Annotated in this window: 60 protein-coding genes, 3 pseudogenes and 1 riboswitch; of the genes and pseudogenes, 29 read left to right on the forward strand and 34 right to left on the reverse strand. The window is 36.5% G+C overall.

The annotated features are described in order from the left end of the window. Window positions 1-255: 255 nt before the first annotated feature. Window positions 256-990 carry a glucose 1-dehydrogenase gene (locus tag QI30_RS15680; protein WP_126991527.1) on the reverse strand — a complete coding sequence of 245 codons (735 nt, stop codon included), beginning with the start codon at window positions 988-990 and terminating at the stop codon, window positions 256-258. Window positions 991-1,338: 348 nt separating this feature from the next. On the opposite strand from QI30_RS15680, the gene QI30_RS15685 reads away from it, so the two are divergent. Continuing rightward, on the forward strand, window positions 1,339-1,944 hold the full coding sequence (locus QI30_RS15685) for a hypothetical protein (RefSeq protein ID WP_126991528.1): 606 nt from the start codon (window positions 1,339-1,341) through the stop codon (window positions 1,942-1,944). Window positions 1,945-2,080: 136 nt separating this feature from the next. Here the strand turns inward: QI30_RS15685 and QI30_RS15690 are convergent, their stop codons facing one another. Beyond that, window positions 2,081-2,968, reverse strand: a complete 888-nt coding sequence (locus QI30_RS15690; protein WP_126991529.1) for a LysR family transcriptional regulator — start codon at window positions 2,966-2,968, stop codon at window positions 2,081-2,083. Window positions 2,969-3,085: 117 nt separating this feature from the next. On the opposite strand from QI30_RS15690, the gene QI30_RS15695 reads away from it, so the two are divergent. Then, entirely contained in the window at window positions 3,086-3,757 is a 672-nt protein-coding gene (locus QI30_RS15695; protein WP_126991530.1) for a YczE/YyaS/YitT family protein, read from the forward strand. A gap of 303 nt (window positions 3,758-4,060) precedes the next feature. Here QI30_RS15695 and QI30_RS15700 read toward each other — a convergent pair whose 3' ends face one another. From QI30_RS15700 to QI30_RS15710, 3 genes are all read right to left on the reverse strand, one after another. Next, window positions 4,061-4,903 carry an alpha/beta fold hydrolase gene (locus QI30_RS15700; RefSeq protein ID WP_126991531.1) on the reverse strand — a complete coding sequence of 281 codons (843 nt, stop codon included), beginning with the start codon at window positions 4,901-4,903 and terminating at the stop codon, window positions 4,061-4,063. Between the two features lie 121 nt (window positions 4,904-5,024). Next, the gene (locus QI30_RS15705) at window positions 5,025-5,285 is read right to left on the reverse strand and encodes a metal-sensitive transcriptional regulator (protein WP_126991666.1); all 261 of its coding nucleotides are present in this window, start codon (window positions 5,283-5,285) and stop codon (window positions 5,025-5,027) included. Between the two features lie 168 nt (window positions 5,286-5,453). After that, a complete protein-coding gene (locus tag QI30_RS15710; RefSeq protein WP_126991532.1) occupies window positions 5,454-7,493 on the reverse strand; it encodes a bifunctional metallophosphatase/5'-nucleotidase in 2,040 nt (679 codons plus the stop codon). A gap of 158 nt (window positions 7,494-7,651) precedes the next feature. Between QI30_RS15710 and QI30_RS15715 the strand changes: the two genes are divergently transcribed. Together QI30_RS15715 and QI30_RS15720 are read left to right on the forward strand one after the other, a co-directional pair. Continuing rightward, entirely contained in the window at window positions 7,652-8,020 is a 369-nt protein-coding gene (locus QI30_RS15715) for a VOC family protein (protein ID WP_370323625.1), read from the forward strand. A gap of 154 nt (window positions 8,021-8,174) precedes the next feature. Continuing rightward, window positions 8,175-8,420, forward strand: a complete 246-nt coding sequence (locus QI30_RS15720; protein ID WP_126991533.1) for a hypothetical protein — start codon at window positions 8,175-8,177, stop codon at window positions 8,418-8,420. 122 nt (window positions 8,421-8,542) lie between these two features. On the opposite strand, the gene QI30_RS15725 is transcribed toward QI30_RS15720, so the two are convergent. The 3 genes from QI30_RS15725 to fabG form a co-directional block, all read right to left on the reverse strand. After that, on the reverse strand, window positions 8,543-8,731 hold the full coding sequence (locus QI30_RS15725) for a hypothetical protein (RefSeq protein ID WP_126991534.1): 189 nt from the start codon (window positions 8,729-8,731) through the stop codon (window positions 8,543-8,545). Window positions 8,732-8,791: 60 nt separating this feature from the next. Further along, window positions 8,792-9,043 carry a hypothetical protein gene (locus QI30_RS20270; protein ID WP_148113869.1) on the reverse strand — a complete coding sequence of 84 codons (252 nt, stop codon included), beginning with the start codon at window positions 9,041-9,043 and terminating at the stop codon, window positions 8,792-8,794. Window positions 9,044-9,231: 188 nt separating this feature from the next. After that, window positions 9,232-9,960: a 3-oxoacyl-ACP reductase FabG gene (gene fabG, locus QI30_RS15730; RefSeq protein ID WP_126991535.1), complete on the reverse strand. Its 729-nt coding sequence runs from the start codon at window positions 9,958-9,960 to the stop codon at window positions 9,232-9,234. A gap of 417 nt (window positions 9,961-10,377) precedes the next feature. Between fabG and QI30_RS15735 the strand changes: the two genes are divergently transcribed. After that, window positions 10,378-12,642, forward strand: coding sequence for a right-handed parallel beta-helix repeat-containing protein (locus tag QI30_RS15735; protein WP_126991536.1), 2,265 nt, complete (start codon window positions 10,378-10,380; stop codon window positions 12,640-12,642). 121 nt (window positions 12,643-12,763) lie between these two features. On the opposite strand, the gene QI30_RS15740 is transcribed toward QI30_RS15735, so the two are convergent. Continuing rightward, on the reverse strand, window positions 12,764-13,555 hold the full coding sequence (locus QI30_RS15740; protein ID WP_158621047.1) for an NUDIX hydrolase: 792 nt from the start codon (window positions 13,553-13,555) through the stop codon (window positions 12,764-12,766). A 76-nt stretch (window positions 13,556-13,631) separates the two neighbouring features. Here QI30_RS15740 and QI30_RS15745 point away from each other — a divergent pair, with 76 nt between their 5' ends. Next, window positions 13,632-14,039, forward strand: a complete 408-nt coding sequence (locus tag QI30_RS15745) for a VOC family protein (RefSeq protein ID WP_126991538.1) — start codon at window positions 13,632-13,634, stop codon at window positions 14,037-14,039. Window positions 14,040-14,216: 177 nt separating this feature from the next. Beyond that, the gene (locus tag QI30_RS15750) at window positions 14,217-14,798 is read left to right on the forward strand and encodes a hypothetical protein (RefSeq protein ID WP_126991539.1); all 582 of its coding nucleotides are present in this window, start codon (window positions 14,217-14,219) and stop codon (window positions 14,796-14,798) included. Window positions 14,799-15,017: 219 nt separating this feature from the next. On the opposite strand, the gene QI30_RS15755 is transcribed toward QI30_RS15750, so the two are convergent. The 4 genes from QI30_RS15755 to QI30_RS15770 form a co-directional block, all read right to left on the reverse strand. Continuing rightward, window positions 15,018-15,305, reverse strand: a complete 288-nt coding sequence (locus tag QI30_RS15755) for a DUF5388 domain-containing protein (protein WP_126991540.1) — start codon at window positions 15,303-15,305, stop codon at window positions 15,018-15,020. A 2-nt stretch (window positions 15,306-15,307) separates the two neighbouring features. Beyond that, window positions 15,308-16,129 carry a ParA family protein gene (locus tag QI30_RS15760; protein ID WP_126991541.1) on the reverse strand — a complete coding sequence of 274 codons (822 nt, stop codon included), beginning with the start codon at window positions 16,127-16,129 and terminating at the stop codon, window positions 15,308-15,310. A gap of 344 nt (window positions 16,130-16,473) precedes the next feature. Continuing rightward, on the reverse strand, window positions 16,474-17,469 hold the full coding sequence (locus QI30_RS15765) for an LLM class flavin-dependent oxidoreductase (protein WP_126991542.1): 996 nt from the start codon (window positions 17,467-17,469) through the stop codon (window positions 16,474-16,476). Between the two features lie 149 nt (window positions 17,470-17,618). Continuing rightward, window positions 17,619-19,433, reverse strand: a complete 1,815-nt coding sequence (locus QI30_RS15770; protein WP_126991543.1) for an XRE family transcriptional regulator — start codon at window positions 19,431-19,433, stop codon at window positions 17,619-17,621. Between the two features lie 990 nt (window positions 19,434-20,423). On the opposite strand from QI30_RS15770, the gene QI30_RS15775 reads away from it, so the two are divergent. Then, entirely contained in the window at window positions 20,424-21,911 is a 1,488-nt protein-coding gene (locus QI30_RS15775) for a primase C-terminal domain-containing protein (RefSeq protein WP_126991544.1), read from the forward strand. A 22-nt stretch (window positions 21,912-21,933) separates the two neighbouring features. Here the strand turns inward: QI30_RS15775 and QI30_RS15780 are convergent, their stop codons facing one another. From QI30_RS15780 to QI30_RS15805, 6 genes are all read right to left on the reverse strand, one after another. Continuing rightward, window positions 21,934-23,013 carry a toxic anion resistance protein gene (locus QI30_RS15780; protein ID WP_126991545.1) on the reverse strand — a complete coding sequence of 360 codons (1,080 nt, stop codon included), beginning with the start codon at window positions 23,011-23,013 and terminating at the stop codon, window positions 21,934-21,936. Window positions 23,014-23,025: 12 nt separating this feature from the next. Next, window positions 23,026-24,645, reverse strand: coding sequence for a YceG family protein (locus QI30_RS15785; RefSeq protein ID WP_126991546.1), 1,620 nt, complete (start codon window positions 24,643-24,645; stop codon window positions 23,026-23,028). A gap of 237 nt (window positions 24,646-24,882) precedes the next feature. Then, window positions 24,883-25,464, reverse strand: a complete 582-nt coding sequence (locus QI30_RS15790) for a TerD family protein (protein WP_126991547.1) — start codon at window positions 25,462-25,464, stop codon at window positions 24,883-24,885. 16 nt (window positions 25,465-25,480) lie between these two features. Then, window positions 25,481-26,092, reverse strand: a complete 612-nt coding sequence (locus QI30_RS15795) for a TerD family protein (RefSeq protein WP_126991548.1) — start codon at window positions 26,090-26,092, stop codon at window positions 25,481-25,483. A gap of 230 nt (window positions 26,093-26,322) precedes the next feature. Next, a complete protein-coding gene (locus QI30_RS15800; protein WP_029500244.1) occupies window positions 26,323-26,550 on the reverse strand; it encodes a hypothetical protein in 228 nt (75 codons plus the stop codon). A gap of 141 nt (window positions 26,551-26,691) precedes the next feature. Then, a complete protein-coding gene (locus QI30_RS15805; protein WP_029500245.1) occupies window positions 26,692-27,147 on the reverse strand; it encodes a hypothetical protein in 456 nt (151 codons plus the stop codon). Window positions 27,148-27,476: 329 nt separating this feature from the next. Between QI30_RS15805 and QI30_RS15810 the strand changes: the two genes are divergently transcribed. The 3 genes from QI30_RS15810 (at window position 27,477) to QI30_RS15820 (ending at window position 29,599) form a co-directional block, all read left to right on the forward strand. Then, window positions 27,477-28,064 carry a biotin transporter BioY gene (locus tag QI30_RS15810; RefSeq protein ID WP_029500246.1) on the forward strand — a complete coding sequence of 196 codons (588 nt, stop codon included), beginning with the start codon at window positions 27,477-27,479 and terminating at the stop codon, window positions 28,062-28,064. Between the two features lie 17 nt (window positions 28,065-28,081). Next, window positions 28,082-29,077, forward strand: coding sequence for a biotin synthase BioB (gene bioB, locus QI30_RS15815; protein ID WP_126991549.1), 996 nt, complete (start codon window positions 28,082-28,084; stop codon window positions 29,075-29,077). 255 nt (window positions 29,078-29,332) lie between these two features. Then, window positions 29,333-29,599: a GNAT family N-acetyltransferase gene (locus tag QI30_RS15820; protein ID WP_126991550.1), complete on the forward strand. Its 267-nt coding sequence runs from the start codon at window positions 29,333-29,335 to the stop codon at window positions 29,597-29,599. A gap of 69 nt (window positions 29,600-29,668) precedes the next feature. Here QI30_RS15820 and QI30_RS15825 read toward each other — a convergent pair whose 3' ends face one another. Genes QI30_RS15825 through QI30_RS15840 form a run of 4 tightly spaced genes read right to left on the reverse strand, consistent with a single transcriptional unit; the run spans window position 29,669 to window position 32,583 of the window. Further along, window positions 29,669-30,436, reverse strand: coding sequence for an ABC transporter permease (locus tag QI30_RS15825; RefSeq protein WP_126991551.1), 768 nt, complete (start codon window positions 30,434-30,436; stop codon window positions 29,669-29,671). Then, complete coding sequence (locus QI30_RS15830) at window positions 30,433-31,290, reverse strand: ABC transporter ATP-binding protein (RefSeq protein WP_126991552.1); 858 nt, start codon at window positions 31,288-31,290, stop codon at window positions 30,433-30,435. The genes QI30_RS15825 and QI30_RS15830 overlap by 4 nt, the downstream gene beginning before the upstream one ends. Then, on the reverse strand, window positions 31,287-31,478 hold the full coding sequence (locus QI30_RS15835) for a PLDc N-terminal domain-containing protein (RefSeq protein ID WP_126991553.1): 192 nt from the start codon (window positions 31,476-31,478) through the stop codon (window positions 31,287-31,289). Before QI30_RS15835 ends, QI30_RS15830 begins: the two co-directional genes overlap by 4 nt. A 1-nt stretch (window position 31,479) precedes the next feature. Next, window positions 31,480-32,583 (reverse strand): helix-turn-helix domain-containing protein, encoded by a 1,104-nt coding sequence (locus QI30_RS15840; protein ID WP_158621048.1) that lies wholly within the window; start codon window positions 32,581-32,583, stop codon window positions 31,480-31,482. Window positions 32,584-32,820: 237 nt separating this feature from the next. On the opposite strand from QI30_RS15840, the gene epsC reads away from it, so the two are divergent. Continuing rightward, complete coding sequence (gene epsC, locus QI30_RS15845; RefSeq protein WP_126991555.1) at window positions 32,821-33,750, forward strand: serine O-acetyltransferase EpsC; 930 nt, start codon at window positions 32,821-32,823, stop codon at window positions 33,748-33,750. Window positions 33,751-33,856: 106 nt separating this feature from the next. Here the strand turns inward: epsC and QI30_RS15850 are convergent, their stop codons facing one another. After that, window positions 33,857-34,942, reverse strand: a complete 1,086-nt coding sequence (locus QI30_RS15850) for a LysM peptidoglycan-binding domain-containing protein (RefSeq protein WP_126991556.1) — start codon at window positions 34,940-34,942, stop codon at window positions 33,857-33,859. Between the two features lie 416 nt (window positions 34,943-35,358). On the opposite strand from QI30_RS15850, the gene QI30_RS15855 reads away from it, so the two are divergent. Then, window positions 35,359-35,799, forward strand: coding sequence for a hypothetical protein (locus QI30_RS15855; protein WP_126991557.1), 441 nt, complete (start codon window positions 35,359-35,361; stop codon window positions 35,797-35,799). A gap of 66 nt (window positions 35,800-35,865) precedes the next feature. Here QI30_RS15855 and QI30_RS15860 read toward each other — a convergent pair whose 3' ends face one another. Further along, window positions 35,866-36,483 carry a hypothetical protein gene (locus tag QI30_RS15860; protein ID WP_126991558.1) on the reverse strand — a complete coding sequence of 206 codons (618 nt, stop codon included), beginning with the start codon at window positions 36,481-36,483 and terminating at the stop codon, window positions 35,866-35,868. A gap of 162 nt (window positions 36,484-36,645) precedes the next feature. Between QI30_RS15860 and QI30_RS15865 the strand changes: the two genes are divergently transcribed. Both QI30_RS15865 and QI30_RS15870 read left to right on the forward strand, forming a co-directional pair. Next, the gene (locus QI30_RS15865) at window positions 36,646-37,896 is read left to right on the forward strand and encodes a 7TM diverse intracellular signaling domain-containing protein (RefSeq protein WP_126991559.1); all 1,251 of its coding nucleotides are present in this window, start codon (window positions 36,646-36,648) and stop codon (window positions 37,894-37,896) included. Between the two features lie 12 nt (window positions 37,897-37,908). Beyond that, window positions 37,909-38,367 (forward strand): annotated as a pseudogene (locus tag QI30_RS15870) (GGDEF domain-containing protein); the annotation flags it as partial. A gap of 152 nt (window positions 38,368-38,519) precedes the next feature. Here the strand turns inward: QI30_RS15870 and QI30_RS15875 are convergent. Both QI30_RS15875 and QI30_RS15880 read right to left on the reverse strand, forming a co-directional pair. Beyond that, on the reverse strand, window positions 38,520-38,933 hold the full coding sequence (locus QI30_RS15875; protein WP_126991561.1) for a pyridoxamine 5'-phosphate oxidase family protein: 414 nt from the start codon (window positions 38,931-38,933) through the stop codon (window positions 38,520-38,522). A gap of 12 nt (window positions 38,934-38,945) precedes the next feature. Continuing rightward, the gene (locus QI30_RS15880; protein WP_126991562.1) at window positions 38,946-39,362 is read right to left on the reverse strand and encodes a pyridoxamine 5'-phosphate oxidase family protein; all 417 of its coding nucleotides are present in this window, start codon (window positions 39,360-39,362) and stop codon (window positions 38,946-38,948) included. Between the two features lie 209 nt (window positions 39,363-39,571). On the opposite strand from QI30_RS15880, the gene QI30_RS15885 reads away from it, so the two are divergent. The 6 genes from QI30_RS15885 to QI30_RS15910 all read left to right on the forward strand — a co-directional run bounded on the left by QI30_RS15885 (window position 39,572) and on the right by QI30_RS15910 (window position 45,382). Then, window positions 39,572-39,997 carry a hypothetical protein gene (locus QI30_RS15885; RefSeq protein WP_126991563.1) on the forward strand — a complete coding sequence of 142 codons (426 nt, stop codon included), beginning with the start codon at window positions 39,572-39,574 and terminating at the stop codon, window positions 39,995-39,997. A gap of 62 nt (window positions 39,998-40,059) precedes the next feature. Then, a complete protein-coding gene (locus tag QI30_RS15890) occupies window positions 40,060-40,743 on the forward strand; it encodes a response regulator transcription factor (protein ID WP_126991564.1) in 684 nt (227 codons plus the stop codon). Next, entirely contained in the window at window positions 40,736-41,689 is a 954-nt protein-coding gene (locus QI30_RS15895) for a sensor histidine kinase (RefSeq protein ID WP_233600618.1), read from the forward strand. The genes QI30_RS15890 and QI30_RS15895 overlap by 8 nt, the downstream gene beginning before the upstream one ends. Window positions 41,690-41,780: 91 nt before the next feature. Continuing rightward, on the forward strand, window positions 41,781-42,542 hold the full coding sequence (locus QI30_RS15900; protein WP_126991566.1) for an ABC transporter ATP-binding protein: 762 nt from the start codon (window positions 41,781-41,783) through the stop codon (window positions 42,540-42,542). Further along, window positions 42,532-44,502 (forward strand): ABC transporter permease, encoded by a 1,971-nt coding sequence (locus QI30_RS15905; RefSeq protein WP_158621049.1) that lies wholly within the window; start codon window positions 42,532-42,534, stop codon window positions 44,500-44,502. Before QI30_RS15900 ends, QI30_RS15905 begins: the two co-directional genes overlap by 11 nt. 67 nt (window positions 44,503-44,569) lie before the next feature. Continuing rightward, the gene (locus QI30_RS15910; RefSeq protein WP_370323626.1) at window positions 44,570-45,382 is read left to right on the forward strand and encodes an undecaprenyl-diphosphate phosphatase; all 813 of its coding nucleotides are present in this window, start codon (window positions 44,570-44,572) and stop codon (window positions 45,380-45,382) included. A 45-nt stretch (window positions 45,383-45,427) separates the two neighbouring features. Here the strand turns inward: QI30_RS15910 and QI30_RS15915 are convergent, their stop codons facing one another. From QI30_RS15915 to QI30_RS15930, 4 genes are all read right to left on the reverse strand, one after another. Beyond that, on the reverse strand, window positions 45,428-45,997 hold the full coding sequence (locus QI30_RS15915; protein WP_126991569.1) for a hypothetical protein: 570 nt from the start codon (window positions 45,995-45,997) through the stop codon (window positions 45,428-45,430). A gap of 36 nt (window positions 45,998-46,033) precedes the next feature. Beyond that, window positions 46,034-46,618: a hypothetical protein gene (locus QI30_RS15920; protein ID WP_126991570.1), complete on the reverse strand. Its 585-nt coding sequence runs from the start codon at window positions 46,616-46,618 to the stop codon at window positions 46,034-46,036. Between the two features lie 272 nt (window positions 46,619-46,890). Then, a complete protein-coding gene (locus QI30_RS15925) occupies window positions 46,891-47,256 on the reverse strand; it encodes a hypothetical protein (protein WP_126991571.1) in 366 nt (121 codons plus the stop codon). Between the two features lie 151 nt (window positions 47,257-47,407). Then, entirely contained in the window at window positions 47,408-48,457 is a 1,050-nt protein-coding gene (locus QI30_RS15930) for a hypothetical protein (RefSeq protein WP_126991572.1), read from the reverse strand. Between the two features lie 337 nt (window positions 48,458-48,794). Between QI30_RS15930 and QI30_RS15935 the strand changes: the two genes are divergently transcribed. Continuing rightward, window positions 48,795-50,585: a carbon starvation CstA family protein gene (locus tag QI30_RS15935; protein WP_126991573.1), complete on the forward strand. Its 1,791-nt coding sequence runs from the start codon at window positions 48,795-48,797 to the stop codon at window positions 50,583-50,585. Window positions 50,586-50,632: 47 nt separating this feature from the next. On the opposite strand, the gene QI30_RS15940 is transcribed toward QI30_RS15935, so the two are convergent. Beyond that, entirely contained in the window at window positions 50,633-51,199 is a 567-nt protein-coding gene (locus QI30_RS15940; protein ID WP_126991574.1) for a hypothetical protein, read from the reverse strand. A 123-nt stretch (window positions 51,200-51,322) separates the two neighbouring features. On the opposite strand from QI30_RS15940, the gene QI30_RS15945 reads away from it, so the two are divergent. The 3 genes and pseudogenes from QI30_RS15945 to QI30_RS15950 all read left to right on the forward strand — a co-directional run bounded on the left by QI30_RS15945 (window position 51,323) and on the right by QI30_RS15950 (window position 53,112). Continuing rightward, window positions 51,323-52,678, forward strand: coding sequence for an RHS repeat protein (locus QI30_RS15945; RefSeq protein WP_126991575.1), 1,356 nt, complete (start codon window positions 51,323-51,325; stop codon window positions 52,676-52,678). Continuing rightward, window positions 52,666-52,716 (forward strand): annotated as a pseudogene (locus QI30_RS21255) (hypothetical protein); the annotation flags it as partial. The gene QI30_RS15945 and the pseudogene QI30_RS21255, both read left to right, overlap by 13 nt. Window positions 52,717-52,752: 36 nt before the next feature. Then, window positions 52,753-53,112, forward strand: a complete 360-nt coding sequence (locus QI30_RS15950) for a hypothetical protein (RefSeq protein ID WP_126991576.1) — start codon at window positions 52,753-52,755, stop codon at window positions 53,110-53,112. Window positions 53,113-54,843: 1,731 nt separating this feature from the next. Here QI30_RS15950 and QI30_RS20480 read toward each other — a convergent pair. Beyond that, window positions 54,844-54,990 (reverse strand): DUF6877 family protein, encoded by a 147-nt coding sequence (locus QI30_RS20480; RefSeq protein WP_158621050.1) that lies wholly within the window; start codon window positions 54,988-54,990, stop codon window positions 54,844-54,846. Between the two features lie 124 nt (window positions 54,991-55,114). Further along, a complete protein-coding gene (locus QI30_RS15955; RefSeq protein ID WP_126991577.1) occupies window positions 55,115-55,339 on the reverse strand; it encodes a hypothetical protein in 225 nt (74 codons plus the stop codon). An 11-nt stretch (window positions 55,340-55,350) separates the two neighbouring features. Between QI30_RS15955 and QI30_RS21260 the strand changes: the two are divergent. The 4 genes and pseudogenes from QI30_RS21260 to QI30_RS15975 form a co-directional block, all read left to right on the forward strand. Further along, window positions 55,351-55,464: pseudogene (locus QI30_RS21260) on the forward strand (AsnC family transcriptional regulator); the annotation flags it as partial. Window positions 55,465-55,491: 27 nt separating this feature from the next. Continuing rightward, window positions 55,492-55,669, forward strand: a riboswitch (cobalamin riboswitch). A gap of 157 nt (window positions 55,670-55,826) precedes the next feature. Then, a complete protein-coding gene (locus QI30_RS15965) occupies window positions 55,827-56,006 on the forward strand; it encodes a hypothetical protein (RefSeq protein ID WP_126991578.1) in 180 nt (59 codons plus the stop codon). 111 nt (window positions 56,007-56,117) lie between these two features. Beyond that, window positions 56,118-56,429, forward strand: a complete 312-nt coding sequence (locus QI30_RS15970; protein WP_126991579.1) for a hypothetical protein — start codon at window positions 56,118-56,120, stop codon at window positions 56,427-56,429. Between the two features lie 405 nt (window positions 56,430-56,834). Continuing rightward, window positions 56,835-57,449 carry a hypothetical protein gene (locus tag QI30_RS15975; protein ID WP_126991580.1) on the forward strand — a complete coding sequence of 205 codons (615 nt, stop codon included), beginning with the start codon at window positions 56,835-56,837 and terminating at the stop codon, window positions 57,447-57,449. Window positions 57,450-57,479 lie beyond the last annotated feature (30 nt).

The following is a 57,479-nucleotide window of genomic DNA, read 5'->3' on the forward strand; positions in this document are numbered from 1 at the left end:
AAAGGCAATATCATTTTTTTGTAATTTCACTTCTAAATCTAGCGGTAATATGAGTTGATTCATGTTATAATTTTTATACATAAAGAGTCTCCTTTTGGTTGGTTTGGTGTGGTAACTTAATTTTATCAAAAGGGGCTCTTTTTATTCTATACAAAAACAAAAAAATTACAGATAAAAAGGACTTCGGCATCTTCATTTGCCGAAGTCCTTTCTTTAGCTAGGGTTTTGTCCCAGCCTCCTTTTCCCTATATTAGATTATTGAGCAGTTAAACCGCCATCAATAACAAATTCTGAACCAGTTGAGTAGCTAGATTCATCAGAAGCTAAGTATAATACTAAGTTTGAAACTTCTGAAGGCTCTGCTACACGGCCAATTGGAATATGTTTAGAAAATTCTTCTACTGCTGCTTTTGTATCTTCTTGAACAACCATTGGTGTTGCAATAACACCTGGGTGTACAGAGTTTACACGGATACCTTTACGAGATAATTCAAGAGCTGCTGCTTTTGTAATACCACGTACAGCGAATTTTGTATCTGTATAACCGACAGCGCCACCTACTAAGCCGTTCATAGATGAAATATTAACGATAGAGCCTTTGCCACCCTCGATCATAGCTGGTGCTACTGCTTTAATACCTAAGAATACAGATACTTGGTTGATTTCAACAATTTTACGATAATCTGAAAGTGTCATATCTAAAATTGATTTTGCCATTGTGATACCGGCATTATTTACTAAAACATCTACTTTACCGAATGCTTCTACTGCTTTATCTACAACTGATTTCCAGTCTTCTTCGCTTGTAACATTTTGTTTCACGAAAATTGCATTGTCGCCAAGTTCAGCGGCAGTTTGTTGACCTTTTTCTTCGTTCAAGTCTGTTAAAACTACTTTTGCGCCTTCTTCAATGAATAATTTTGCGTGAGCCGCACCCATACCTTGTGCTGCGCCTGTAATAATTGCTACTTTACCTTCTAAACGTGCCATGTTAAATAGCCTCCTTATATATGTGTAGATATTGCCTACACCTGTAAGTTACCATCTTTTATAATCCCATGTCAACGAAAAGCACTTATTTATTTTAACACTAAAGAATACTTGTATTAATTAGGAATGTTTAACAGTAAAGAAAATTTACACTTATCTAAAAGCACATTATAAGTCAAGTGATTAGCTTCTATTAAAAGGACCATTTAACTCATTAATCAGTAATTTTCTACTCCCTTCTAATCACCCTTTAAACAGTAAAGAAAGAACATATTGGCATCGTTTCGTGCCATGTTATAGCGGTAATGGTTAATCATATATTCCTTTAAAAAGAAGGTGGGTAGATATGTGATGAGTCAAACACTCGAAAATACATTACTACTGGGTGCTATATTTATTGTCGTCACAATTTTCGGCGTTCGTTACGTACAAAAACAACAAAAGCGAAAATTAATAACCGGTTTTATAGTAGGATTACTAATTTCTTTATTAGGTGTCGCGTTTATACAAGGGGCCAAGCTATCTGTTGAGCTTCAACAATGCTCTACTACACCATTGTCACAAACATTAACTGATGAACAATTTTTAGCAAAACTCACATATGCTGAGCGTTTCGGTGATTCACTTACTGTGCAAATTGATGATTTGCGACAACTCGCAAAAACAAAAGACTTTCATTCACTACAAATCGCCACAAATGAATTATCTACGTTATTAAAGGAACGTATTCACTCTATTAATTCATTAATCGAAAATGAAAATTTATCCTCACAGCAAACAAATTATTTACTACTTTATAAAAAAGGCCTCAGACAATATATTGATGCTACTACTCAGTTTGAAACCATTACCGAAACAAAAACAATTCATGCGCTACCTAACGCCTCTAAAAGATTTTCTCAGGGTCTAGCAACAATTGAACAGGCGCAGGTTATTATTAATTCAATGACCTAGAAAATGCTGAGACAAAACACGTCATATTCCTTTTTTAGTCTTCACAACGAAAAACCGGAACCGCGCCACAGCGCGATTCCGGTTTTTCTTATGCTCATGTGAGCAGTTATTTTACATGTATGTCAAAGCCTCTTTTTTATTGTTCCCCTTCTACTAAATCCTCTAATAAAATCGTTAAAAAGTGCTGTGCTTTTGGTGATAATTCTCTTTCTTTACGGTGGAGTACAACCGGTTCAAAAATAAGATGTAGGTCATCAGTTGGTACAATTTGAATTCCTGGAGTTTGCTGCACCCCCATCAGTGGCACAACACCAATCCCCATTTCTTTTTTCACAAGAGATTGTACAAGACCGATATCATGACATTCAATTTCAATATTTGGTTTTAAGCCTTTTTCATAAAAAGCATTTAAAACATTTTCATACATCGAATAACCTTCCATACGCCCTAAAACAATCAATGGCATCGTATGTAACTCAGCTAAGCTCACATGATTTTCTAAGAGCGACCAATTTTCTGGGAATAACGCCACAAAAATCTCTCGCGACAAAGTGCGCATTTCATAATCATGATCATACAAGGGCTTTAACATCATCGCGCACTCAATATCATTTTCACGAAGTTTTTCTTCCATTTGATGTGAGCTACCCTGTTGAATATTTAAAAATACATTTGGATATTGCTGTTTGAATTTTTTTAATGAACCTACACAAAGCTGCGCACATGCAGTCGAAAGTCCGATTGATAATGTACCCGCTTCGCCCAATTCAATCTCTTTTACTGTTCGACGCATAATTCCCATACGTGATTTTAATGCCTCTGCCTGTTCAAATACATACTGCCCTGTTTCTGTTATGGACCATTTTGTACGGTAACGCTCAATTAATGTCGTTTCAAGTTCTAGCTCTAATTTCTTTAATGCCTGACTTAGGGGTGGCTGTGCCATATGCAAGGCCTCTGCTGCTTTCGAAATATTCCCATGCTTCACAATTTCCGTGAAATAATGCAACTGTTTTAAATCCATTTTTCTCACCTCATTATATATTTTTTATATGTTTTATGACTAAATTATATATTTTTCATATTAATATTTACAGTTTATACTAACTATGAGTGACAGTTTAAAACAGGAGGCTTTTTTTTGAAACATTATGATCGAACAATTAAACAGGTAACCGTTTATTTAAGCGGGCTGTTTATCTTAACACTTGGCATCAGCCTTTCCATTTATGCAGGACTTGGTGTCTCGCCTGTATCCTCACTTGCTTATGCCTTTACATTAGCAACAGGAATTTCTGTTGGGCTAACTACTATTATCGCCAACGTCTTATTTATTATTATTCAAATTATCATTACACGTGAATGGAAATTTCGCTCCTATTTAGCACAATTTATTATTACATTATTTTTTGGCTCCTTTGCTGATTTTACTCTTTGGCTCGTTCAAGCCTTTTTGCCAATGCCTGAAACAATGCTACTGCGCGTCGTTTATTTAATGGCTAGTTTATTTGTCGTATCATTTGGCTTACTTGGATACTTATCTGCTCGCTTACCAATGATGCCTTACGATGCTTTAACCTATGTCATCAGCGACCATTTCAATATGACATTTAGTAAAGCTAAAGTAACAAGTGACCTTTTAAATGTCATTATCGCAGGAATCGTCTGCCTACTAACTGTTCATCAACTAGGTTCTATCGGTATCGGTACAATTATTGCGGCATTATTTATAGGGAAAATTTTAGGTGTTTTTATTCGCTCTTGGCAACAACCACTTGTTAAATGGATGATGCATTCAAAGTATAAACCGTAAAAAAAATAAACACATTTACATGTAAACAAAAAGTAAATCGTGCTTATTATCTGAATATTTACGTTTCAAATTATGTAGTGTGGGAATATAATGATTAGTAAGAATATAAACTTCTTACCCATGTTATATTCTCCCTAAATAAAGAAAAAGCCCGTCACTCCCCAGATGGCGGGCTTTTTCTTTATATTTTTATGTATTAAAAAACTTCTCTCATTGGGTGAGAGAAGCGTAAGCGATTTATACAGAATCTGTACCTTAATACCATACCATACATCTATTACAGTTTCCTAATAAATTTCGTATTTAATTTATAAATTTTTGAATTGCTGTTGTTAAAATGTTTAATTGGTCAACCATCGGCGAATGACCACAATCTTTAATTTTTAAAACTTTTGCTTTACCTCCAAAATCTGTAATAATCTCCTGGGTCATTTTTTCTGATACAACATAATCTCTATCCCCATAAATTATTAACATAGGCACTTGAATTTCATCGATTTCATCTGTGATATCAAATGTGTGTAGTGCATAATACACATCACCTAAATTTTGCTGTGTACAAATATCGCGTAAATACTTTCCGTAGTGATCGTGATCTGGTTTATAATGCGTATAAATTAATTGCTCCCATACTGCTTGGATACCTGCATAGTTTTTCATACGTTGCATGGTCTCAACAGGCACTGTCACAAATGGATCATGAATAATTTCTTCTTTAGTTTCTGCTATACGCTGCTGCGCCTGTAAGAAAAATGGATACCCTCTCGTTGATGCTGATGCCACAAGAATGCATTTTTCGATACGATGCTCTGTATCATCTATGCACATATCCATCGCTACTGCACCACCTGTTGACCAGCCGACCAATGTTACATTACGTAAATCTAACTTAGCCATCCATTCTTCCACATCATGACTAAAATCCTCAATGCGCTCAATCTCTCTACTATAAGAGGATTCCCCAAAACCTCTTAAATCTACAGCGTAAATCGTATACTTTTCATCTAGCGCTTCCATTACCGTATCCCAATGAAGTGACGATGTCATATTACCATGAATCAGTACAATTGTTTTGTCCCCTGTTCCTGGGCGATGACGATATGCAATTATTTCCCCATTCTCTAATGCTACTGTTGGCAGCCCCATTATAAGCCCTCCTAAAATTGTATTTTTTACCAATTAAACTATACCCTTTTATTATTTATTAAGACAAATTTTCCCACAAAAAAAAGCATTTCCAAAGAAAACTCTTCGAAAACGCTTTTCTTTATCGACTTTTTACGACAAGCGTAATTGCTTCTTGCACGACCTCATTCATTTTATCATCATCGCCTTCGTTCTCACGAATACATTCTAATAAATTATCTGTTACAATAACGCCAATTGTACGATCAACACCTGAACGAATTGCACTCAGTTGTGTAATGACTTCCTTACAATCTTTGCCTTCTTCCATCATTCGAAGAACACCACGCAATTGACCTTCGATACGTTTTAAACGATTCATAGCTTTTGCATCGTATTGCATCGAACCACCACCTTGTTCATTAATGCCCTTATCATAATACCCCCATCCGTATAAGTCAACTATTATTGCTCTACTATTCATATATAGCTTAGTAAAATTAATGTCCGTAGCACGGCTAATTTCCATAAAAAAATGCCTGCTCAAATTGAACAGACATTTTTTTATTTTTTATTTTGCAACGTCAATAATACGTCCTTCTGTTTTATTATTGACAGTTTTTAATGATTTTAATTGTTCCTCAAAGTTCTCCCAATCAGATAAACCTAGATCTTGTACTCGACCATCGGCATACGCTTTTTCAAATGTTGCAAAGCCATCTCCACCTTTAGCAGTAAAGGCGTTTGTTGCAATTGTATAGGTTTGATCATCCTTGACATCTACATAATCATCCCCCTGTTTAATTTGGAATGATACGATACGTGAGCCAACTGGTTTAGATGAATCAAATGTGTATTTACCACCTGCAATGTGTAAGAATCCACCACTTTCTTTTGGCGAGTCTTTTACACCATGCTCTAACGCTGCACGTAAATCTGCTCCTGAAATATCAACCGTCGCTAGCGTATTACCAAATGGTAGTACAGCAATCACTTCACCGACTGTAATCGGACCTGCGTTAATCGACGAACGAATTCCCCCACCATTTTGAAGTGCTAATACGACTTTATTGTTTAATGTTTTTGCCTTTGCTAGCATGCCATCTGTAATGTAATCGCCAAGTGCCGTTTCATTTGCGCGAACACTTTCTGTAGATGTAGCGGATGCACGTGGATTCGTTAATTCTTCTTCAGCCACTACGCCCGTTTCTTCATTACTAATTTCAGCAATACGATCCTTATACTGTTTTAATTTTTCCGCAGCGGCTGGATTTTCTGCTTTTTCTGCAACATTTACTAAATGCTGTTCAGAAGCAGTAACTTCACCTTTTTTATCAAATGTCACACTTAAATTCCCTAAATTTTCACCATATTGACCTGTTTGAACAATAACAGTTGGTGCTTTTTCATTATTATCATTATCTGTATCAACGGTAACAACCTGATCTAATTTCGTATGGGTATGACCACCTACAATGACATCAATTCCTTTAACTGTTTTCGCTAAAATTTGGTCATTGTCATATACCGGGCTATCATCGTAACCAATATGTGTTAAGGCAATAATTTTATCGACATTTTGTCCTTTAAATGCTTTTACCGCTTTTTGCGCTTCTGCAATATAATTGTTAAATTCTATTGAACCAGGGCTTGAAATATCTTTTGTTTCCGCTGTTGTCAGGCCAAAGATACCCACTTTTTGCCCGTCAACTTCTTTAATAATACCTGTATAAATTTGACCTTTTTCTGGATTCGAACTTACCAAGTCAGAGAATAAGCCTTTGAATTTATCATCTTTTGAAAAATCGACATTTGCACTAACAAACGGGAAGTTGGCGTCTTTGATAAAGTCTACTAATGCTTGGTGTCCTTCAGCAGATGACCCTAAATCAAATTCATGATTTCCAAAAGTCGCTGCATCGTAGCCCATCATATTCATAAATTCTAAGTCCGCTTGTCCTTTGAATTCATTGAAGTACAGCGTTCCACTAAATACATCACCTGCATCTAATAACACATTGCTTGGATTATCTTTACGAATTTCATTAATTGCTGTTACACGCTTTGCCACACTATCTAAGTGCGCATGCGTATCATTTGTATGCATAATCGTTAACGAAAAATCCTGTTTAACACCATCTTTGAATTTATAGGTTTTACCATTAATCGTGACATTGCCATTTGCTAAATGCCCCTTTAAATAATACTTGCTATCTTTCCACCCATTAAATCGCTTGCCATCTTCAAAAAGAATTTTATTGTATTCCCCTGTTAATGGTAGACCGTCTTTAAAGCGTAATTTTTGCTGCCCTGAGTATCCCGTATATGGCTTTCCTTGATGGTAATACACATCGTTATACCAATACGAAGCTTTCTTTCCTTTATTATAATAAGTATTTTTGTAAATTCCTTTAAATAACTTGCCGTCTTTATATAACTTACCGTTGTACGTTTTATACCCTTTAACTACTTTTTTCGTTTTAACATCTACTAATTTTCCATTAACAATTTTGTATGTTGTTTTCGCATTTGTAACTCCTGGCGCCATCGCAATCGCTGACGTGAACATCGCCGTGCTCAGTGCAATTGCCGTCAATTGTTTCTTTTTCATCAAAACCCTCCTAAAATTGTCAAAATAGTCTTACTTGTTTATAGTATATAATAGAAGATAGTCTAAAATATAGTTATTTTAAGTTTATTAATATGAAATTTATTTAAATTTAATGTCATATGAACCAAATATTTAACTATTTTGAAGGGGGTATACGTATGCAACTTGCACAACTTATGCTATATGTAGAAAATCAAAAAGAAATTCGTGATTTTTGGGTAAAGCATTTTGATTTTGTTGTTAAAAATGAAGTAATGAATGGTGATATGTATATGATTGAACTTTCACCACATGCAAATGCGGAAACAACCATCATTTTACATAATCGCGAACAAATAATGAAAATGTCTCCAGAAATCGATATGACAACACCTTCATTATTATTTGCAACATCCGATTTAGAGAAGCTCCATGCTCGATTAGTAGCAGCAAATGTTACAGTAGGTGAAATTGTCGATATGCCTGGATATCGTGTGTTTAATTTTGCTGATCCAGAAAATCATTACTTTGCTGTTAAACAAGCCTAACGTTGACCTTTTGTATATTTGTAAACATTTTTACTTTCATACAAAAAGAAACTTCGTACAATTCATGATACTTTACCAACTTGTAAGAAATTAAAGTACATTACTAAAAACCATTTTTTTATAACCGATGATATACGTATGGAGGTGTGCGGCCATGTATCTTTTAGGTATTATCGCATTTATTACCGCATTTTTAATGATAGCTTTATTCTCCTATCTCTTTAACGAAAAATCTGAAGTCATCGTTGATGGATTAACAGAAGAGGAAGAAAATGCTTTATTAGAAGCGCATGAACAACAACAACGATTATTATGGCGTACAAGCTATATATTATTAACAGCTTTTGTCATCGCGATTGCACTTATTTTTGCACAGTCTTTATTAAATTATTATCGTTAAAAAGGAATCCACTCTTTGTTTGTTACAAAGAATGGATTTTTTGTTTATTTGTAAAAAAAATTACTTGTAAACATATTAACCGTAAAAAAGGAATCGTAACAAGTGCACGATTCCTTTGGGCTTTATGACGAAATAGAGTGTTCATTCTCTTCAAAGTCATCATGGCTCGCTTCAATATGTCCACAATGTGGGCATGTGTAAACATAAGTTGGGTGATGTAGCGCTGTAAACGTACCATGATCTATTTCAATACGATCTTGTAAACTCAAAATTCGATTACATTTTGAACACGTCATCGCTTGGCTATTCATACTCACCGCCTCTTTCATTTATATTGAGACATTTGTAGCTATCGCTTTATGCGCCTTACCTTACTGATAAACATCTGGTAATTTTGAAGAATTAGAGATTACTTTATTTAGCATCATGTCTGCATCTGGATTATCAGAGATCATAAGTAATTCTCGTTGCTTGTCAGAATGTACCGGTTCAATATAGAAACCTTCATTCATTATGACATGTACATACTGTGTCATGTCTCTACCCATTATTAATTTATATTCTTGTCCGTCCATTTCTAACACAATAGCATCTCGTTCGATTCTTTTCATGACTGCCTTCATTTATTTTCCCGCCTTTCATTAAATCAACAATTTGAAATGATAAGCGCATCCAACGTCATCTAGCTATATATGTCTTTTGGTAGACTATACCCATTCTCTTCTTTTTTAATCTAAAATGCCTGTATATATGATGTATTTTCAGAATAAAAAAAGAGTAACGAATTATCGTTACTCTCCACTTATATAGCTTACATCATTATCGCGCCATCTACATGTAAGACATGCCCTGTAATATATTTTGCTTCATCAGAAGCTAAAAAAGCATACGCATTAGCAATATCTTCTGGTTCACCAAGCTTTTGTAATGGGATAGTCGCTTCCATCTTTTCAATTACTTTTTCAGGCATTGCAGCAACCATTGCTGTTTTAATAAAACCTGGTGCTACGGCATTTGCTGTTACACCATTACGGCCAAATTCTTTTGCCCAAGACTTCGTCATTCCAACAATTGCCGCTTTTGAAGCCGCATAGTTTGTTTGACCAATGTTACCATAAATGCCACTTACTGAAGATGTCGAAATGATTCGACCATATTGCTTCTCTTTTAAAATTGGATATACAGCTTGTGTACAATTAAATGCACCCTTAACATTCACATTCATTACTTGATCAAATTGTTCATCTGTCATTTTGTGTAACATTGCATCACGCGTAATGCCGGCATTATTTACAAGAATATCAACTGTCCCGAATTGATCTACTGCAAATTGCACCATTTCTGCTACGCTCTTTTTATCTGTCACATTTAGTTTGAAAAAGCGAGCTGAATCCCCAAGATTTTTCGCCACTTCTTCGCCATGATCAGCAAAATCCGCCACTACGACTTTTGCTCCTTCAGCCACAAATTTTTTCGCTGCTGCTTCCCCAATACCATTTGCAGCACCCGTAATAATGGCTACTTTGTTTTCTAAACGCATATAAAACCCTCCTCATATAAATTCGCTCAGCAAAATCCGTCACACCCCTGTGACATTGCTGGCTTTTTCTAATCTTAAAATTCAAATTGTCCCAGATTAGAAAAGTAATTTAGGAAAAATAGTAAATAATTAGTCTGCTATTTTTACTAAATCATATGTAAATTATAGCAAATTTTTGAAATTTAATATGTTTTCTTTTCAAATTATTGAATTTTTTTGAAAAAATTAAAAAATACTAGCTTAAATCGGGAAGTTACTATAGAGGCAGCCGATTATTATAGACATGTATAAAAAATAAACCGATCTACATATGGTATATCTTTTCTATGTAGTTTGTTATATGTATATAATGATTATAAGAAATGCATTATCACTTCATGTAAATATTTTGTATAATAAACAAAAGGAGGAGTTTCGATGGCAACATTATACGTTTCACGTTATAAAGAAGGGGCTTATCAGTCTTTATTAGAGGCTTTAGAACATGCAGAAGATAACGATTGTTTAGAAGTTTCTGCAGGCATCTATGATGAAGTGCTAGTCCTACGTAAACCTGTAACCATTCATGGACATGGTGCTGTATGTATTATAGGTGATCTTGTTGTAGCACCTAATGTAAAGGCGACAGTCCAAAATTTACATTTCGAAAATGTTTTAGAAATGAAGGAAGCCACTGTACATTTTGAAAATTGTTGTTTTGCAGGCAACTATACGGAGCATACAATTTTAGCTCAAAACTCAACAATTAATTTGACAGATTGTTATTTTGAAAGCTCAGCTAAGGAAGCGAACAAAGCTTTCTTAGCAGTGGCTCAATCAACAATCAATTTATCAAAATGTCAATTTAACGGTAAATATTACGCAATATTTGCGAAAGAATGCCAATTAACAATTGATCACACACTCTTTAAAAATCAATTAAAAACACATCTTTATATGGAAGAAAGTCAATTAACAAGTACTCATAGTCGCTTTCAACAAGCTGTGCAAGCAATTGTTGCAACGAAAAAAACAACACTCAATATTTCTACAAGTTACTTCTCTGAACATACAATGGGGACGCAAATTGAACTTGCTCAATCATCAATGATTTTAACGAATAGTCAATTTCAAAAAGCGAAACAGCATCTTATATTAATCGATAGTCAAGCATCTGTTTCTGCAACACTTTTTACAGAAACAACAGATACACAAATCACTGCATCACAAAATTCTACATTCCGCGCAAAACATATGGAATTAACATATGGTGAACATCATGCCATCTTAGGCCAAAATAGCGCGATTTATTTAACTGAGTGTAAAATTATGGAGCATAAAGGAAAGGAAAAAGCTCAAATTCAATTAAATCATTGCCAGTTACATATCGATAATACAGCTATTTATCGTGGTAGCCACCGTGCCATTTTTGCTACACAATCCGAGCTTTCTATTAGCACTACACATTTTATGACACATCGGGGCGTTCAACTAGAAGCTGTTGGTGGAAATTGCAAACTAACAGCATGTGAATTCCAATCTGAGCTAGCTAGTGCCATTTTATTAGCTGAGCAAGTTACTGGTACAATTAACGATTGTGCCTTTATCATTGCGGCTAAAAATCATATTACATTGGCAGCTAAGTGTGATATTGACATTACACATTGTCGTTTCGATCGTTGTGGAGGAAATGCAATCAATGTAAATAATAGTGCAATACGATTACAAAATATTATCGTGATGGGGCATCCATCTAACTTTCCAGCTATCTTCTTAGCACAAACTCAATTTAAAATTGATATACTTCAAATCTCAAATTCAAATGCCATTGCATTGCAGATTAACGACCGCAGTAGTGGAACGGCTGAAAATCTAACATTCCATAATAATATGGATATTAATATCGATCTACTTAATAGTGAAGCTATTTTCAAAAATCTTACATTATATGATGGTACTTATGGAATTTATGCAAATAATAGCAAACTAACTATTAATAATATCGAATGTGAAAACCAAAAATTAGATGGTATTCGTTGTCTTGAAAACGGTCATTTATTATTAACTCAAGGAAAATTTAGTGGCGCTAATCAATATGGTTTAGCTAGTGAATATTGCACACTCTCACTAGAGCATGTAAATTTCATCAATAATGGTAGTGGAATTTATACAAAGGGTGCTACAGTAACATTAAATGATAGTCAAATATCCAAAAATAAACAACATGGTATTTGTGCAATAAGTAGCTCATTTAATTTATTAGATGTCTTATTCTCGCAAAACCTTGCAATACAATTTGATGCAACTCGTTCTACTTTACAATTACAACAAATTCATTTTAATAATGGTGGAACCGCTTTAGCATTAACAAATAAAGTGAACGCTACCTTTAATATGGTAACTTGTACAGACCATCTCCATCCGACAATCACAATTGATCAAAGTACACTTATTGGAAAGAAATGCTTTATTGCTGGTGGAGCCGATTATGGTGTGCGTGGAAAATCTAGTCAAATTACCTTTACAGATAGCACATTCAAACAACACGAAAAAGATGAATTTTATTTAGAAGGTGATAGTGAAGCTGTATTAACAGAATGTGAGATAGCGCCAAAACGTGCAAATGAACGTGGGGCTACACTTTTTGATAACTCTACAGTTTCATTAAATGGCTATATGATGTATCGCAAACGCAGTTCGTAAATTAATAAACTTGTTTACAAATAAACAAAAACCCCGTACGCTAGCAAATAACGTTAGCATACGGGGTTTTATTTATTGGTTCTTATAAGAATATTTCATCAACAAGTAAATTTGTAAACATTTAAACTTGTTTAAATTGATACATATCCTTATTTATCTTTTCAACGTACTGTAAGATAGTTGATTTAGCTAATTGCTCATTCATAATTGCCCCATATGCTTGTTTGAGTTGTTCAAACGAAAATGTTTCTGGTAACAATTCAAGTGCTAATGGTGAAGTTTGTGCTCTTTCTCGCATACGTAAAATTGCATAGACAATTGCTTTAGCATGATCAAATGCAATATTTTGTTGTTCAACAATATTTATTTTTTCATGTAATTGCTTTCCAACTTGTGTATACGTAATATCCAGCTCAGCTGACAACGTTCCTTTCTGTGGATGACTTAAGCGTAACATTATACGCTGTGTTCCTACATATTTTTTCACAACAGGAAGTTCAATCGTAAAAAGAGCTACGTCAGCTGCATCATCAGCTGCTTTTGCAGCCAATAACGCCTCTCGATTTACAAGTGCTAAATAAGATGCGCTAATTACGCGCATCCGAGGATCACGATTTACATCTGACCATGTATATAACTGTGTTGCATAAATTTGTTGAAGTCCAGTTTCTTCTTGCAACTCACGCAGAGCTGCAGTATCTAAATCTTCGTCCATATCAACAAAGCCCCCTGGAAATGCCCAACTTTGCTTAAAAGGATGTTGCTTTCTTTGAATTAGTAATAGTTGAAGTTTCTCATGTTGATTCGTAAAAATAATCATATCGGTTGTCATGCTAGGTGTTTCATATTTTCCTTTTTCATTCGCTTGATACCATTCAATGAATTGCTGTTCCGTCATATTTGTTGTATCCATTTTTATCACCTTCATAGAGTATTTTTTTGTCAAAAGGGAATAACAATACCATCTTATCTTTAAGGAGGAAATTCCATTGATTACACCTTATTTAATTTTTAATGGCGAGGCAACAGAAGCTATCACTTTTTACGCCAATGCTTTCCAAAGTAACGATACATCTATTATGACATTTGGCGAGGCACCTGAAAACCCTGAGCATCCAATACCGATGGATGCTAAAAATCGAGTAATGCATGGGTATGTAACAGTGGCTGGAGAAAAAATTATGTTCTCTGGTACATTTAGCGACGCACCTGCCTCAATTGGTAATAATATTACATTGGCCATTATTTCAAATGATAAAGAATTTATGCGTCAAGCATTTACTAATCTCTCTAAAGAGGGTGACATTTTAATGGATTTGCAAGAAACTTTCTTTAGTCCTCTTTATGGGTCAATACGAGATAAATACGATATAGAATGGCAATTCAGCTACGAATAAACAATCTGTTATATATCAGAGTTGCACACACTGTGTAGCTCTTTTTCTATTGTTTTAACTACCTAAAACTGAAATATTCTCATTTTACACTTATTTTTGTTCTATAACTACTTGATTTTTTTGTATTCTGTTATATAATAGATTTAATTATAAAATAATTGAAGGAGCTGGTTAGCTATGATTCAACTATTACACGTAACCCCCAAAACCGTAGGAAAATTTATTGGCTTAGGATCTACACGTAAAGTGGATCGCTTTGACCAGTTTGTCGTTAAAACATTTTTACATCCGCTTGGAAAGAAACAAAGCTATCTAGAACAAAAAATGTATGAACATTTATATAAAGAAAACTTACATGCCAATGTTGCACCTGTTTTACACATGGATGAACAAATATGTGTCCAGCCTTATTATCGTCCTGTTCCAGCTGACCTTGGAAATTATGCAATCGATTTTGAAACAGACCCACGTGTAACAGATTCATTAAAACAAGCCATTCATCTTTTAAAAGATGAAATGGATTGTTATGATATTTTTGATAGTAGTAATTACGCATTAAATAAAGAAGGCAAACTTATGTTAATTGACTATGGCATGACCTACGAGATGTATATGACCGAATGGCTGCCTTTAGCACGCCAGGGTATTCTTCCACAAATTTCAATGGGACAATGTGAAAGCTGTGGTGTCGTAAAAGAACTCCGTATTTATGGAGAAGATGATCCAGATCGTCGTTGCGTTTCTTGTGGGAAAATTTAGAGGTATTATTAATTAGCTACTATTCGTACTTTAAAAATAAACACGTAAAAATGTTTACATTTTTACATTATAAAACCCGTTCAAAAAGCCATTAACTTTTTGAACGGGTTTTTATGTATGCCAAAGTTATTCTCTAATTAACTAACTTTGGCGTAATTAGTTATTAATTCATTCTAACTATCCATTAATATAATTACACATGTATATTTGTAAACATTTTTACTTATTTAAAATACGATTCATTACTTCTACATCTTGACGCTGTTCATCATCTAATGACTTCATATATGAATCAATCATATCATTTACTAATTCATTCGCACTTTTAAATTCACATACTTTCACTAAATTTGAAATGCGATTTTTCGTCTCTTCATCAACACGTAGCATCGCTGCTTTATGTTGAACAGATTTTACACTTTTAATTTCTTCACTTACTTCATCCTTATTATATTTTAAATGATCAGGTAATGCTCGATCATGACGTAATAATGATTTTTTTGCCATCATTAATCCTCCTCAATTTCCACAATACGTTTAATAAACTCATCGACAATTTCATCATACAAATTATGTACACGGTGATCATGCATATCATCATTTGTAATCCCTACTGAGTTAAAACGTTTAATACGCTCCATTGTTTTCACACGGTGCTCAAAAAGATTTTCTTCACCAAAAATAGCAATTGCATTTTGCATCGTTGCTTGTTCTACACGCGAATCTGCTTTTAAAATTACCGGTAAAATACCAACAATCTCTAATTGTGCTTTATCTTCATCTAGTAGATCTTGTAAATAATTAATAAATACTTCTGCACCATCTAATGATGCTTCCTGCGTTTGTAAAACCAATACGACATAATCAGTTGCTGCAAGAGCTGCATCTGTAATATCTGAAATAGTCGGCGGAACATCAATTAAAATAAAATCATACTCGTCTTGAATTGATTTTAATAATTCACGGAAGTAGAAAATTCGTTCACGCTCAGCCTGGTCTGTCATACCCGGAAATTTCTTTTGTAAGAATTTGGGGTATAAATGGAATGTTGGCGTATTGGGAATTAAATCTAGATTATCGTGAATCGTAAAAATTGTTGTAGCTAAATCGCCAGCTTTTACACCATCTAACATATAATTTGAAATAACTGGTGTTTCCTCACGTTCAGTCATATACGTTTTTAATAAAAATGTTGTCGCATTTGCTTGTGGATCTTTATCAACAACTAACACTTTATAACCTTGTTTTGCAAGTGTATATGCGAAAAGGACAGCATTTGTTGTTTTTCCTGTACCGCCTTTAAAGTTTGCAAACGTAATAATTCTTGTCACTAAAAACCCTCCTTATACTATAGTTGTTATTTATTATACATGAAAATAGTAAATAAATAAAATAGTAAAAATGTTTACATGATTACATATTTAAATGAATGTTTCACGTGGAACATTCATTTAAACTGTTTCTACTAATCTTTTTTCTCCCGCATAAAATGAAGCATGCCTTATGCAACTTAACTTACTCTAAAAAAGAGGCTGGGACAAAACACGTCATGTTCCTTTTTTAGCGTTCGCAACGAAAAACCGGAACCGCGCCACCGCGCAATTCCGGTTTTTCTTATGCTCATATGAACGGTTGTTTGTATACATATGTCCCAGCCTCTTTTTTATTTCAGCTTTTAATCAATAAGTGCTTCCGCTAATAAACGATAACTTTCTAATCGATGTTCAAAAGTAGATTGATTTGAATTAATCATAGCTTCATCAAAACCATATAAGTGTTGGTCTGCTAGCAATTGTTCAGCTACTTGTTCTTTAGTACCTACTAAATGTAATTTACGGTTTTGTTCAATTGTGGCTAAGTCCATTTCAGACAATGGATAATTTTGAGCTTCTTCTGGCGTAAGTGCTTGTTGCGGTTCACCACGCATCAACTGTAGTCTAGAGATATCAATTGATTTCGCACGGTATTCTGCTTCCTCTTTTGTATCAGCTACTGTTGCCGCATAACTAACAATAATTTGAGGCTCTTTCATAAAATCAGATGGAATAAATCGTTCGCGGTATAAATCAAAAATCTCCTTTGTTGCTTGCCCATTAAAAAATTGTGCAAATGAATAACCTACACCGTAATCTGCAGCTTTTGCTGCACTTTGTCCAGTAGAGCCTAGTAACCACATACTAGCTAATGGAACTTTAGCTGGTGTTGTTATTACATTTGTATATGCTTGATCATCGGCTCTTTCTCCTGCCATCAATTGCTGGATAGCCATTAATTTATTATATTGTTCATCTACAAAAGGTCGCTTCCCTTGTGCCAAAGCATACGTTGCTGCATAGTCTCCGCCCGGAGCACGACCTAAACCTAAGTCAACTCTCCCTGGCGCAAAAGCACTTAACGTATTAAACTGCTCCGCAATCTTCAGTGCAGAATAATGCATCATCATGATGCCACCAGTTCCTACATGAATACGATTTGTTTGTGCTGCAATATATGTTGCGGTAATTTCTGGTGCGCTACTTGCTAATGTACGTGTGTTATGATGTTCTGCCAACCAGAAACGCTCATAGCCTAGGTCATCTGCATGCTTCGCTAAAGCTACACTATTATGTAGCGCCTGTTGTGCCGTCATTCCCTTAGCAATAGGGATTTGATCTAGTATGCTTAATTTCATATTATGACCTTCTTTCTACTTTCACAAGATATCTCTATACTAGCAATTCTTATTTCATTTTCCTATAAATTTGCCTACATTTAAAACTCTATATTATAGAAGAAACTCCGTTCAAACGAACGGAGTTTACTTGTAAACATTTTTACTTATTAACTATTATGATTCATTTGTACAAGTGAGAACCATTTTTCACAATAAGCTTCTAATGGCTTCCTATTTTTTATTGAAATCTTTTTCGGTGGATTTTTTAAATACCGATGTAATGTACTGTAGGAAACATTCGCCTCTGCTGCTGCCACCTTAATCGTAATACTTCGTTCTTCAATAATAAATGCTACTTTCTCCATTAAAGATAATTCTTCGACTTCTTCAACGGGCTCATGCGGAACATCAATTACTTTAGAAGCTAATTTCAATTCTGCAATACGTTTGTTTTCTACAACAAGTTGATCTGGGGGCGTGATAGAAATATCTAGTTTTTCCCACACATGTAAATACCATAATCGTTTTGCCGTTTCAACTTCTTCAAATGGCTCTGTATACTTCCAAGATTTAATCACTTCATCATTTAGTAAATCATCTAGCACTCTTTCTACACGCTCACGCAAACGTGCCCCGTGTACACTATTTTTCCCAAAATCCATAATTTCAATTAGATGTCCTACACGGAAGGTTGATGCCTCTGAATTACGTTGGTTTTTCCATTCCGAATTTAGAAAGCGCACTAACCGCTTATGCTGACGATGTTTATAATAATTGTATTGAAATACCTTATAATCTAAATAGGCAAATGCTTGGTCATTATGAATTAACAATCGGTCGATTAAAGGTGAGGGTTTAATGGTCACTGAATAAATCCCTTTTGCTTTTTTTGTTTTTTTGTCATATGCCATCTCAATTGAGCCTATTTGGAATAATGGATGGAAATCTGCAAATTCATAATTTTGGCGGTCAATATCTTCTGTTTCTGGGTTGATAACAATGAAATCATCATTATCCATCGCAATCCAAACAGATGCAAGTGTCGCAACACGCTGCATAATATCAAACCGCTCTTTTTCTCGTACACGGAATGACTTTTCATAAGGGTCTTCAAATTTTAATCGTAATGCCTGGTCACTGTCAAAATGAATATAGCCATAATCATTTTTAGGCTGTTTCATCCAAGAAAATGCAATTAAATCAAATAAGTCAGCAGATAGTTCATCTAAAGCGGAATTCGTTGATTCTAAGAGTGAAAACCAAATACGTTGTTTTTCTAATGTATCCGCTGGTAATCGCTGGATTTCTTCATCTGTACGAATTTCCGCAGTCCCTTGCTTCACACCATCTACAACAATTTCCTTTTGTAAATCTCCATCTTCATTTTCCTCAAAATCTTTTTTTGTTACTAAATCACGCAAAGCTTGATAACTATGGCTAGAGTTTGTAATTAAATATTCCTGATCTTTTATTGCCGATACAATTTGTTCAGTTCCAATATCTGGCATATCAAGTGATAACTGCTCCTCTGGCTTATGCTCAACAATTATAAAATCATCAAAGGGCTTAGAAGGGGAGGGCTGTTTGACATTATCAAGTTCTTGTTTTTTTACTTTTGGTTCTTTTTTGGGTGGCGTAGTCTTTTTCTTTTTAACGGGTTTTGGCTTAATACCCTCTTCTAAAACTGGGCGCATAACTTGGTCTAATAAATGACGTTGAGTATCATCCGCTAGTTTTTCACGCAAATCAATTTTTCGAAATGCCCGATTATCGAGCATGATGAGCTGCACAAAATTTAAAAGTTTTTGAAAACTTTTTGATGGCTTATAATCATCTTCTTGTTGCATCATCATCACATCAGTTGTCCATTCTGCTACATGCTCAAATTCGTCAATATATAACGGCTGTACCGCTTCACAAATTGCGAGTGGTTGTAAATCCTTCGTTAAATATACATTATCAAGCATCGCTGAATAATCCATAGGGGATACAGCCTCCTTTATTCTCATATTTATTAAAAGTATATCAAAACTCCATTGTAAAATCTTATAATCTCATTTTTATGTAATATGTGCCCAATAAATTATCGGGCACATAAAATATCGATTAACCACTCTTATTGCAAGATGTGCCCAATACTTCTCCTTGTTTATCTACATAATCTCATTTTTATACCTCATCTACCCAATAAATTTAATTAATTGCTAAAGAAAGCCTGCTATATAAGCATTCTATTAAATATCATTATCGTGCATATTGTGCCCAATAAACTCTTTTTCTTATTAAATTTTATGTTTTTGCTCTATCTGCTTAATAAATAGCGGTTGTATCTACCCAATAAAGCGCTGAAAATCTCATTTTAAGTGTTGCATCTACCCAATAAAATATTCTGACAATTCTTGAACATACCGATTTATCAATGTTTTTCTATAATCTCATTTTTTACATGCAATCTCATTTTAAGTGTTGCATCTACCCAATAAATCAAAAAAATCAACTATTTTTATAAAAAAGATGCCTTTTATGTGCTATTTTGCTCTCACTTTTTTTTCACAAAAAGTGGATACACCCTATAAAATTTTTTTTGAGTTGCATCTACCCAATAAATTAAGCTATTTTTGCTGTTTTTTATTGTAAAACAATAAAAAATGGTCTTTTATTCCATTAAAATTAGCGGTTGCATCTACCCAATAAATCATTTTAAGCGGTTGCATCTACCCAATAAATTTTTTGTTATATGTATAAAATCTTTTATTGACAACTCAAATCGGCATTTTTTATATAAACTAAAAATCTCAAAATCTCATTTTTGCGGTAGTATGTTGCACACTTTGACAACTGAATCACTGTTCAAAAAACGCTGTAACACTTGATATGACAGCGTTTATCACGGTTTCAAAAAATGAGATAGTGTAAAAAGTAACCTTTTTTTTCGCTTATAATAATTTAACAATAGCGAGAGGAGGATACCTATGCAATTTCATTTTGAAGATTTTATTAATACACTCTTTCATGATAGCTTACGAACAGCACAAAATATGGAAAAAACACCAAATCGACAAGGCGGTATTTTTGCCGTTAAACAAAAGGAACATTTGCAAACAGCTTACGGAGTACAAGGCGATATTATTACATCGAAAAAACAATTATGTTCACGTGTAAATAACTACTCACATTTTACGCCGAATCCTTATTTACAATATCGCTATACGAATCGCTATAAAGAATATGTAAAGGGCTTCGAAGAACAAAACCTTTTACAAGTGAATACATTTGTAATCGATATTGATACAAAAAATTATTCTCCTCAAGAAATTTTACTTGCTTGCTTGGACGATAGTATTGGTACACCGACACTGTTACTAGAATCGACAAGAGGCTATCAACTTTATTTTATTTTAAGTAAGCCGCTTCATTTGAAAAAAGGAGGGGTTGGATTAGCTGTGGCTAAAAAAATAGCTGCACAACTCAAGAAAAGTCTTACTTGTGTAGGTGCAGATATCTTTTGCAATGATTTTGGTTTTTTCCGCATGCCTACAAAAAAAAATGTGCTGTGGGTAGATTTGACACATACATATGATATTTCTCAATTAATCAATTGGTCGCAACAGCAAGAGGATGACACAATCTCATTTTTCGTGTCAAACAACTCACAACGCCAATCCTTAACACAACAAGAGTGGTTTAAAGCGCTGCTACAAACACCTGATATTCATGGTGGAAAAGGAATTTTAGGACGTAATAATACATTATTCACACTGGCGCTAGCATGCTATGCTGATCAAATCTCATTTTCAGATGCAATGTGCACATTAGGCTCATTTAATGCACAGCTTCTCAAACCATTGTCTGCACGTGAATTTCATGCCATTATGAAATCTGCCTATAGTGGGCGTTACCAAGGTCCTGAGCGTTTTTATATTGAGCAATTAACAGAAGCGTATACAAACGTAAAACCGTATGTAAACTATAAAGGCTGGTATAAGCATAAAAAAGAACGTGCAGCTCGTACGCGTAGCCATTTAAGTGAATGGGAGCAAGATCTAATCACATATATCGAAGCTCAACCACATCAAGATGGATTTTTATGGACAACTCAGCGAGAGCTATGTAAAACTCTAGGAATCCCTAAAAGTACTTTAAACAAGCTTCTAAAGCATTCTAACATTGTGTTAACGCGTACTTTTGGTAAAGGCCGTAATGCGATGACTGGTTTTACAACACGCACTCTTTTTAATGCTGAAATGGTATCACTCTATTTAAGCAAGAAAAAACATACTAAAAAACAATACCTAGCTTTTTTAACAACATACATCCATGCCGTAGAAGCATGCGATGTTTCTTTAGCACGCACATCATTTATTGAAGAATTACAGCAACTAAAAATGAATTTAATAAATGGTCCACAATGCCATTACATATCTATATCTAGGCATAGAAAAAGCACAGCAATTACATAATCACTGTGCTTAAAAGAATTATTTATTGACCACTAAATACATCTTTTGCTTCATTGCGAATTTCTTCTAGACGTTTACGGTCTTGTTGACGTTGGATAACTTGTTCATCTTTTACCTGTTTGTATTCATCAATACCTTTAGTAATGGTATCCCACATATCTTCAATGGTATCCATTTTAATGCTTGATGTACCGGTTCTGCGTGCAATATCTACACTTTGATTCATAATGTCTTTTGTTGTTTCACGGAGCATTTCATTAGCTCGATCTTCAAAGGCGTTAATTGAATCTGCATGAAGCTTTTGACGTTTGGCATTGACAGCATTAATGATGCCCATTTTAAAGATTGGAATCGTTGTTACAAAGGCGCTATTAATTTTAGCGATTAAATCATTATTACCACGTTGAATGGTTTTAATTTGAGGAGCTGCAATAACAGCAACCATACGTGCTTTTTCTAAGTCGTCAACTTTACGGTCTAGAATTTCTTCGGCTGTACGAAGATTTTCTAGTTGAATACGTGCCATTTGATTACCAGCAGCTACTTGTGTTTCAAGTTTAGGAATATCTTGTTGACGTAGTTCTTCTAGCTTCATTTCAGCTGCAACAGCATATTTTTCAAGATTTAAGTAGTATTGAATATCTTCTTGATAAAGGCCTTCTAAATCGACGTTGTTTTTCTTTAATTCATCTTCAATAATCATAAATTGCTGATGAATTTTATCAATTTCACTACCAAGTGATGTGTATTTAGCAAATAAAGAATCAATGCTTTTCTTAGCGCGATTAAATAGTTTACCAAAGAAGCTAGGCTCTTTCAAAATCTCATCTTTATCAAATTTGTTCATGACTTTTTCAAGTTGTTTTAGTAAATCACTTGAATCATCTAGTTTTGATAATGTCATAGAATGTAGAATTTTATCTGTAAAACGTGATAGCTCCTGAGACGGCTCTTTACCTAAAGTTAAGATATCGTTAGCATCACGCCAATCAACTGCTTTGATAATAGATGCTACCTCTGGATCGTTTCGAAGTGCTAAACGTGTTTCATTAGCTGTTTGCTCTGTTAGACCTTCTTTTTGTAATGGAATTAACTCTGACATATAATTTCCTCCTTAGTCAAAAAAACGTTTACGAATTTTTTGAATAAATGATTGTGTTTTAGTAGGTTGTTCATAGTGGACATCAAAGACCATTTCTTCGAGTCGGTGAATGGTATAAATAGATGGTTCTAAGTAATTTTCAATATCTTGTTTACCGGTTGGGGTATAGAAAATAATATCAAAGCCAAAACGGTTTAAGAAACTAAATAATATGGCGTCTGCTCGGGTTAAATGCCCAAGTGATTCATCATAGAAAACAACGATTTTAGGTAGCTGTTGAGCGTAATCAAAGCTTTGCATAAAGCGTAGAATCTCTTTTGGTACCATCGATAATTGCTTTAATGTGGTAATGGCAAGGTCGCGCTCTTTTTCGCCATTTATTTTTTGAATGCTTGGGTTCTCACAGCAATCAATAATAATACGTGCAATGGCTACTTGAATTTCAGGTGAGAGCTCTTTATATTGCCACCAACTTGTCCCCATCATTCGCTCACTATCTAAATTTCCTCCGACAAGGCTCTTATCGTAATGAAATTGGAAATTGGCTTTTGATTCTTTTACATATGGGAATTGCTGAATAAGTAAAGTGTTAGGTAGTTCAACAAGCGCATGCATCTTTTCCCAGTAATCCTGCTTATCACGTGACATCCCGTTTACTTTTGCAAAAATATTGGGAATGTAGATAGTTGGTTTTTGTGCTTTAAAGCCTGGGCGCATCATAGCGGGCTCTTTAGCATAAATGAAAATGTCATCATAGGTATGTTGCAACATGACATTATGTGGTTCATAGTTTTGATACTGCCAGGGGCGATAAACACCATGTTCGTCCTCTATAAGACGTTCTAGCTGCTGTGTAGAACGATAACCGACCGTTGCTTGAACTTCTCTTATTTGCGTTGGAAACGGTTGCATAGGAGCTGTATCACCGTAACGATATACGGTTGATTCTTCATTATGTGGATCAAGTGGTTGAAAATCATCTTTTCCGGCTGGATGGAAGAGTAAAACATCACAGCCAAGCCACATTAATAATAATAAAAAATATCGCTGGCTTTGCGTCGTATCACCATACCACACGACTTTTGGAAAGGGTGTTTGTGGTGTAGCATCTTTCATCCACACAATCCAGTGATTTTTCATCCATTTGACTAAGTCGATTAAGAAGCGACGAAAATCATTAGATAGTAATCCTTGTGCTTGCTGTTGTTGAAATGTTTTAATGACTCGAATCAGTGTCGTCTGTAAATGACGATTCATTTGTGGATCTTTGTGTTGTGGGATAAGTTTCGCACCATACATCATCGCAACGAGCCGATTAATTGATAAGCCTTTAGGTAATTCTTTATGTTGTTGCAAAATGTTTTGAAGGAGTTGGAAATCTTCATTTTGTATTTGTTTATTCAACTCTTCACTCAATACATGGACATCACTCGCTGTATGCCATTCGTACAACGTGTTAAAGTACTCGACATCGTCCAATGGAACACCGAGAACGCGTACAGCAACGCGCTCAAATGTGAGATTTTGCTCGGTTAGACTATAGCGAGGGCGCTCTGTGCTAGCTAATAGGAAATAATTAAGCCAGTCATCAGTGTCTTTCCATGGAAGAGGTGTAATCGTTAGTTGATTCATTGTTTCAGGCCCCCTTTATTGCTTCTTCTACTGTACCACATACGGATAGCTTTAATCTTTTTATTGGGTAGACACCGCATTTTTATGAGAATAGTGGAAATAGAATCCAAATAGTGTGCACATCGCGCATAAAAATGAGATTTTGAGATTCTACCTATGTAAAGACAAAGAAACCGCGCGGTTGCGCGGTTTCTCAGTGTGTTATGCGCAGACAATATGTCCTATGCGTTTGGTTAATTAGTTTACATCTAGACCGTAATCAGTTGCTAGTGCAGCTAATCCACCTTGGTAGCCAGCGCCTACAGCATTGAATTTCCATTCGCTACCGTGGCGGTAAAGTTCACCTACAACGATTGCTGTTTCGATTGAGAAATCTTCACCTAAGTCATAGCGAATTAATTCTTCGTTTGAAGCAGCGTCTACGATACGGATAAATGAGTTTGAAACCATACCGAAGTTTTGACCACGAGATTCTGCATCGTGAATTGTTACAGTGAATGCGATGCGGCTAATATTTTGTGGGACATTGCTAAGTGCCACTTTTACTGTTTCATCGTCGCCATCGCCGTCACCAGTTAAGTTATCGCCAGAGTGTTCTACTGAACCATTACCACCAACTGTATTGTTATAGAAGATAAAGTTAGCAGGATCGTCTACTTTGCTTGCATCGTTAAGTAAGAAGACAGAAGAATCTAAATCAAAATCTTGTCCGCCATCATATTTATTTGTATCCCAGCCTAAACCTACTACGATGTTTGATAACCCAGGATTACCTTTTGTTAAATCTACTTTTTGACCTTTTTGTAATGAAATACCCATAATATTTGTTTCCTCCTTATTGATAACTTGCTACAACAGCGCTTAAGTTAGCATCTGTTGTGCCATTGCCAAGTGCAGCAAATTTCCACTCTGTGCCATGACGATAAATTTCACCTGTCACTAGAGTCGTTTTACCAGAATAATCATCTGATAGGTTGTAACGAATTAATTCTTCATGGTTGTTTGCATTAAATACGCGGATATATGCGTTTTGAATCATGCCGAAATGTTGTTTTCGATTGACAGCATCATAGATGTTTACAACGAATACAAGGCGATTGAATTCTGCAGGGATCGCTTGTAAATTGATTGAAATTACTTCATCGTCGCCGTCACCAGCACCTGTTAAGTTGTCACCTGAATGTTGAACGGAACCATCTTTACTACGTAAGTTTCCGAAAAAGACAACATCCTCTTTAGATTTAACATGATCGTCTTTTAACATAATAACAGAAGCGTCACAGTCGACATTGCTTCCCTTATTACCGCCGCCAAATAAACCACCTAGAAAACCACCGCTGCTTTTATTTTCAGCAGGGTCCCAACCTAGGCCTACTTGTACTTTGCTAAGACCTGCATTGCCTTTTGTTAAGTCAACACGTTGGCCTTTTTGAAGATTGATACCCATAAAAAACTTCACCGTCCTTAATGAAATGGAAATGTGCTAGCCTAAATACTAGTCTCTTACTTATACGACTTAGCTTCAAGAAAGTTTCATTTTTTAAAAAATAGTTAAAGAAATGAAGAACATTCAATCGAATACCGTTGTTTTGTCCATCAAAAAACACTTCCAAAGTTTTAATACCTTAGAAGTGTCTTTCTTTTGTTATATTGTCACTGTTTTTAGGTTAGTCCAGACTAGCGATTATTTTTATGTTGTGCAGCGCGTAATGCTTGTTCTAAAAAATCATATTGTGCAGTAGTTTGTAAGAGTGCCCCATTTGGCTCATACGGGTTACGGTCAAGCTCTTTTAATAGTCGAAATTTTTCCTCAGGTGAAATTGGTAGATCGTCTAAATCGCGATGAAATGCGCTTAGCACATGAATGGTTTCACTAAAATCAAGTACAAATCCATCATAAGGCATTGAACTCCCTTCTTTCTGTAAAAATGTAAACAAGTTTATATGTAGATGCGATAGCTAAAACGCTATTGCATAAGAAAATGAAAACAGGAATCGCGTAATGACGCCATTCCTGCTGTATTTATTCGCCAAGAATTGTGTTGTTCAGCATGATTTTTTGGTGCTATTTTGTAGACGAATTTGCTCGCGGCGGAATGCGTACATCATCTCGTTGCGGATAAAGTGACGCAGTGTAGTCGCTTCATTCACAATATTTGCAATTGATTCTGTTTCTGATACCGCTAGAGCGATTGATACTTGATAAAGTGGTGTGCCATCGTCAGCTGTCGTTTTATAATGTGCTAAAACTTGGCAATGCTTTTCAAGTGTTTCTAAGTAAGCTTGCTCGTAAAGAGGAAGAAGCGTGAGATCTTCCTGTTCGGGCATGAGTAATCGTTCATCCATGTATAACACCGCATTGTGTGCGAGGTCGCGTTGAATCGCTAGATCATCTGCGCATGTATAAAGCTTAAACTCTTCTAAATCATGCAAACGCCAAGCATTCAGCTCATTCGCTAAAACAAGGTGTTCAAAGTACATTTCTAAATCTAAAGAACCCATCCAAACCCTCCTTCATTAGTCATTTTTTATTCATAGAAAAAGTCAGCTGGAATCCAACTGACTATACATTGACAAATGCGTTAACAATTATTTAATTCTAACGATTTTTGATAAGAATCGCAAGTGATTACAATGACAATATTTGTTGATAAAGTTTCTTGGCTGTTTCCAATTTAAAAAAATTGTGCTGGGCCGCACGATAGCGCCTGCGTTGTTCGAGCGTTTATGAATGATGCTACATAAGAGTTAACTTAAAAGTAAAAATTGTTGACTAAAATAAATGGATGGATTATAGTAAAAAACGTTCATAGTTGAGAGGGGGGAAAGAGATGACGACATACACAAGGGTACGTGCACGATTTACTGCGTATGATGTTGTGTATTGTGGCATGTTTGCGGCATTGATGATGATAGGGGCAAACATTACATCATTTATGCCATTTATGGTAGTCGGAGGGGTGCCCATTACATTGCAAGCATTTTTTGCAATATTAGCAGGACTTGTGCTCGGTAGTAAACGCGGGGCGATTGCGGTAGCTGTTTATGCGTGTGTCGGCTTAGCAGGGGCACCTGTTTTTGCACGTTTTAGCGGCGGCATTAGTCAATTATTGAGTCCTACGTTTGGCTTTATTATTGTTTTTATTTTGTCGGCCTACATCGCTGGAAAAATGATTGAAGTACGTTCAACAAAAGCAATGTATGTTGCAGCAGGACTTGTCGCCATGATGATTAGTTATTTACTTGGTACAAATTGGTTGTATGCCGCCTATAAATTATGGGCTGCTGCACCGGAAGGTTTTAGTTATTGGATGGCGTGGGCGTGGATGTTGCCGCCGCTACCGAAAGATATTGTGTTGGCTATACTAGCTGGTTTATTTGCATTTCGATTACGACACGTTATAAAGGTGGGAAACTAAAAAGGTGGGAAACTAACATGAATTATCAACAATTAGCACAACGAGTTATCGATGGTTATGTGATAACAGATGAAGAAGCATTGGCTATTTTAGAAAGTCCAGATACCGAGCTATTAGCTGTATTAGATGCTGCCTATCGTATCCGCTACCATTATTATGGGAATAAAGTAAAGCTGAATATGATTATTAATACGAAATCGGGCTTATGTCCAGAAAATTGTGGGTACTGTTCGCAATCGATTGTATCAACAGCACCGATTGAAAAATACCCAATGATGAAACAACAAGAAATTATTGATGGGGCGAATCGCGCGGCATCACTACAAGTTGGGACCTATTGTATTGTGGCAAGTGGCCGTGGTCCGCGTAATCAAGAAATTGATATTGTAGTAGATTCAGTGAAGGAAATTAAGGAGCACCATCCTGAAATGACAGTCTGCGCGTGTTTAGGAATTTTAAAGCCTGAACAAGCACAACGGTTAAAAGAGGCTGGAGTAGATCGCTATAATCATAATATTAATACGTCTGCTCGTAATCATACGAATATTACAACATCACATACATACGACGATCGTGTACAAACGGTTGAACGTGCAAAAGAAGCCGGAATTTCGCCATGTTCAGGTGTCATTGTTGGAATGAAGGAAACAAAGCAAGATGTGGTGGATATGGCACGTAGTTTGCATGCATTAGATGCAGACTCGATTCCAGTTAACTTTTTAAATGCCATTGACGGTACGCCACTAGAAGGCATAAACGAACTGAACCCACGTTACTGTTTAAAAGTATTAGCATTATTCCGCTTCATTAATCCGACGAAAGAGATTCGCGTTTCGGGTGGTCGAGAAGTTAATTTAGGGCATATGCAACCACTCGGTTTATACCCGGCTAATTCAATTTTCCTTGGTGATTATTTAACGACAGATGGCCAACCTGGCGATGATGATAAAAAAATGTTAGAGCAATTAGGGTTTGAAATTGATTTAACGCCATTACAGCAAGCAAGCTGTTAAAAAAATTTGCACTTATGGTAAACCTTTTTTATAATATAGTTAACACAAAACTCCCCGTTTAGTGAAAAGGTAGAAAGAGGCTGGGACATAAGTGTAAAAATACTATCTCAGATGAGCATAAGAAAAACCGGAATCGTGCTGTGGCGCGGTTCTGGTTTTTTGTGGCGAACGCTAAAAAAGGAACATGAACTGTTTTGTCCCGGCCTCTTTTTTCATTAGACGAAAAGTGGGTATAGTAATTATGAGGTGATTACTATGGAATTTGAATTGACAGAAAAAGGTTATGAATTATTCCAGCAAGGGAAAAGTGTTGCGCGTATTGAATGGTATGTTGAGGATAACGTGATGCAAATGACTGGAACGTATACAGATGAAGTGTTGCGTGGGCAAGGTATCGCTGGAAAATTATTGAATGAGGCGGTAGAGTATGCGCGCGCCCACGATTACAAGATGAAGGCGATTTGTCCATATGTTGTGAAGAAATTTGAGGATAGCGCATTTTATAATGATGTGAAAATTTAATCGTAAAAAGAATAATGAGGACATGAAAATAGGAATGACACAACCCCGTCATTCCTATTTTTTAATCGGTTAAATTTTCGTTGTGCTACGTTTCCAACCAGTAGCCCATATACCAAGTAGACTAACAAAAATCGTCCATGCAACAACAATGCTACAGGTGCCCCATAAGTAATCGCTCTGTGTCGTTAGCCAAGAGGCGCCATATAGAGCCAATTTGTATGGACTATAATGCCAATAAGCACCAATGACAGAATCGAGTAATATGCCAAGTGGAAACAGCACGATTGCAACAGTCATTGCAATCGACGTTGTCCACAATGCGCTAAATGTTATGGTCGTGGCGATTACCATGAGTAACCATAGCCAATAAAAGAGCATCAACAATAAAAAAGCAGTCGTTGAGACGCCACCATATAATAGATACGTGTAATACATCGATGCACCAAAACCGGCAATTGTGCACACAAGTGTTAGCAGTGCCATCGCGATTAATTTACTCATATAAATCGAGAAATTAGAGACAGGGCGTACATAAATGAGTGTTGCGGTGCCATTTTGGCGTTCGCGACTAATCATCGAAGCTGTGATTGCGACGATAACGAGGAGGCCAATCATTTGAAATTGACCGAGTGAGGCGATTAGTAAATCACTTGGCGCAAGTTCTGGCATCGTCATAGAAAAACCGTCTGGCATATTGCCAACAGTCGCTAAAATATCTTCCATATAATAGTTCGTGAGCGGATCGCTAATACCGAGCAAAATAAACAATAGTGGTAGCCATACAATACGATAACTGCGCAGCATTTCAAGCCATTCTTTTTTCAATAAAATTATCATAGGCTCATCACCTTCATAAAAATCTCTTCAAGAGAGGACGTATGCTGTTCAATTTTAACAATTGGTGCATATGTTGTACTTAAAAAAGAGAGTAAGTGTTGCATCGTTGGATAACTTGTCATTGGCACGAACACTGTTTTTTCAATTAGCTCAACTTGATGTTGTGTACTAAATGCTTGGGCATCTGCTTGCTCGCAAAATGTCACCGCAAAACGAGGGTCCATGTAACGCGCGCGAATCGATGGTAAAGTCCCTTGTTCAATGAGCGCACCATCTTTTAAAAAGAGGATTTGGTCAGTCATTTCTTCTGCATCATTTAAAATATGTGTTGAATATAAAATGGTTGTCGTCTGTTGCAATTTTTTTAATAAACTCATCATATCGCGACGCCCGAATGGGTCGAGTGCCGAGACTGGTTCATCTAATAATAAAATGGCTGGGCGATGAACAATAGCTTGTGCAATGCCGAGGCGTTGCTTCATACCACCTGATAATGCGGCTGTTTTTTTCGTTAGCACTTCCTCTAGTCCAACAAATGATAGCGCTTCATGTGCTCGGCTGCGCGCTTCTTTTGTTGATAAACCACTTAGACGCGCGGCCATTTCTGTAAACTCTAGTACTGTCATCCACGGATAAAATTGCGGATATTGCGGAAGGAAACCGATTTGAACATCATTATTTGTGATTGTGCCCGCTGTTGGTTTCAATAAACCTGTGAGCATCGATAAAATCGTCGTCTTACCTGCGCCATTTGGACCAATGAGCGCAGTTGCTGTATGTGGTTCTAATGTAAAACTAACATCATTGACGACGATATGTGCGCCAAATTGCTTCGTTAAATGAGCTGCAATCATACGTTTTTACGTCCGAAAATGAAGTACACAATCGGCCCAATTGTATTGACGACGATAACGACGAGAATCCATACCCATTTTGGTCCATTTGTGGCGTGGATGCGTTTAATATCAATTAATGCCATAATCATAAGTACAAATTGAATAACAATCAGTGGGGCGATAAGTGCCCAGTTTAGAGTATCCATGTCATGACTTCCTCTCTAACATATGGTGAATTGTTTGGACAAGTAGCTTGTAATCATCGCGTTCATGTAGTGGTGCAAATGCAGGGTGCTGTGTAATGGATGACACAATATCGCGGCGTACAGAAGCTTCATCGCGTGGTGTGACAGTCGCCAGTTGCATCGTTGAATGAAGCCAGTGATTGATTAAGTTAAAATAGGTATCACCACATAGCTGAAGCGGAAATGATAACTTAGTACATGCCTTCGCATATTCTTTTAGCATCACAATCGCCTCATCGTGCTTCTGTTGCTGCATATAGCCCGTTGCTGCCGTTAAATAAAACACAAGACTCGTATTTGGATTTAACGCTTGGATATTCCACGTGTCAATGAGCTGTGTGACGCGTTTAATAGTTTCATCAAAATGAGTGGCTTCTTCTAATAATAAGCTGTCGGTACATGTAGAAATGACGAGAAAGAGATGCTGATATGTGCTCGCTTGCAAAATTTCTGTTGCTTGCTCGATATTGCCGAGTAATTGATGTGCCCGTGAAATTACTTGGTCTTCATTAAATTGGATTTGCACGCGGTTGCCGATTTTTTCGAGGACGTCACTAGCGCGTTGCTGCATGAGGAGCGCTAGACTGCCAATCATGCGCGCTTCATTTAAGGAATCAAAATCATCGCTATATTGCTCGACACGTAAACAGAGTTGCTCAATGCGTACCGCTATCGTCACGGGATTATCAGCGAGCGCCGCATAATTTAAATAGAGCTGCGCCATCTTCAATAAAAATGGAAAGCAAGAATAATAATCATGAATAAGTGCTTCTACTGCTACTTCGGCTTCATGAAATGGCTGCTCGTGAAACGCTGTTGACAGTTCTTTATAGAGCGCAATGATGTGTTCGGTCGTCAACTGCGGCTCATAACCAAGTAATGTATCAATTGATAAATTGAAATAGGTCGCAAGCTTTGGCAGTATTGTAATATCAGGGTAACTTTGGCCTTTCTCCCATTTTGAAACGGCTGCCCGCGACACACCGATGTACTGTGCCACTTGTTCTTGTGTCACGTTAAGCTCTTTTCGGCGAGTCGTAAAAATCGTTGAAAATTGTAGATTCATAACACCACCTCCTACAAATAGCATATAGTTTCAACGTGAAATTTACTAGCGAGTAATTGTAGCATTTTGTAGATAAATGCAACTGTAGGTTGATTTTTTAAGTACATACCGAATGTTCAGTTAAAATATCCCTTTTTAAGTTTTCTTAGTTGGAAGTCCACGCAAAATACGCTAAAATAGAGTGATTAAGAATTCTGATAGGAAAAGTAACATAGCTAAGGGAGGCCACCAAGAATTATGGAATTACATGAATGGCTAGATAATAAAGTACCGTCGATCGCGCGTGAATTAACAGAAATTAACCGCGAGCATTTCGATACAGAAAATTCGATTGGATTTAAAGGACGCGACCGCATCGTGAAAGTGTTAGAAAGCTTCCGTATGGCACTGTTCCCAGGAATCTATGACCAAAAGAAAATGGATGAAGTACGCCTGAACATGGCTGTTAGCAACAACTTGCGTAAAGCGGCTGTTGATTTACGTGACATGGTTGAAAAAGTACTAGTCTATAGCAACGAAAAAGATTGTCCAACAGATGCGCGTGAGTGTGCCGATCAGATTGTCATGGATTTATTAAATAAATTCCCGGCAATTCGTAAAATGATTCAATCAGATATTCAAGCAGCCTATAATGGCGACCCAGCGGCCGTATCATTAGAAGAAATTCTACTGAGCTATCCATCTATCCAAGCAGTATGCACACATCGTATTGCGCATGAATTATATAAAATGGACGTTAAAATCATTCCACGTATCATGTCAGAGCATGCACATGATTTAACAGGAATCGATATTCATCCAGGTGCGACAATTGGCCACTCATTCTTTATTGACCATGGTACAGGTGTTGTTATTGGTGAAACATGTACAATTGGGAATCATGTCAAAGTGTATCAAGGTGTTACATTAGGAGCACTTAGTTTCCCATTAGATGAGCAAGGAAATCCGATTAAAGGCATTAAACGTCACCCTGATATTGAGGATAATGTTGTCATTTATGCAGGGGCAACGATTTTAGGTGGGAAAACGAAGATTGGCCATGACTCGATTTTAGGGTCAAATATTTGGTTAACACATTCGATTGTGCCCTATTCTCGTGTGTACAATTCACAACCATCACCTAATATTAGTAGTAGTAAAGCTGTGGCAATTGAATACGAAATTTAATCAAAAAAGAAGCTAGGAATTTTAGTTTCATTCATTGGTTCATAAAAAAGGAATTGCGCTTTGATTGCGCAATTCCTTTTTTTCGACTATCGATGTCTTTTTAATTTTAAAGTCTTCCGTAGCTATGAAAATGTTTCGACCAATAGCTGTCTTGCACGTTCGTAATTTGCACACCACTTGAGCCAGCGTGGATAAATTGACCACCGCCAATATAAATCCCTGCATGAGAGACGCCTTGTTTATAAGTGTTTTGGAAGAATACGATATCGCCAGCACGTAAAGAACTAGCAGATACAGATTGTGCCTGTGCGCGGTAAGCAGCTACAGAAGTTCGTCCAATATTGTAGCCGTTATTTTTAAATACATAATAGATAAAGCCAGAACAGTCAAAGCCATTTGGTGTTGACCCTGCCCAAACATAAGGCACGCCTTGCTGTTTCATCGCAAGATTTAAAATACCGCCACCAGCATTTGATGTCGCTGTAGTCGTTTTTGTAGATGAGACTTTATTAGATACGGTCGTTGTTTTACTTGCGTAAACTGGTTGTGCCTTGCCCTTTAATTTTAATGTTTGATTTGGGTGAATTAGGTTAGAAGTAAGACCATTAATACGTTTTAATTCAGACATGCTAATGCCGGTTCTACTAGCAATAAGGCCAAGTGAATCGCCAGCTTTAACTGTGTATGTCGAAGTAGAAACTTTTTGCTTTTTCACGGTTTTTGTCGCTGGTGAGGCAACAACAATTTTCTTTGTTGTTTTTCCAGTCGTTTTTAACGATTGACCGACAAAGATTCGATCAGATGATAAACCATTGATTGATTTTAATGTCTGTAATGACATACCGTGCTTTGAAGCAATAAGACTTAAAGAATCACCAGGTTTGACTGTATATGTAGCTGAAGCGCTTGATGTTTTATGTGAAGGTGATGTTGTTGTCGATTTTTTCGTTGTTTTCAGTGTGTTTTTGGAACTTTTTATATTAATTTTTTGTCCTATATAAATATAAGGACCTTTTAGTTTATTGATTTTTTTAAGCTTATCAACGGATGTGTTGTACATAACAGCAATTTTTGAAAGGCTATCGCCAGCCTTTACCGTATACGTTGATGTTGCACTTGCAGTATCTGTTGCAGCAAAGAAAGCTGTTACGGCTCCCGTTGCCATAAATGTCGTAATTAGTTCTTTTCTCATGAATAGCTTTCCTCCTGGATAATAAGTAGTTTTAAATATCTAGTTAAATGTATTCGGATTTGGTATGGTTTTTATATACCCTACTTTCATAATGTTATCCTCTTTTTTTTATATATTTTTATTAATTTTTAATAAAAAGCTTGTAAACAACGCCAAATTTAAAAAAATCACGATGGCTAAAATCTTTAGCCGTTATAAAACCCCTTGAAACCTTGTTTTTTTAAATGAACCTAAAGATAAAAAAACGCAATTTTAAAAACGAGTATAGGTCTAAAGTTAATCCTCTGAAAATTTATTTTCAGAATTTTTTAATTTTTTATGTTAAATAATCACTTGATGGCTTATAATGAAAACATCTTCTATAAATAGAAAATAGGGAGAAAGAAATTCCTTTTTAAATTAAGGAGTGGAGGAATATGAAAGTAAACGTTCGCTATGCTACGATTGATGTACCAGTGAAGACATTGGATAATAAAACAATTGAGCGCATTGAAAAGGCGCCATTCGCAATGTATAATGAGCAACTACTAGCGCAAGAGAAAAGACATATGAATGCGAAGGAAGTGCATATCGTGACAGCGTATGAGCGAGATCTATTACTGCACCTCAAAGCAGCTTTCGTTTACTTTCAGCATTACCGAGCATTTGATGGTTTGATGGCGCAGTCATTCTGTGGGAATCTAACACAATACGAACAAGTAACTGAGGAAACTGTACTGAAAAAAGTATATTACGTAACAATACGAGCTATTTTATTTGAACATACAGCGCAAAAAATCGCGCTTTCAGAAGGACAATTTTTACGATGCTATCGTGACGAAGATCAATGGATTTATGTCATTATGGAAAATGTCTAACTAAAAAGAGGGAATCGCGCGTTGGCGTGATTCCCTCTTTTTGTTGAGAACCGCTAGTTGCAGTTTTTAGCGCGCTAACGTTTCCTCTAGCGCAGTATACCAATGTGAAATTTCTTTTTTGTAAAGTGTTCGATAAACGACGACACTTGTACGTCCATTTGTTAATAAATTGATAATCATTTTTGCGGATAGACCAAAGTCATTTAATACCTTTAAATCACGCGCATCACATGATTGAAAGGCATCTTGATAAAAGGTTTTCACTCGTTTGTTTTTTGCAAGTGAATCTTTGCCAAGCAGCTGCATGAGTCGGTACGTATAAATGATTTCGGGGTAGCGACGTAAAAGCGGTGCAATTTTCTCATTTGTTTTAGGTGCCTCTTGTTGCACGACAAGAAGGCGTAAGAGTGTTCGTTCCGTTTGGAATCGCTGATGATAGCTATCTAACGCCATATAAAGAATACTTGTGATAGCCGTTGATGGAATCGCTGTAATAGAACCTTTTGTTGCATAAAGGAAAGCTGTTACGACAAAGGGAAAGACTTCAACAGCAATTAATAGCTGGATTATCCATGAAAGTGGCGCAGATAATAAAATCGCGATTTCAACCGTGAACAAAACACTGGCTACTATCGTTAAGAGACGATGAATTGGTGGAAGTTGATAAATCATTGCCTTTGGCATAAGCATCCTCCTGTTTTTTTGTTATCTTTCAGGTACCCGTTAAAGCAAAAAAATAACAAAATCAGTATGGGTTTATAATTAAAATTAACGAATACCTATTTTGGTGCTAAAATAGTAGTTAAATAGGAATAAAATAAGAAATTGGTTTGAGGTATAGATGTCATGAAACAGTTCGTTGTATTATTTATAGTTGTATTCACGCTCATTAGCAGTAATTTCACAGTTTCAGCGCATACATTATCAGCTGAAAATCGCTTGCATACACTTGATGGTGAATGGGTATTTTATTACAAAGAAATGATGACTAAAGGTACATTTGAACAAGGTAAGGTTGTACACATACCGAGCTCTTTTCAAAAATCAGTTGGTGTAAGGAATACATATGGCACGTATATTCGGAAGTGGTCCGTACCGAAGGAATGGCGTAATCATCGTCTAGCTGTACATATTCCTTTTGAATATAGCGCATATGCTTTCTATGTGGATGGGAAAAAACTGGTTTCTGTAGGGGAAGTTGGTCCTGAAAACCTACATGAAACATTGTTAGCTTCTCGAACAGCTTATTTCACACCATCAAAAGATACGGTGACATTTCAAATGGAAATGTCGAGTTTCCAGCAGATGCGTGGGGGTTTTGAAAATTCGATTTACATTGGAAATCAGGCAGCAGTTGATCGACAAAGTAATTTGCAATTTTATCGGAATACTGTTGTGTCGGGGCTAATGTTTATGATGGGTTTATTGATGTTAATTTTTGCATGGTTTTTAAAAGATTTACGTGAATTTTTTGTATTCGGTTTATTTTGTGTGAGCTTTGCAATCCGTTCGTTTTTTGCGGTGCCATTTTTATATGAAAAGGTGACAAGCATTTCATACGTGGGTGCGACAAAGATGGAGTATATTTGGACACTTTTATGCTTTGCTATTTTTATTTATTTAATGAAATTGTATTATGAAGGGTTTTTTGCTAAGTGGGTTGTATATAGTGTTTGGGTAATTTGTGGTTTGTTAATCGTTATTACAGCATTGACCCCACCACTTGTTTTCCAAACCCTCTTCTTTAGTGTTTCGTGGGTGATGCTACCCGTATTTTTCTATCTATTATATGTCATGATTCATTCGGCCCGATTAAATAAATGGGTGTCTCGTCTCAATATGATAGGGGCGATTATCGTATTTAGTGGTGTTATTTTAGATTATTTAAAAGGTAGTGGCGTTACCACGATTCGTTATGAAATGACAATGCCTGCTGTAGCGCTTTATTTATTACTACAATTAATTGCTATCGCAAAGGATTTTGCCGAAGGGCGCATGGAATTAATTCGCCTTAATCAATCATTAGATGAAGAAGTAGCGTTACAAACAAAACAGTTGAAAGAGAAAAATGAACAGCTAGAGGCGCTTGTTTGGTAGGATGGGCTTACAGGTATTGCGAATCGTCGATACTTTAATGAAATGGTTGCCAATCAATTTGACCATGCAAAGCAGCAACAGCAAAAATGGTCACTCATTATGATAGATATCGATGAATTCAAACAATACAATGACTATTACGGTCATGTCGCAGGGGATCAATTATTAAAGGTTTTTGTTGATATAATTAATAAAATCTTGCCTCCAAATGTATTATTTGCACGGTATGGTGGCGAAGAGTTTGTGTTGATTACGCAGGATGATCAAGCGATGTCTTTAGCTGAGGAGCTCCGTCAACGAATTGAGCATGCCAATTTGGAGCATCTAGGTCGCGATTTAAAGCGCGTAACTGCAAGTTTTGGGGTTGTGACATATACGAATGAGGAAACGGTAGAAGAATTACTGCATAAAGCAGATGAAAATCTGTATATGGCGAAACGGTCTGGAAGAAATCGTGTGTATGCATCATAATTGTACAAAAAAAGAGGCTTTGACATACGTGTAGAAATCACCTCTTATAGGAGCATAAGAAAAACCGGAATCGCGCGGTGGCGCGGTTCCGGTTTTTCGTTGCGAACGCTAAAAAAAGAAAATGACGTGTTTTGTCCCAGCCTCTTTTTTTATTATTGTATAGGTAAAACAAATTTTTGGGCTGGTGAACCATCTTGTGTATGCAAATAAATAACAGATGGTTCAATTTTAAGTAGTGTAACCTCTGCCGCTTCTTTTTGAAATACGGACCGAAAGAAATTACGCATTTTAATACGTAACTGGTCGTCCATTACATCGGTGACCTTTCCTTCAAATTCTAAGTAATTGTATTCAGTGCCAGGTTGATAGCCTAAAATAATGTGTACATTGGGATTTTTTTCAATGGCCATTAATTTAGCGGAATCTTTATCGGTTACCGTATAAAGAGTGGCGCCGTCACTTTTAAATGTCATATACCGTCCTGTTGGTTTGTCATCTTGGACGATGTAAAGTGTACCAATAGAAGCGCGGTCTAAAACAAGGCGAATATGTTCTTCTACAGTCATAAAATTCCCTCCTTAATGGATAATAACTTCTAGTGGCTCATTACGCGTTGTATGCATAATGCGCATGCGAATCGGTTTGATTTTTAGTAGAACGTGATGCTGTTCATTAAATGAATTACGATGAATGCGGTCATAATTTTGTAAAACCGCCATAGCTTTTTCAGTATCTTCAGCCTGCTCAACTTGACCTTCAATTTCTAAAAAAACATCATCTTCATGATCCTCATAGCCATATAAAATATGGGTGAATGGATTGTGTTTAACATGCTTTAAAATGTTTGAATGGACTGGGGCAATAGTATACAGCGTTAAATCCTCATCGTGAATAAATGTCATAATGCGTGCATAAGGTTTATCGCCGTCTACGGTGCCCATGACGCCATAGGGTTGCTTTTTTAAAATTTCTAGTGCTTGCAGTTTTGAGTCCATTTCTCCTCACTCCTTTCTTAAAGTATTCCCTTAATTTACAAAAAATAATAAAAATCACTGAAAAGTATTCATAAATTTAATGTAATTATGGATTTTTTTCATATATTTAATAAAAAAGCTATCTCAAACTGGTATTTTTTATTAAAATGAAAGCAAGTAACATCCTATAAATAATAATTTTTTGAGATAGAATATGAGGAGGGTTTTGAATGAGTTTCCATTCGATTGGTAATGAAGTGCAGAAAACATTTTCTAGCGAGGATTTTAAGGCGTGGGTTGCACAGTGTACGGAGCATTTCAGTTTAACGATAATTTGCTCAAAAGAGGAACGCTATGAAGGGCAGCAAGCAATTAGTGAGCTTGGAAATTTATTTAAACATTATCATTCAAATGAAGACCCTGAATTGATGGATGTAGCACATTTTTCAATTAATGAAGAGCGTAAAATTTATGTGACAACAGTTCGCTATACAGAAAAAGGACAACAAAAACAACATTTATGGGTAAATAATATGGTTTGCCAAGAAGGTGAATGGATGTTTGACTCATCGAATGTTTATGTGGAAGTAGATCCGTCATTATTAAAAAAATTCCGTTTTAACACATCGATTTTATATCAGCAGAAATTTGATTAGCATAGAAACAGCTTGCGTAATGCAGGCTGTTTTTTTATGCTTGAAAGGAATGAGGTGGGAAAATGAATATATTATTAATAGAAGATGATGTGGTTATTGCATCACAAATAAAAAAGGATTTTGCATCGTGGAACTATACAGTAGAAACACCAACGGATTTTCATGAAGTACTAAAGGATTTTGAAGCAATTGAGCCACAGCTTGTCATGATTGACATTCAGTTACCTGCGTTTGATGGCTTTCATTGGTGTCGTCAAATTCGAGCGATTTCAACAGTGCCGATTTTATTCTTATCCTCGCGTGACCAGCCACTAGATATGGTGATGGCGATGCAAATGGGCGCAGATGATTATGTGCAAAAGCCCTTCCATATGGATGTACTGCGTTCAAAAGTACAGGCCTTGTTACGTCGCACCTATGATTACCAGGAAGTGAAGGAAGCGAATAATCAATTTCATGATGCACAGGTCGATTATGCGGCAAGTACCATTTCAAAGGGAGAGCAAGTGATTGAGCTAACAAAAAATGAGCAGTTTATTTTGAAAGTTTTGCTAGAATCCCCAGATGAAATTGTGTCGCGTGATGACTTGATGAAGCGTCTATGGGATGATGCACGCTTTGTAAATGACAATACACTGACGGTGAATGTCAATCGACTGCGCGGCAAATTAGAGGAGCTCGGATTGGTTGATGTTATTGTGACGAAAAAGGGCCTTGGCTATATGGCTGTGACACATCATGATTAAATTATTTTGGCGAGAGCATCGTGCAACGGGCTTGTTTTTCTTCTTTTGCTTAATCTGGATGAATGGCTTGCTATTGCTGGAGGTGGATTTTAAAAGTGTCGCGACGATTTATTTAAATTCGACACTGTTGTTTTTCTTCGCCTTATTTATAGGCTATCGCTTTTTACGAGACTATCGACGATTGTATGCGTTGAATTTTCACAATGCGGAAGATTATATGGATGCCTTTAAACTTCAAACGGAACAGGCAGAGCTTGATGCGATTCGTTTACTACATAAGACGCAGGCGGAAATACGAGAAACGAATGATTTTCAGGTGGCATGGGTGCATGAGGTGAAGACACCGTTGACTGCGATGCGCTTATTATTAGATGAATTGCCATCTAGTGAGACGAAGCAACAACTAGAAGTAGAGTGGCTTCGTATTCACTTATTAGTAGATCAATCCCTTCATACACTACGCTTATCTGCAGCGGAGCATGATTTGCTATTTGAAAAAGTATCCATTCGCCAGGCGATTATAAAGGAAGTACAGGAGCTTCAAAACTGGTGCTTCTTAAAAGAATTAGAAATTGATTTAGCAGTTGGCGATGATGTGTTAGTGACAGATGAAAAGTGGCTACGCTTTATTGTTCGCCAAATTTTATCAAATGCAGTGAAGTATAGCCATACAGGTGGCCTTATTACGATTCGTTACACGAAAAATGAGTTAATCATTCATGACGAGGGCATTGGAATTCGGATGGAGGACTTGCCACGTATTTTTGAAAAGGGCTTTACAGGCTCTACGGGGCGTAAGCAATCTGCTTCAACGGGGATGGGATTATTTTTAGCGAATCAAACGGCGAAGAAACTTGGACTTACTTTACAGGCAACGTCTCATAAAGGCACAGATTTAATTATTCGCTTTCCAGAAGAAAATACCTATGCGAAAGTGCGTAAGTGACAAAAATGTCATGTTCCTGTCATGTCAATCAAACGATTTCGTTCGCGATAATGCGTAAACTAAACGTATTAAGAAATGTGGAGGAATCATTATGGATATTTTAAAAGCAACGCAGCTTCATAAAACGTATGGTAAGCGTCGCAATCAAATTGAAGTGCTAAAAGGAATTAGCTTTACAGCACAGGAAGGCGAATTTGTTGGCATCATGGGGCCATCTGGGTCGGGAAAAACTACATTATTAAATGTACTGTGCTCGATTGATCAGCCGACAAGTGGGGATGTGGCCATTAACAGCCAAAGTCTAACAACCCTTTCGAGTAAAAAACTTGCTTCTTTCCGTCGTACCCAAATGGGCTTTATTTTCCAAGATTATAATTTACTTGATACCTTAACGGTAAAAGAAAATATTTTACTGCCACTAGCAGTGAGTGATATTTCAAAACAGGAAGCAGAAATGCGCGTTCAGCAATTAATGAATGAGCTAGATATTCAAGAACTAGCTCATAAATACCCGAATGAAATTAGTGGTGGACAAAAGCAGCGTACTGCAGCGGCACGTGCTTTGATTATGAAGCCAGCGATTGTTTTCGGTGATGAGCCAACAGGAGCGCTTGATTCAAAATCAGCTGCCGCTTTACTTGAAAAGTTATCACAGTTAAATGAAGCGCAGAAAACAACGATTTTAATGGTGACACATGATGCGGTGGCCGCAAGTTATTGTAGCCGCGTACTGTTTTTAAAAGATGGGAAGCTCTATACAGAACTTTACAAAGGAGAACAAACACGGAAACAGTTCTTTGAAAATATCTTAAATACGCAGGCGATTTTGGGCGGTGATGGCTATGAAGCTTAGCACACTTGTCTTTCGTACAATGTGGAAAAATAGCCGATTATATGGCCTTTATTTTCTCGCATTAATTTTTAGTAGTGGTCTTTATTTTTCATTCTTAACTTTAGCTGCTAATCCAAGCGTTGTTGAAATGAACTCAACGAGTATGAAGGCAGGCGCTGCGTTTGAAGCAGGTTCGGTCATTTTAGTTGTGATTGTTTTCTTCTTCGTACTTTATGCCAATCAATTGTTTATGAAGCGTCGTAGTAAGGAGTTTGGGCTATATCAGTTAATTGGACTACCAAAGGGTCGTATTGCACGCATGCTTCTATTAGAAAACAGTGTAATGTGGCTAATCGCCGTAGCTGTTGGTGTTGGAATGGGCGCAATTTTTAGTCGCTTTTTCGCACTGCTATTTTTAAAAGTTGTCGAAGTTGAACGTAGCGTAACAGTTGAGTTTTCACTAGATGCACTCGTTCAAACAGCACTTATTTTTGTTATTTTATTTATTGTGATGTATTTACAGTCACTTCTTCATATGAGCCGTACCAAGTTAATTGATTTATTCCATACGTCTGGAAAAGCAGAGCAACGCGTGAAACGCTTTTCATGGATTAGCATGATCATTGGTTTTATGGGGATTGGTTTAATCATTTTAGGCTATTATCTCTCAACGCAATTGCTGACGAGTGATAAATTTAATACAGAAAATGCACTTTATGTGGGCATGTTGACGATTTTAGGGTCGGTTATTATGGGGACGTATATTTTCTTCCGCTTTAGTGTTTCTGCACTTTTGAATGTACAACGTAAAGCGCGTCAGGGTCATGTAAAAATTGTGGATATTGTTGCGATTTCTCCGATTATGCATCGTATGAAAACAAATTCATTGTCCTTATCGTTAATTACGACATTAACAGCACTTGCTCTTGCGGTATTAACGTTATCGTATATCGCGTATACATCAGCAGATACGCGCGCAAAAGAGGGTATGCCTTTTGATATTGGTACTATTACAGAACAAGCAGTACAACTTGAAAAGGAATTTGATAAGGCTAGCATCGAATATGACAAGTATACATTTGATATTCTTGAAGCGAGCTTTGATTTAAAGAATGCGTATTCACGTGAGATACCGGACATTTTACAAGATGATACGATGTCATTGCTTGTTGTTAAAGAAGGACAAGTAAAAAGTATGATGCCGGATTTAATATTGAACGATGATGAAGTCGCTGTCTTTAACTATGCAAAAATGACAGAGTTCTTTATGCCATTAGAAAAAAATAAAAAAATTGAGCTTGTTGATTTGAAGCAAAAAGCAACGATTACAATGATTGAAGAGCGCTTTGTATTACCATCGACGCTAAGCAACTCACCGATTATGGTCGTATCGGATAGTATGTTTAATGAAATCAAAAAGCATACAATAAAATTGTCTTCTATTCAGTCATTCACTGGTTTCGATATTGAGGATGAACAGCAATTAGAAAAGGCACAACAAATCTATATGGACACGACGAATGGTATGGCGAAAGTTGGGGAAGGCAAGGATAGTTATAAAATGTCCTTCTCAACACAGGAGCAACATTATCGCGTATTCCTTGAAACAATGGGGATCGTCATTTTCGTAGCAGGATTCCTTGGCCTAGCATTCCTGTTAACAACAGGGAGTATTTTATACTTCAAACAAATGAGTGAAGCCGAAGATGAAGCACCGCAATTTACGATGCTACGTAAAATTGGCTTTACAGAGCAGGAATTAATGAAAGGTGTAAGCTATAAACAACTTTTCAACTTTGGATTCCCATTACTCATTGGGATTTTCCATAGCTATTTCGCTGTAAAAGCTGGCTGGGTTATGTTTGGTATTGGCTTTGAAAAACCATTTATGACGGTATTAGCAGTTTATATTGTCCTTTACTTAGTATTTGCGCTCTTAACATTACGTTATTATCATAAAATTATCACAAAGAGTTTATAAGGCGAAACTTTTTCTAAGAAAATACGTGTTACTATAGAGAGAAAAGAAGTGAATAGGAGAAAAAATAGTGGATTTTGATGTGTTATATACCTTGAAGCTCATTATTATTGGGCTTGTACAAGGCTTTACAGAACCGATTCCGGTATCATCGAGTGGACATGTCATGATAGCGAGTCAGTTGCTTGGTGTAGGGGAGCAAGGTTTTACGTTCGCCATCTTAACGAATACGGCTTCATTACTAGCCATTCTAATTATTTATCGTCGTGATATTCAGCGTCTAATCGTTGGATTTGTGCGCTATATAATGACGCGACAAACGCAGTATAAGGCGGATTTCCGCTTTGCGCTATTCGTTATTATTGGGTCGATTCCAGCGGGTATCCTTGGCGTGTTACTAAGTGATGTCATTGCCGATTCGGTGAGCATGACAGTCATTGCCATGATGCTGTTTGTGACAGGGATTGCGCTATGGCTCATTCGTAATATGAAAGGGAGCAAAGGAGATCGTGATATTACCGCGAAGGATGCGGTGATTGTTGGCTTAGGCCAGGCTGTTGCCTTAACACCGGGGATTAGTCGCTCGGGTGCAACGGTGATTTCTGCTGTTGCGGTTGGAATGAAACAGGAAACCGCGCTCCGCTTTTCATTTATGCTCTATATCCCTGTTAGTCTAGGTGGTGTAGTGCTTGGTTTATCCGATTTCTTAAATGAATCAAATAAAGCAGATTTAGCGATTCCATATATTGCCGCATTTATCGCCACATTTATGATGACGTACTTTGCGATGAAGTGGTTTATGGGCATTATGAAAAAAGGCAAGCTACAATATTTTACTTATTATTGCTTTACAGTTGCTGTGTTATTACTCATATTTTTCTAAAAGAAAACACGTTCTTGGGATGAGCCAGGGACGTGTTTTTTTGCATTAATCAATAACGGCGAACGTCATTATATAATAATCTTTTGCTGGGTAGGGGATGATGGTTCTTGAAAGATGCTGCCCTGTTTTTAAATTATAGGCATTGATTTCGCCGCGTGTTTTTTCATTTTTTACATATTGCGTGAAAATATAGGCTGTTTGATTGATAACGGTAATTTGATCAGAATTAGTATCCATTTGTGCTAATTCATTTTTCATTTGTTTATCAATCTTAAATTTCATTGCTGTTATTTTCGTCGTTTTGTCCATCATATAGGCCTTTTCAAAGGTATCTAAAATGACGAGCTTATTTTGTACAACAGCTAGGGTATCTGGATTGAAGTTTTTATCTTTAATCGCGATTTTTTTCTCTATTTTGAGTGTCTTAGGATTGAGCTGTAAGAGGCTGCCATTAAATTCATAAACATCTGATTGATAATCTTGTGTGGCAGGAATCACATGTGTTTTTGTAACTGCAACATATAATTTTCCATGAAACATTATCATGGATTGATTGCTTGGTAAGGCACTTTGTGTGTATTCCTCCGCTTTTAATGTTAATTTTTTTGCCTGCATAAGTTTCCCTGTTTTTAAATTTACTTGATGAATATATTATGTAGCGTCAGGGTTTGATGTGGAAATATAGGCAATATCGTGGTGAATATAAATAGACTGGGCAAAGCCATTTGGAATGGTAACGATTTTTTTAGCATGAGCATTTGCTCGTTTCCAGTAAACAAGCTGCTGTGGTTTCGTATAATCAGCTGCAACGTCATAGATGACATACTCGCCGTTTGTATGTAATGTAAAGGACTGTGCATTTTTTTGCTGAGTGGCCTTTAAGGACTGGATTTTGCCGGTCGTTAAATCAACGGTATAACGGTCGCTTGAGCTGTTATTTACGAGGTAAGCATCCTTATCGGCTTGTTTAAAGGCAATAGGGTCTGAAATATTCATTTCTGCGCTTCTCGATAAATAATTACCTTGTTGATCGATCGTAAAAAAAGCGCCTTTATTTTCTCGCGAGGCATTGGCTTCAGAAAAAGCGAGTATGTATTTTGCACCGTCTAAGGTCAGTGAATCCGTCGTATTTTCAGGAGTCGCTTGCTCCTTTTTTGCATCAGTCATAATATTGAAAATAATAATCCCGGCAATGATGATAGCACAGCTGGCTAACATGAAGAGAATTTTTTTCATACATATCAAGTCTCCTTTATAGTAGGATTAATTGGTGTTTTCACCCATGTATAGTATGAGACATGTTTGTTAAAAGTAAATAGCCAAGCGCTTAAAGAGTACTTTCGCATTAAAGTCTTTTCAGAAGAAGTGTAAATAAAAGAGGCTAGACAAAACACTTTATTTTCATTTTTTAGCGTTCGCAACGAAAAACCGGAACCATGCCACCGCGCGATTCCGGTTTTTCTTATGCTCATATGAGTGGTTGTTTTTACACTTATGTCCCAGCCTCTTTAAGTCGTTTGTGCGCTTTTTTTGGCTTTTTTCATTTCTTTAAATGCTTGGAATAAGGAAATAACATAGACTATCCATACGGCATAGCCTGTTGGATTGATGCCATGTTGTGAACGGCCACCCATCCAGTAAAAAGCAATTGTCAGTAGCATCAATATAGTTGCTTCAACAATACTAAGAAACGCAAATTTTGATTTTGAAATCTTCCATGCGAATTTCTCATTTCGTGCAAGGACAGTGCTCACGATGACAAGTGCGACTAAAATTATTAATGGTAGAAATAAGCTGACGCCTTCTTTAAAGAAATCTAAATACAGAATAAAAATGAATAGCAAATAAGCAAGTATCGCTGTATATTTCTCCATAATAGCACCCACTTTACATTTATTTACATAATTATACCATGTCTATGTGTAAATAAGTAGGTGAAGAGGCCGTGGCCATTAAAGTAACTTGCGTTGAATCAAAATTTTTCAAACGATAATAATTTATTTTTATTCAATAGCATAAATTTAGCTACTTAAAATACTTATCATCATATTTTTTCTTGAGTACTTTCAATTCATTGTTTAGCTGATGCGCGGCATAGTAAAGAGATGGATTACTTTGCGCAGTCGTACCGTTCTTTCCAAAGAGGCTTTCATAGCGAATGGCACGTGCCGTCAGGGCGTCATTTTCTGTCGTAAACCATTTTCCTTGATCCGCTTCGACTTGTTTTAGTTTTTCGACATCATGTAGTAATTGATTGAAATCACTATTTGATTTTAATTGAAGCAGTGATTTGAACGAGAACGTTTTGTTGTTGAAATGGAGTGCCCCGCGCCCTTCGCCGTAAAATAATGAAGAAATCGTGACGTTAAATGAACCATTTGATTGAATGCCGGTGAATGTAAATACTAAATCACCAAGTTGACCAGCGCCCGGCTCTATTTTCCAAGTGGCGGGACTTCCCTGCATAGAAATAATCGTGCTAGCAGATGGATATTTAATAGCGGAAGGAATGCCTGAAATGCGCACAACGGCCGATTGCTCATCGGTATAGGATACCGTCACCATCGCATCACTTAGCATACCATTATAAATGTCTCTGCCATTATGATAATAATGCTGGCCATCAACACCTGTATACGGGTAGCCATCTGAATAAAGAATGCCTTTGTATTCCTTCATACCAGGGTAAAGTGGCTCGCCCTGATGTAATTTTTCATCATGGACAAATAGCGCGTTGCTTTCAAAGACAATACCATCGACATAGAGCTTATTTTTGTATGTATTCACGCCCTGATGTTTTTTACCTTTTGCGTAAAGTATGCCCTTGTATAATGTGTAGTTTTTTGGAATCGAGCCTTTAACATAGAGTGTATTTTTGTAAAGCACCGTCCCTTTTGCAAGCACCCCTTTTTTATAAAGTTGCTTTTTAAATACCGTCGTTTTTGTGACAATTTTGCCGGTCTTTGCATTGACGAGCTTGCCCTTAACGACCTTGTAACTCGCGGCTTGTACGGGCGTTGAGATACTTGAAGCGGCAAGCGTGATGAGTGCAGTTGCTGCAATTAATTTTTTCATAAAGATAGCCTCCTTTTCTTATTAGCGTACCAATAGGAAATAGAGAAAAATAGCAGACAGAAGCGCTAATTTCAATGAATGAAATGATAGAAACTGTTCATTTTTAGTAAATAAATGAAGATGTATCCATTAATCGTTTGATTTCAGAAAATAGAATGACGAAAATTACTTATTTTTTAAATAAAGGGTATCTTTTTGTAACATTTTCTAGTTAAAATAGAAATGTTCACAAAATTGAGAAAACTTTTGTGGGAATGCACGGAATAAAACGCTACTTTTCGTAGTGATTTATCTGAAAATTCTGTGCAAAATCTATACATATTTAGGGGGATGACAGATGAATGCCATTACACTTGTAATTGGAGCAATCTGTGTGCTAGCAATAGCGTATCGTTTATATGGTATTTTCTTTACGAAAAAAGTATTGAAAATCAATGATGATGCACCAACGCCTGCACATGAAAAAAATGACGGCAAAGACTATGTGCCGACAAACAAATGGGTGGCGTTTGGTCACCATTTCGCAGCTATCGCGGCAGCAGGGCCACTTGTAGGACCAATTTTAGCAGCACAGTTTGGTTATTTACCAGGCTATTTATGGCTGTTAATCGGGGCAGTAATCGGGGGTGCCGTGCATGATGCGGTTGTATTATTTGCGTCGATGATGAAAGGCGGTAAATCATTATCAGAAGTGATGCGTGAGGAGCTTGGTCCAGTAGCGGGTTTTTGTACAGGCCTTGCCATGCTATTCATCATTACGATTACAATGGCTGGTTTATCGATGGTTATTTTAGGTGCGTTAGCAGAAAATCCATGGGGTACCTTCGCAGTGGCAGCAACGATTCCAATTGCGATGTTAATGGGTGTGATGCAGCGTTTAATGAATAATTTATGGGTTCCGACAGTGATTGGTATTTTACTCTTAGTGGCAGCCGTATTCTACGGTCCATACATTGAGGGTACATGGCTAGGAAACGTTTTAACATTAGATAAAGCGACATTATCAATTATTTTACCAGTGTATGCATTTTTCGCAGCAGCTCTGCCAGTGTGGTTCTTATTAGCACCGCGTGATTATTTAAGTAGTTTTATGAAAATCGGTGTTTTTATTGCACTAATTATTGGCGTCTTTATTATTAATCCAACAATCCAGTTCCCAGCTATTATTCCAGATTTCATTAATGGTGGCGGTCCAATTGTTGCAGGTCCTGTGTGGCCATTCGTTTCGATTACGATTGCATGTGGTGCGATTTCGGGCTTCCATGCCTTCGTTGGATCAGGGACAACACCAAAAATGCTTGACCGCTGGGAGGATATCCGCATCGTTGGTTTTGGAGCGATGCTTGTAGAATCACTTGTCGGGGTGATGGCATTAATTGCCGCAACGGTTTTACATCCGGGCGATTATTTTGCGATTAACTCTACACCTGAAGCTTTCCAAGCACTTGGAATGGCGACGGTTGATTTGCCACAGCTTGCGGCAGCGGTTGGTATGGATTTAGAAGGTCGTACAGGTGGTGCTGTAACGCTTGCAGTCGGTATGGCGTCTATTTTTGCGGGTGTTGAGTGGTTTAGCCATTTAACACGTTATTTCTATCAATTCGTGATTATGTTTGAAGCCGTATTTATTTTAACGGCAATTGATGCGGGAACGCGTACAGCACGTTATTTAATTCAAGATTTCTTAGGCAATGTGTATAAGCCACTTAAGAAAACAGATTGGCTACCAGGCACGATTTTTGCGAGTGCGCTTGCCTGTGTGATTTGGGGTTATTTACTCAACTCAGGTGATATCGCATCTGTATGGGCATTATTTGGTGTATCCAATCAGCTCATGGCCTCAATCGGCTTAGCCTGTGGTGTCACGTATGTATTGAAAGTGGCAGACAAACGTATTTATGCGTTAACATGCTTTATCCCACTCGTTTACTTATACATTACGGTCAATGTAGCAGGGTTCTGGATGGTGAAAAAAGTTTACTGGAATTCAGCAGCAGGTGGCTTCAATGTATTAAACGGTATTTTATCATGTATTATGTTGGCGCTTGGTATCGTCATCATTATTGCCTCTGCAATGAAGTGGAAGCAACAATGGCAAGATCCACGCTTTGTGAAAACAACGGTATAATAAAAAAGGAATCGTCAGCGAGCTGGCGATTCCTTTTTTTATGAGAATTATTCGATACCGTATTTGATATAACCGATTTGCATTTCACCTGAAGTTTTCATGGCATCAGGCGTTGAGCGTAATGCCTGTTCTTCTGACATTCCTTGATACTGTACCTTGTAGGCTGCAGGAGACATACCATATTTATTAACAAAAGCCGTTAATGTTTGAGGTTCGGCCTCGGCTTGTTTAGCGATTTCAGCTTGTTTAGCGTTTTCGGCTTGTTTAGCAGCTTCCGCTTTCTTTGCCGCAATACGTTCGTTTTTAACAATTTTCTTTTTAATGCCGGTTAGCTTGTTTACTAGTTTGTCTTTTTCATCTGTTTGTTGTAGTTGATTAACGACTTTTTTCGCCTTTTTATAGGTTGCCCAGTCCAATTTCTTTTGTGCCTTCGCAACTACTTTGCTGGCATGCTTTTCTTGCTGTTGTACAATCTTTAGTGCTTCCGCTTTCTTTTGCTCGGCCAATTGTGCTGCTTCCTTTTTAGCAGCAGCTTTTTCTGCTACATCATTCGAGCAGGCAGCTAATGTGAAAAGAAGTAAGACAGCGGTACTTAATTTTGCGATTTTCCTCATTATTAAAACTCCTATTTCTATGTTTCTGATTAGTTTCCAGAAAATAGTATAGGCTTTTTCAAATGAAGTCGCAATAGGCGCTTTAAATCGTCAAAATCATATGTATATAATGATAACGATCAAGTGACTTCTGTGAAAATGCCGACGATGGAATTTAAGTATGCATATGACCTAAATGGTGATTTAAGTGCCACTACTTTACCATCAGGTATTGAAACAAATTATACTTACAACAGTGATGGTCAAGTAAGTCAAATAAATAATGGCAATGATATAGTTACGTATGAATATGATGAAAATGGGAATACAAGTGCTATTTTACGAAATAATGAAGCCTTAAAAATATTTATGTATGAGGCTGAAACAAATGCCCTTGCAACCTATACATTAGGCCTGTTTAGTCAAAAATATGAATATGATGAGACAGAGCGTCTTATCAAGAGTCAAACAGTTTATAATGATGAAACTGCTTTCAATCAAGAAATTACTTATAAAGAAAATAGTGATGACATAGACCAACTCAAGTATGGTCTGGACAGTACAAACGCTCATACGTATACAGTTGATACAGATGTTGCGAATAGTCAAACAACTTTAACATTAAATGCTGATTTACTTGTACAAGTTGCACGAACAAATGATAGTAACTTATTAAATTCATTAGTTTATACAACAAAACAACAAACGCCTTTTGAAATCACTTATGAATACACAAAGAATGGGAATATTTCAAAAGAAACAGTGAATGATACTTCAAGTTCATTTGAATACGATAAAAACGATCAATTAATCAGAGAAACTTTATCGAACGGTACGATTAATTCTTATGAATACAATGCTGTAGGAAATCGAACGCAATCAGACACAAATGGAATCGTTTCTACATTTACGTATAACGATGCGAATCAAATTAAAACGAAAAATGATACAGCGTTTGAATATGATAAAGATGGTAATTTACTACAAGATGAAAACTATAAGTACACGTACAACCAGCAACAACGCCTTACTCAAGTAAAAACGTTGGAAGGTAACCCAGTTGCTTCTTACACATATGATGAAGATGGTCTACGTTTAACAAAAACAGTTGGTGATACAACACATGAATACTTCTATAATAATGAAGTATTAGATATGGAAGTTGTGAAAGTAAATGATACTGTAACCGAGTACCGTTTATATGAATGGAATGGTTATACACCACTTGGTATGATAGTGAAAGCCAAAAACAATGTGGATACTTTTGAAACGAAAGCATATCAATTCATCACAAATCATCGTGGCGATGTATTAAGCATTCGTGATAGTGAAGATAATGAAGTCGCCTCATACACATATGATGCATACGGAAACATTCTTACAGCTGAAGGTGCTTTAGCAAAAGCGAACCCAATTCGTTACGCTGGTATTATGATGAAGAAACGAATAACTACTATTTACAAGCACGTTACTATAACCCAGAAAATGGTTCTTTCTTAGCGTTAGACCCACATCCAGGAGATGATGACGAACCGCTGTCGCAAAATGGTTATAGCTATGAGAATGGTAATCCAGTGATGAAGATTGATCCTAACGGGAAATTAGCCCAAATATTAGGAGGTGCTCTGATCAATGCTGTATCCTATATAGCTAAATTAATTGCTAAATATGGAACTAAGAAATTCAAGAAAGAAATATGTTTTAAAGAATTAGGTATTACTATGGGTAGAGGTGCTTTATCAGGAGCAATAGGATTAGGTTTAGTTAGTAAATTAAAAAAAGCTGGTGAACTCAGCGATATAGCAGGTAAATTTTTATCTGGACATATTGCTCCGGCTGCTTATCTAGTCGGTAATTTTGGTGATTTTTCTAAAGGTTCGTTCAGTGAAAATCAAATACTCTCATATTTTGGTAAAACAGAATCTTTTATTTGAGCAGGAATAAAACCTTTTGTACAAAAAATAAAGAATAAGTATACAAAGAAAAAAATGGTGGTTTTAAAGTGAAGTTTGAAAGGCGTGAAATAAGATATGTTTGAGAGTCCTTATATAGGCTTTGTTTTTTTGATGTTTCCGATAGTATTTGTATATCTATTCTCGCTCAAAAAAACAAAAGAATTATATTTTAATGATTCAGATTGGGAGGCTTTCAGAAAAATAACTCCTTTTTCTCCCAAGGTTAACTATTACTTATGGGCTATTTTCATTTATGGAGGGTGTGCATTTTTATTTTATTGTTTGATGCTCAAGATTTTATATGATTTTGGAGTAATTGATTAAGAATTTTGTATTCAAATAAAATATACACGATCAGACTTTAGTATAGAATAAAGAGATTCAATTGACGCATTATTAGCTGCATAGGCATTGACCAAAGGCGGATATAAAGGCTATGAAAAATATGGATAGTAGGTGTAATGATTTTTTAAATGATATCCTATTTGAAATAATTTTCTTAATCTTATTTTTTTCAATGGGTTCTATTTATTCAATGATTAAGTTTCTTGGAGCTGCGATGATAGAAAAAAATACTCTGTTTTCGTCACTACCGATAACACCCCTTTACATGAATTGCATACACAATTTAAACACGAAAAAGGCAGTCAATCGACTGCCTTTTTTTCTTGATTTTTTATTAGTTCGCTTCTCTAATCCCTTGGTAGTTTCAAAAGATTATCCTTTGATTTTCAATTTGGAGAAAATCGTATGTATTTTTGTTTCCAACACAACATGCTTTTGATTATTTAAACAGCACCTCTTTGCATTTTGATGAATGGCAATAGAGAACTTTCCCCAACTGGCACATTTGATACGCAAGTTACAGTTGCTCGGATCTCTTTTACTTGAACCCGAAGAGCCGCCTGCGCTTCTAATGTTTCCCCTCTATACTTTGTTGTGTTGATGATGTATTCGTTATCTCCTGTTCGTTGAGCAATTGCTGTTGCATATGAAAAAAGCGTCCCTCCTTGAATCGTGATCGTATCTGATGGAACGGATAATTTCCCGTCAAGCTAGTGTGCAATGGCTTTTTCAGCTTTCATGGTGAGCCCTCCTATGCAAATTTACGAGCTGGCAGAACAACACTTGCTGTTGGCTCGAATGTGATAGTTTGTGTTTGGTCGTCAATTACTTTAACTGGAAATTCGCGCACCGATTTGCCATCGAGTGTAGCTTGCGAAAAGCTTACAACGTCCCCTACTGAAATTTATTCTAAAGAATCAATTGCGCTAAATGTTATTGCTGACCAACCTGTGATACCTTTAGTGTTTACCATTAACATAATAAAAATCCTCCTAAGATTAACTGTAGTTATAGTTTGTAAGTGTAGAAATCTATATAGATGCTAAGATCTTCTTCGACTGCTTGTTCTGGAAATACGGACCAATCCATTCTTTTAATAGAGAGGGATAATCCATACTTCTCTAAGATATAAAGAAGTGAATCCTCAATCATTCGAAATACGCAGCCCGCCGTATTCCTCTTGAATTTTTTAGATAGTCTATTGAAGTATTCTGTGGGGACGTTGTACAACCTTACGAAGCAGGAAAATTTAGTGTCCGCTTCATTAACTTCTAACGTTTCCAATACCGTATGTGCTATACGCAAAGATTGTGAATATACATAGTCGAAAAATTTATCTGGGAATTCAAGTTCATGCGACACAGCCTAAACGCAAAGCTCTTTGGTTGCGCCAATCATCTTTAAGAAGTTGATTTGTGTGCGCACATAATGTGAATTCTCTAGGCCACCAGCTTCGAACCAGTCGTGCAAACGTTTGTTGACATCTCTTGCAACGTATACCGGTACTTGCATCGTTTCAGTTCTTTTAGAATCATTTCGTTTTTAATAGTCATTAGTAAATCCCTATTCAATAAAGAATGGAGCTTGTTTGTTCAACACTGTAATTAATTTTAGGCAGATGTTAGCAGTACTAGAATTATTGAAGTCTTTGTTCAAACCATTTACTTTGTTCTTTTTGCGACTCTACAAGCTCTTCATTTGATTCCAAACACCATGTAGTTAGGCCGAAAGAGATAGCCCAGATACATGCATAAAAGAAGTCATATGTAAGCAGATAGTAAATCGATTCAGTGGCATTGTAGATATTGATAGCCCACGTAAAGCGTTGAAGTAAGCGTGAGCCGTTAGCTGATGTTGTCATGCAGTTCGCCTTCTGTTGAAACATTGGAGCAATTTATTGATGCGTCGATGGCATATGCTAAGCCATCGACGAATATTGTACTGTCATGTAGCTCGAAAAAAAGTATTTTACCATATACTGAATAAATAAAATACGATACAATAGAGGTAATAACATAACGTGTATGAGCTGGTGCGTGTGAGAGCATGCTTAAAAGGGAAGCGCGGTGAAAATCCGCCACTGTCCCGCAACTGTGATTCGGAGTCTTTTATGATAAGCCACTGGGAAACTGGGAAGGCATAGAAGATGTGGATGAGAAGTCAGGAGACCTGCCAGTATCTAGTACACACCAAATGCCTACGTGGAAATAGGCGGTGTTTTGTGCGAAAGTATCGTGGTGTAAGATAGGCCACTTATTTGACTATGCATAAAAATCCAGCGCTATTTCTTTATTGAAATAGCGTTTTTTGTTTGGCTTATGTTAAATAAAAAATGAGGAGTTTTACAAATGAATGAAAACACGTATGTAGATCAATTTTGGATAATGATTTTAAACAACCAGGTAGCAGGTGTATATTCTACAATGCAGGATATGCAAGCGGAATTAGTTGACGACCATCCACAAGAGCAGCAACTGATTATGCAGGCTTATGAAATTGTACGCCGTGAGTTAGTAGGACGTAGTTAATATGTTAAATGAAGCGGAAATGGATGAGCTTTTGCATGATTGGGACGGAGAAGAGCCGTTATATCAGGAATTTGAATTGATTTGTGCATAGGGAAATGGAGAGGATGTTAGATGAAAAATTTGACGCTACAAGACATCGTTAATAGAAAAATCCAGTATATTAAAAATCGTTCCCCAGAAGAAAAGATAGATTTTGAGATTTACGATAGGGGGAGCCTTAAAGCATCTGTTGAGATTTTAAGTGATATAGAAACTTTAGATGAAAATGCATTTGTTAAAAAATATCTCGACTTTATTCAAGCGAATAAAGAGACAAAATTCATCCTTGAAGAAGAGATAGAAGAATTTGATGGTTATAATAATTTTATTGTGTCTGTTCTCATGCTTTTGAACCCGATATATGAATATGATTTAGACGATTAATTTCTAATGAATAAAAACGCGTACCTGACCAAGTATATGGTAGGTACGCGTTTTTTTCTGATTAGTCACGATTTATATACCGAAAGCGATGATGGAATGATTTCCTGCTTCCATCATTTCTAGAAAGTAATCCAGCTTATCAAATTGATAATATAATTCTTCTTTAGATTAGAAATCGACGTCTTTCACTTGTTCTAAAACAAAGGGATCTGATGGCATCGCACGAACAATTTCCCTAAGCTTTTCAATGCAGTGTATAAAAGAAGGCATCGATTCTTTCAATAATACAGTCGCTTTGAAATAATCTATGTGTCTATAATAAATACTATTTTTGCGAAAAGAAGGGATTGTGCAATTGCCTATAGAATACGATTATATAAGTTCCTAAGAGATGGGGTGTTTGTCTTGTTAAATTATCCACTTATTGCGCCGCCTTTTGACATGAAAGATTTTGAAGAAATGAATAAAGGTGAAGCGAAGCAATTTTTTGATTGGTATATTTCTGAGATTCCTTCACGACTTAATGTGCTAGAGCAGTTAACACAAGGAAAAATCGAGCTGGATTTCTCGCCAGCGTCACTTATTCACCTGTTTGATTGGTATTTGTCTGTTATCAATTTATACAAACTTTCGGAGGAAGAATTGGAGGAGATTTTTCAATCATGGGATGGCCTGCCATGGTTTGTGTACGAAAGTGAAAAAGAAAGTCTGTTAGAGCATCCCTATGAGATAGATCAGGAAGATTACGCACTTGCATTGGATATTTCCATTTATTTTGCGGAGACTATTCGCGCTCATTTTCCAGAAGTACAATGGGCATATAAAACGAAACCAAAATCAGATGCAGAGCTCAATCAACCTATCTTGCTATTTGAAACAGAAACGATTTATTACGAAAGAAACCCACGAAGGCTTCTACTTGTAATCATTGAGTACATTAAAAAGCATGATGTAACGTCTAAAAGTCTATTTGATATGTTTCATCAAGACGGGCAGCTAATTTTGGGAGAAGATGAATAAAATGAAAAAGGTACGAAGCAGTTAGATGGC

It is taken from the genome of Candidatus Kurthia intestinigallinarum, from assembly GCF_003991225.1.
In the GTDB taxonomy this organism is placed as follows: Bacteria; Bacillota; Bacilli; order Bacillales_A; family Planococcaceae; genus Kurthia; species Kurthia populi.

What these genes read in the sequence shown, in the direction of transcription:
- epsC (WP_126991555.1), top strand. Translation starts at nt 32,821, where the DNA reads ATGGAATTACATGAATGGCTAGATAATAAAGTACCGTCGATCGCGCGT.
- QI30_RS15725 (WP_126991534.1), bottom strand. Translation starts at nt 8,731, where the DNA reads ATGAATAGCCAAGCGATGACGTGTTCAAAATGTAATCGAATTTTGAGT.
- QI30_RS15690 (WP_126991529.1), bottom strand. Translation starts at nt 2,968, where the DNA reads ATGGATTTAAAACAGTTGCATTATTTCACGGAAATTGTGAAGCATGGG.
- QI30_RS15905 (WP_158621049.1), top strand. Translation starts at nt 42,532, where the DNA reads ATGAAGCTTAGCACACTTGTCTTTCGTACAATGTGGAAAAATAGCCGA.
- QI30_RS15875 (WP_126991561.1), bottom strand. Translation starts at nt 38,933, where the DNA reads ATGACTGTAGAAGAACATATTCGCCTTGTTTTAGACCGCGCTTCTATT.
- fabG (WP_126991535.1), bottom strand. Translation starts at nt 9,960, where the DNA reads ATGCGTTTAGAAAACAAAGTAGCCATTATTACGGGTGCTGCAAATGGT.
- QI30_RS15840 (WP_158621048.1), bottom strand. Translation starts at nt 32,583, where the DNA reads ATGAATCTACAATTTTCAACGATTTTTACGACTCGCCGAAAAGAGCTT.
- QI30_RS15710 (WP_126991532.1), bottom strand. Translation starts at nt 7,493, where the DNA reads ATGAAAAAGAAACAATTGACGGCAATTGCACTGAGCACGGCGATGTTC.
- QI30_RS15925 (WP_126991571.1), bottom strand. Translation starts at nt 47,256, where the DNA reads ATGGAGAAATATACAGCGATACTTGCTTATTTGCTATTCATTTTTATT.
- QI30_RS15740 (WP_158621047.1), bottom strand. Translation starts at nt 13,555, where the DNA reads ATGGATACAACAAATATGACGGAACAGCAATTCATTGAATGGTATCAA.
- QI30_RS15720 (WP_126991533.1), top strand. Translation starts at nt 8,175, where the DNA reads ATGTATCTTTTAGGTATTATCGCATTTATTACCGCATTTTTAATGATA.
- QI30_RS15830 (WP_126991552.1), bottom strand. Translation starts at nt 31,290, where the DNA reads ATGATTGCAGCTCATTTAACGAAGCAATTTGGCGCACATATCGTCGTC.
- QI30_RS15855 (WP_126991557.1), top strand. Translation starts at nt 35,359, where the DNA reads ATGAAAGTAAACGTTCGCTATGCTACGATTGATGTACCAGTGAAGACA.
- QI30_RS15920 (WP_126991570.1), bottom strand. Translation starts at nt 46,618, where the DNA reads ATGAAAAAAATTCTCTTCATGTTAGCCAGCTGTGCTATCATCATTGCC.
- QI30_RS15885 (WP_126991563.1), top strand. Translation starts at nt 39,572, where the DNA reads ATGAGTTTCCATTCGATTGGTAATGAAGTGCAGAAAACATTTTCTAGC.
- QI30_RS15850 (WP_126991556.1), bottom strand. Translation starts at nt 34,942, where the DNA reads ATGAGAAAAGAACTAATTACGACATTTATGGCAACGGGAGCCGTAACA.
- QI30_RS15775 (WP_126991544.1), top strand. Translation starts at nt 20,424, where the DNA reads ATGCAATTTCATTTTGAAGATTTTATTAATACACTCTTTCATGATAGC.
- QI30_RS15880 (WP_126991562.1), bottom strand. Translation starts at nt 39,362, where the DNA reads ATGGACTCAAAACTGCAAGCACTAGAAATTTTAAAAAAGCAACCCTAT.
- QI30_RS15965 (WP_126991578.1), top strand. Translation starts at nt 55,827, where the DNA reads ATGAATGAAAACACGTATGTAGATCAATTTTGGATAATGATTTTAAAC.
- QI30_RS15940 (WP_126991574.1), bottom strand. Translation starts at nt 51,199, where the DNA reads ATGAGGAAAATCGCAAAATTAAGTACCGCTGTCTTACTTCTTTTCACA.
- QI30_RS15895 (WP_233600618.1), top strand. Translation starts at nt 40,736, where the DNA reads ATGATTAAATTATTTTGGCGAGAGCATCGTGCAACGGGCTTGTTTTTC.
- QI30_RS15790 (WP_126991547.1), bottom strand. Translation starts at nt 25,464, where the DNA reads ATGGGTATTTCATTACAAAAAGGTCAAAAAGTAGATTTAACAAAAGGT.
- QI30_RS20270 (WP_148113869.1), bottom strand. Translation starts at nt 9,043, where the DNA reads ATGAAGGCAGTCATGAAAAGAATCGAACGAGATGCTATTGTGTTAGAA.
- QI30_RS15805 (WP_029500245.1), bottom strand. Translation starts at nt 27,147, where the DNA reads ATGGGTTCTTTAGATTTAGAAATGTACTTTGAACACCTTGTTTTAGCG.
- QI30_RS15680 (WP_126991527.1), bottom strand. Translation starts at nt 990, where the DNA reads ATGGCACGTTTAGAAGGTAAAGTAGCAATTATTACAGGCGCAGCACAA.
- QI30_RS15860 (WP_126991558.1), bottom strand. Translation starts at nt 36,483, where the DNA reads ATGCCAAAGGCAATGATTTATCAACTTCCACCAATTCATCGTCTCTTA.
- QI30_RS15810 (WP_029500246.1), top strand. Translation starts at nt 27,477, where the DNA reads ATGACGACATACACAAGGGTACGTGCACGATTTACTGCGTATGATGTT.
- QI30_RS15900 (WP_126991566.1), top strand. Translation starts at nt 41,781, where the DNA reads ATGGATATTTTAAAAGCAACGCAGCTTCATAAAACGTATGGTAAGCGT.
- QI30_RS15865 (WP_126991559.1), top strand. Translation starts at nt 36,646, where the DNA reads ATGAAACAGTTCGTTGTATTATTTATAGTTGTATTCACGCTCATTAGC.
- QI30_RS15930 (WP_126991572.1), bottom strand. Translation starts at nt 48,457, where the DNA reads ATGAAAAAATTAATTGCAGCAACTGCACTCATCACGCTTGCCGCTTCA.
- QI30_RS15705 (WP_126991666.1), bottom strand. Translation starts at nt 5,285, where the DNA reads ATGCAATACGATGCAAAAGCTATGAATCGTTTAAAACGTATCGAAGGT.
- QI30_RS15955 (WP_126991577.1), bottom strand. Translation starts at nt 55,339, where the DNA reads ATGACAACATCAGCTAACGGCTCACGCTTACTTCAACGCTTTACGTGG.
- QI30_RS15755 (WP_126991540.1), bottom strand. Translation starts at nt 15,305, where the DNA reads ATGGCAAAAAAATCATTATTACGTCATGATCGAGCATTACCTGATCAT.
- QI30_RS15785 (WP_126991546.1), bottom strand. Translation starts at nt 24,645, where the DNA reads ATGAATCAACTAACGATTACACCTCTTCCATGGAAAGACACTGATGAC.
- QI30_RS15700 (WP_126991531.1), bottom strand. Translation starts at nt 4,903, where the DNA reads ATGGGGCTGCCAACAGTAGCATTAGAGAATGGGGAAATAATTGCATAT.
- bioB (WP_126991549.1), top strand. Translation starts at nt 28,082, where the DNA reads ATGAATTATCAACAATTAGCACAACGAGTTATCGATGGTTATGTGATA.
- QI30_RS15770 (WP_126991543.1), bottom strand. Translation starts at nt 19,433, where the DNA reads ATGGATTATTCAGCGATGCTTGATAATGTATATTTAACGAAGGATTTA.
- QI30_RS15820 (WP_126991550.1), top strand. Translation starts at nt 29,333, where the DNA reads ATGGAATTTGAATTGACAGAAAAAGGTTATGAATTATTCCAGCAAGGG.
- QI30_RS15890 (WP_126991564.1), top strand. Translation starts at nt 40,060, where the DNA reads ATGAATATATTATTAATAGAAGATGATGTGGTTATTGCATCACAAATA.
- QI30_RS15765 (WP_126991542.1), bottom strand. Translation starts at nt 17,469, where the DNA reads ATGAAATTAAGCATACTAGATCAAATCCCTATTGCTAAGGGAATGACG.
- QI30_RS15780 (WP_126991545.1), bottom strand. Translation starts at nt 23,013, where the DNA reads ATGTCAGAGTTAATTCCATTACAAAAAGAAGGTCTAACAGAGCAAACA.
- QI30_RS15825 (WP_126991551.1), bottom strand. Translation starts at nt 30,436, where the DNA reads ATGATAATTTTATTGAAAAAAGAATGGCTTGAAATGCTGCGCAGTTAT.
- QI30_RS15800 (WP_029500244.1), bottom strand. Translation starts at nt 26,550, where the DNA reads ATGCCTTATGATGGATTTGTACTTGATTTTAGTGAAACCATTCATGTG.
- QI30_RS15715 (WP_370323625.1), top strand. Translation starts at nt 7,652, where the DNA reads ATGCAACTTGCACAACTTATGCTATATGTAGAAAATCAAAAAGAAATT.
- QI30_RS15915 (WP_126991569.1), bottom strand. Translation starts at nt 45,997, where the DNA reads ATGCAGGCAAAAAAATTAACATTAAAAGCGGAGGAATACACACAAAGT.
- QI30_RS15735 (WP_126991536.1), top strand. Translation starts at nt 10,378, where the DNA reads ATGGCAACATTATACGTTTCACGTTATAAAGAAGGGGCTTATCAGTCT.
- QI30_RS15795 (WP_126991548.1), bottom strand. Translation starts at nt 26,092, where the DNA reads ATGGGTATCAATCTTCAAAAAGGCCAACGTGTTGACTTAACAAAAGGC.
- QI30_RS20480 (WP_158621050.1), bottom strand. Translation starts at nt 54,990, where the DNA reads ATGCAAGTACCGGTATACGTTGCAAGAGATGTCAACAAACGTTTGCAC.
- QI30_RS15935 (WP_126991573.1), top strand. Translation starts at nt 48,795, where the DNA reads ATGAATGCCATTACACTTGTAATTGGAGCAATCTGTGTGCTAGCAATA.
- QI30_RS15750 (WP_126991539.1), top strand. Translation starts at nt 14,217, where the DNA reads ATGATTCAACTATTACACGTAACCCCCAAAACCGTAGGAAAATTTATT.
- QI30_RS15970 (WP_126991579.1), top strand. Translation starts at nt 56,118, where the DNA reads ATGAAAAATTTGACGCTACAAGACATCGTTAATAGAAAAATCCAGTAT.
- QI30_RS15835 (WP_126991553.1), bottom strand. Translation starts at nt 31,478, where the DNA reads ATGGATACTCTAAACTGGGCACTTATCGCCCCACTGATTGTTATTCAA.